Source organism: Pseudoalteromonas sp. LC2018020214 (assembly GCF_016598755.1).
In the GTDB taxonomy this organism is placed as follows: Bacteria; Pseudomonadota; Gammaproteobacteria; order Enterobacterales; family Alteromonadaceae; genus Pseudoalteromonas; species Pseudoalteromonas distincta.
The window spans coordinates 749,726-807,396 of record NZ_CP066805.1 but is presented as its reverse complement, the minus strand read 5'-3'; the positions used below and the strand labels follow the sequence as shown (position 1 = coordinate 807,396).

At 39.6% G+C, this 57,671-nt stretch carries 53 protein-coding genes (2 of these 53 running past the window's edge); 24 read left to right on the top strand and 29 right to left on the bottom strand.

Annotated elements, in window-relative coordinates:
• A protein-coding gene (locus JG479_RS19960) for a PepSY-associated TM helix domain-containing protein (protein ID WP_200220521.1) crosses the window boundary here: on the bottom strand, positions 1-536 show its 5' portion. It extends 1,066 nt beyond the left edge of the window; only the first 536 of its 1,602 coding nucleotides appear in the window; the start codon lies at positions 534-536; its stop codon lies off the left edge, out of view.
• Entirely contained in the window at positions 533-874 is a 342-nt protein-coding gene (locus JG479_RS19955) for a hypothetical protein (RefSeq protein WP_002959167.1), read from the bottom strand. Before JG479_RS19955 ends, JG479_RS19960 begins: the two co-directional genes overlap by 4 nt.
• A gap of 219 nt (positions 875-1,093) precedes the next feature.
• Between JG479_RS19955 and JG479_RS19950 the strand changes: the two genes are divergently transcribed.
• The 3 genes from JG479_RS19950 to JG479_RS19940 all read left to right on the top strand — a co-directional run bounded on the left by JG479_RS19950 (position 1,094) and on the right by JG479_RS19940 (position 3,356).
• Complete coding sequence (locus tag JG479_RS19950) at positions 1,094-1,450, top strand: VOC family protein (protein ID WP_039488837.1); 357 nt, start codon at positions 1,094-1,096, stop codon at positions 1,448-1,450.
• A gap of 150 nt (positions 1,451-1,600) precedes the next feature.
• On the top strand, positions 1,601-2,182 hold the full coding sequence (locus JG479_RS19945) for a uracil-DNA glycosylase family protein (protein ID WP_138490136.1): 582 nt from the start codon (positions 1,601-1,603) through the stop codon (positions 2,180-2,182).
• Between the two features lie 295 nt (positions 2,183-2,477).
• Positions 2,478-3,356 (top strand): bile acid:sodium symporter family protein, encoded by an 879-nt coding sequence (locus tag JG479_RS19940; RefSeq protein ID WP_200220520.1) that lies wholly within the window; start codon positions 2,478-2,480, stop codon positions 3,354-3,356.
• Between the two features lie 293 nt (positions 3,357-3,649).
• Here the strand turns inward: JG479_RS19940 and JG479_RS19935 are convergent, their stop codons facing one another.
• Together JG479_RS19935 and dgt are read right to left on the bottom strand one after the other, a co-directional pair.
• Positions 3,650-5,299 (bottom strand): cell surface protein, encoded by a 1,650-nt coding sequence (locus JG479_RS19935; RefSeq protein WP_200220519.1) that lies wholly within the window; start codon positions 5,297-5,299, stop codon positions 3,650-3,652.
• 72 nt (positions 5,300-5,371) lie between these two features.
• Positions 5,372-6,838, bottom strand: a complete 1,467-nt coding sequence (gene dgt / locus JG479_RS19930) for a dGTPase (RefSeq protein ID WP_138490139.1) — start codon at positions 6,836-6,838, stop codon at positions 5,372-5,374.
• Between the two features lie 162 nt (positions 6,839-7,000).
• Here dgt and JG479_RS19925 point away from each other — a divergent pair, with 162 nt between their 5' ends.
• Positions 7,001-8,221 (top strand): alkaline phosphatase family protein, encoded by a 1,221-nt coding sequence (locus JG479_RS19925; protein WP_200220518.1) that lies wholly within the window; start codon positions 7,001-7,003, stop codon positions 8,219-8,221.
• Positions 8,222-8,318: 97 nt separating this feature from the next.
• Here the strand turns inward: JG479_RS19925 and JG479_RS19920 are convergent, their stop codons facing one another.
• The 6 genes from JG479_RS19920 to JG479_RS19895 all read right to left on the bottom strand — a co-directional run bounded on the left by JG479_RS19920 (position 8,319) and on the right by JG479_RS19895 (position 14,046).
• Positions 8,319-9,653, bottom strand: a complete 1,335-nt coding sequence (locus JG479_RS19920; protein ID WP_052201252.1) for a sensor histidine kinase — start codon at positions 9,651-9,653, stop codon at positions 8,319-8,321.
• Complete coding sequence (locus tag JG479_RS19915; protein WP_039488827.1) at positions 9,643-10,335, bottom strand: response regulator transcription factor; 693 nt, start codon at positions 10,333-10,335, stop codon at positions 9,643-9,645. The genes JG479_RS19920 and JG479_RS19915 overlap by 11 nt, the downstream gene beginning before the upstream one ends.
• Positions 10,335-10,868 carry a hypothetical protein gene (locus tag JG479_RS19910; protein ID WP_039488825.1) on the bottom strand — a complete coding sequence of 178 codons (534 nt, stop codon included), beginning with the start codon at positions 10,866-10,868 and terminating at the stop codon, positions 10,335-10,337. The genes JG479_RS19915 and JG479_RS19910 overlap by 1 nt, the downstream gene beginning before the upstream one ends.
• Positions 10,869-10,973: 105 nt before the next feature.
• The gene (locus JG479_RS19905; RefSeq protein WP_149603409.1) at positions 10,974-12,290 is read right to left on the bottom strand and encodes a DUF5666 domain-containing protein; all 1,317 of its coding nucleotides are present in this window, start codon (positions 12,288-12,290) and stop codon (positions 10,974-10,976) included.
• Between the two features lie 181 nt (positions 12,291-12,471).
• Positions 12,472-13,215: a zinc-dependent metalloprotease family protein gene (locus JG479_RS19900; RefSeq protein WP_002959157.1), complete on the bottom strand. Its 744-nt coding sequence runs from the start codon at positions 13,213-13,215 to the stop codon at positions 12,472-12,474.
• A gap of 126 nt (positions 13,216-13,341) precedes the next feature.
• A complete protein-coding gene (locus tag JG479_RS19895; protein WP_138490144.1) occupies positions 13,342-14,046 on the bottom strand; it encodes a hypothetical protein in 705 nt (234 codons plus the stop codon).
• Between the two features lie 378 nt (positions 14,047-14,424).
• On the opposite strand from JG479_RS19895, the gene JG479_RS19890 reads away from it, so the two are divergent.
• Positions 14,425-15,582: a benzoate/H(+) symporter BenE family transporter gene (locus JG479_RS19890; protein WP_002959155.1), complete on the top strand. Its 1,158-nt coding sequence runs from the start codon at positions 14,425-14,427 to the stop codon at positions 15,580-15,582.
• A 113-nt stretch (positions 15,583-15,695) separates the two neighbouring features.
• Here the strand turns inward: JG479_RS19890 and JG479_RS19885 are convergent, their stop codons facing one another.
• The 5 genes from JG479_RS19885 to JG479_RS19865 form a co-directional block, all read right to left on the bottom strand.
• A complete protein-coding gene (locus JG479_RS19885) occupies positions 15,696-16,745 on the bottom strand; it encodes a DUF2955 domain-containing protein (protein WP_138490145.1) in 1,050 nt (349 codons plus the stop codon).
• A gap of 10 nt (positions 16,746-16,755) precedes the next feature.
• Entirely contained in the window at positions 16,756-17,820 is a 1,065-nt protein-coding gene (locus tag JG479_RS19880; RefSeq protein ID WP_002959152.1) for an HlyD family secretion protein, read from the bottom strand.
• An 8-nt stretch (positions 17,821-17,828) separates the two neighbouring features.
• Positions 17,829-18,296 carry a MarR family transcriptional regulator gene (locus tag JG479_RS19875; protein ID WP_200220517.1) on the bottom strand — a complete coding sequence of 156 codons (468 nt, stop codon included), beginning with the start codon at positions 18,294-18,296 and terminating at the stop codon, positions 17,829-17,831.
• 133 nt (positions 18,297-18,429) lie between these two features.
• The gene (locus JG479_RS19870) at positions 18,430-19,314 is read right to left on the bottom strand and encodes a spermidine synthase (protein ID WP_039488815.1); all 885 of its coding nucleotides are present in this window, start codon (positions 19,312-19,314) and stop codon (positions 18,430-18,432) included.
• A complete protein-coding gene (locus JG479_RS19865; protein WP_200220516.1) occupies positions 19,307-19,930 on the bottom strand; it encodes a fused MFS/spermidine synthase in 624 nt (207 codons plus the stop codon). Before JG479_RS19865 ends, JG479_RS19870 begins: the two co-directional genes overlap by 8 nt.
• A gap of 168 nt (positions 19,931-20,098) precedes the next feature.
• Between JG479_RS19865 and JG479_RS19860 the strand changes: the two genes are divergently transcribed.
• The 12 genes from JG479_RS19860 (at position 20,099) to JG479_RS19805 (ending at position 30,813) form a co-directional block, all read left to right on the top strand.
• Positions 20,099-22,180, top strand: a complete 2,082-nt coding sequence (locus JG479_RS19860) for a TonB-dependent siderophore receptor (protein ID WP_200220515.1) — start codon at positions 20,099-20,101, stop codon at positions 22,178-22,180.
• Positions 22,181-22,332: 152 nt separating this feature from the next.
• Positions 22,333-22,986: a thermostable hemolysin gene (locus tag JG479_RS19855; RefSeq protein ID WP_002959142.1), complete on the top strand. Its 654-nt coding sequence runs from the start codon at positions 22,333-22,335 to the stop codon at positions 22,984-22,986.
• Positions 22,983-24,452: an AMP-binding protein gene (locus JG479_RS19850; RefSeq protein ID WP_200220514.1), complete on the top strand. Its 1,470-nt coding sequence runs from the start codon at positions 22,983-22,985 to the stop codon at positions 24,450-24,452. Before JG479_RS19855 ends, JG479_RS19850 begins: the two co-directional genes overlap by 4 nt.
• Positions 24,445-25,134, top strand: a complete 690-nt coding sequence (locus JG479_RS19845) for a TenA family transcriptional regulator (protein WP_200220513.1) — start codon at positions 24,445-24,447, stop codon at positions 25,132-25,134. The genes JG479_RS19850 and JG479_RS19845 overlap by 8 nt, the downstream gene beginning before the upstream one ends.
• Positions 25,131-25,901: an SDR family oxidoreductase gene (locus JG479_RS19840; protein WP_200220512.1), complete on the top strand. Its 771-nt coding sequence runs from the start codon at positions 25,131-25,133 to the stop codon at positions 25,899-25,901. The genes JG479_RS19845 and JG479_RS19840 overlap by 4 nt, the downstream gene beginning before the upstream one ends.
• A gap of 21 nt (positions 25,902-25,922) precedes the next feature.
• Positions 25,923-26,570, top strand: coding sequence for a hypothetical protein (locus tag JG479_RS19835; protein ID WP_039488809.1), 648 nt, complete (start codon positions 25,923-25,925; stop codon positions 26,568-26,570).
• Between the two features lie 7 nt (positions 26,571-26,577).
• On the top strand, positions 26,578-27,237 hold the full coding sequence (locus JG479_RS19830) for a response regulator (protein WP_200220511.1): 660 nt from the start codon (positions 26,578-26,580) through the stop codon (positions 27,235-27,237).
• Between the two features lie 26 nt (positions 27,238-27,263).
• Complete coding sequence (locus JG479_RS19825; protein ID WP_200220510.1) at positions 27,264-28,577, top strand: ATP-binding protein; 1,314 nt, start codon at positions 27,264-27,266, stop codon at positions 28,575-28,577.
• Positions 28,570-28,923 carry a cupredoxin domain-containing protein gene (locus JG479_RS19820; RefSeq protein ID WP_200220509.1) on the top strand — a complete coding sequence of 118 codons (354 nt, stop codon included), beginning with the start codon at positions 28,570-28,572 and terminating at the stop codon, positions 28,921-28,923. The genes JG479_RS19825 and JG479_RS19820 overlap by 8 nt, the downstream gene beginning before the upstream one ends.
• Positions 28,910-29,650: an iron transporter gene (locus tag JG479_RS19815; RefSeq protein ID WP_138490155.1), complete on the top strand. Its 741-nt coding sequence runs from the start codon at positions 28,910-28,912 to the stop codon at positions 29,648-29,650. The genes JG479_RS19820 and JG479_RS19815 overlap by 14 nt, the downstream gene beginning before the upstream one ends.
• Positions 29,647-30,363, top strand: coding sequence for a hypothetical protein (locus JG479_RS19810; protein ID WP_002959122.1), 717 nt, complete (start codon positions 29,647-29,649; stop codon positions 30,361-30,363). The genes JG479_RS19815 and JG479_RS19810 overlap by 4 nt, the downstream gene beginning before the upstream one ends.
• Positions 30,364-30,603: 240 nt before the next feature.
• Entirely contained in the window at positions 30,604-30,813 is a 210-nt protein-coding gene (locus tag JG479_RS19805; protein WP_002959120.1) for a cold-shock protein, read from the top strand.
• Positions 30,814-31,272: 459 nt separating this feature from the next.
• Here JG479_RS19805 and JG479_RS19800 read toward each other — a convergent pair whose 3' ends face one another.
• From JG479_RS19800 to udk, 3 genes are all read right to left on the bottom strand, one after another.
• The gene (locus JG479_RS19800; protein WP_200220508.1) at positions 31,273-31,983 is read right to left on the bottom strand and encodes a substrate-binding periplasmic protein; all 711 of its coding nucleotides are present in this window, start codon (positions 31,981-31,983) and stop codon (positions 31,273-31,275) included.
• Positions 31,984-32,277: 294 nt separating this feature from the next.
• Positions 32,278-33,504 (bottom strand): NupC/NupG family nucleoside CNT transporter, encoded by a 1,227-nt coding sequence (locus tag JG479_RS19795; protein ID WP_039488805.1) that lies wholly within the window; start codon positions 33,502-33,504, stop codon positions 32,278-32,280.
• A gap of 17 nt (positions 33,505-33,521) precedes the next feature.
• Positions 33,522-34,154 carry a uridine kinase gene (gene udk, locus JG479_RS19790; protein WP_024596281.1) on the bottom strand — a complete coding sequence of 211 codons (633 nt, stop codon included), beginning with the start codon at positions 34,152-34,154 and terminating at the stop codon, positions 33,522-33,524.
• 192 nt (positions 34,155-34,346) lie between these two features.
• Here udk and JG479_RS19785 point away from each other — a divergent pair, with 192 nt between their 5' ends.
• A complete protein-coding gene (locus JG479_RS19785) occupies positions 34,347-35,579 on the top strand; it encodes a phosphopentomutase (protein ID WP_149592761.1) in 1,233 nt (410 codons plus the stop codon).
• Positions 35,579-36,283, top strand: coding sequence for a purine-nucleoside phosphorylase (gene deoD, locus JG479_RS19780; protein WP_024596283.1), 705 nt, complete (start codon positions 35,579-35,581; stop codon positions 36,281-36,283). The genes JG479_RS19785 and deoD overlap by 1 nt, the downstream gene beginning before the upstream one ends.
• A 493-nt stretch (positions 36,284-36,776) precedes the next feature.
• Here the strand turns inward: deoD and JG479_RS19775 are convergent, their stop codons facing one another.
• Complete coding sequence (locus JG479_RS19775; protein WP_002959108.1) at positions 36,777-37,667, bottom strand: tetratricopeptide repeat protein; 891 nt, start codon at positions 37,665-37,667, stop codon at positions 36,777-36,779.
• Between the two features lie 903 nt (positions 37,668-38,570).
• Here JG479_RS19775 and katG point away from each other — a divergent pair.
• Positions 38,571-40,751, top strand: a complete 2,181-nt coding sequence (katG, locus tag JG479_RS19770) for a catalase/peroxidase HPI (RefSeq protein WP_039488804.1) — start codon at positions 38,571-38,573, stop codon at positions 40,749-40,751.
• A 103-nt stretch (positions 40,752-40,854) separates the two neighbouring features.
• On the opposite strand, the gene JG479_RS19765 is transcribed toward katG, so the two are convergent.
• The gene (locus JG479_RS19765; protein WP_002959106.1) at positions 40,855-41,427 is read right to left on the bottom strand and encodes a hypothetical protein; all 573 of its coding nucleotides are present in this window, start codon (positions 41,425-41,427) and stop codon (positions 40,855-40,857) included.
• A 191-nt stretch (positions 41,428-41,618) separates the two neighbouring features.
• Here JG479_RS19765 and arfB point away from each other — a divergent pair, with 191 nt between their 5' ends.
• Complete coding sequence (gene arfB / locus JG479_RS19760; protein WP_002959105.1) at positions 41,619-42,032, top strand: alternative ribosome rescue aminoacyl-tRNA hydrolase ArfB; 414 nt, start codon at positions 41,619-41,621, stop codon at positions 42,030-42,032.
• A 125-nt stretch (positions 42,033-42,157) separates the two neighbouring features.
• Here the strand turns inward: arfB and eat are convergent, their stop codons facing one another.
• The 3 genes from eat to JG479_RS19745 are packed head-to-tail and all read right to left on the bottom strand — an operon-like array spanning position 42,158 to position 45,911.
• Entirely contained in the window at positions 42,158-43,561 is a 1,404-nt protein-coding gene (eat, locus tag JG479_RS19755) for an ethanolamine permease (protein ID WP_149603419.1), read from the bottom strand.
• A 59-nt stretch (positions 43,562-43,620) separates the two neighbouring features.
• Entirely contained in the window at positions 43,621-44,508 is an 888-nt protein-coding gene (eutC, locus tag JG479_RS19750) for an ethanolamine ammonia-lyase subunit EutC (RefSeq protein WP_200220507.1), read from the bottom strand.
• Entirely contained in the window at positions 44,505-45,911 is a 1,407-nt protein-coding gene (locus JG479_RS19745; RefSeq protein ID WP_182695276.1) for an ethanolamine ammonia-lyase subunit EutB, read from the bottom strand. Before JG479_RS19745 ends, eutC begins: the two co-directional genes overlap by 4 nt.
• A gap of 220 nt (positions 45,912-46,131) precedes the next feature.
• Between JG479_RS19745 and JG479_RS19740 the strand changes: the two genes are divergently transcribed.
• Complete coding sequence (locus JG479_RS19740; RefSeq protein ID WP_149603422.1) at positions 46,132-47,088, top strand: helix-turn-helix domain-containing protein; 957 nt, start codon at positions 46,132-46,134, stop codon at positions 47,086-47,088.
• A gap of 1,190 nt (positions 47,089-48,278) precedes the next feature.
• Here JG479_RS19740 and arfA read toward each other — a convergent pair.
• From arfA to JG479_RS19725, 3 genes are all read right to left on the bottom strand, one after another.
• Positions 48,279-48,479 (bottom strand): ribosome alternative rescue factor ArfA, encoded by a 201-nt coding sequence (gene arfA / locus JG479_RS19735; protein ID WP_024608457.1) that lies wholly within the window; start codon positions 48,477-48,479, stop codon positions 48,279-48,281.
• A gap of 192 nt (positions 48,480-48,671) precedes the next feature.
• Positions 48,672-51,212: a TonB-dependent receptor plug domain-containing protein gene (locus JG479_RS19730; RefSeq protein ID WP_200220506.1), complete on the bottom strand. Its 2,541-nt coding sequence runs from the start codon at positions 51,210-51,212 to the stop codon at positions 48,672-48,674.
• A 255-nt stretch (positions 51,213-51,467) separates the two neighbouring features.
• On the bottom strand, positions 51,468-52,421 hold the full coding sequence (locus JG479_RS19725) for a sensor histidine kinase (RefSeq protein ID WP_002963108.1): 954 nt from the start codon (positions 52,419-52,421) through the stop codon (positions 51,468-51,470).
• Positions 52,422-52,645: 224 nt separating this feature from the next.
• Between JG479_RS19725 and JG479_RS19720 the strand changes: the two genes are divergently transcribed.
• Positions 52,646-53,974 carry an HD domain-containing phosphohydrolase gene (locus JG479_RS19720; RefSeq protein WP_039488797.1) on the top strand — a complete coding sequence of 443 codons (1,329 nt, stop codon included), beginning with the start codon at positions 52,646-52,648 and terminating at the stop codon, positions 53,972-53,974.
• A gap of 74 nt (positions 53,975-54,048) precedes the next feature.
• Complete coding sequence (gene hemH, locus JG479_RS19715; protein WP_024604224.1) at positions 54,049-55,068, top strand: ferrochelatase; 1,020 nt, start codon at positions 54,049-54,051, stop codon at positions 55,066-55,068.
• Between the two features lie 557 nt (positions 55,069-55,625).
• Here the strand turns inward: hemH and JG479_RS19710 are convergent.
• The 3 genes from JG479_RS19710 to JG479_RS19700 all read right to left on the bottom strand — a co-directional run.
• Entirely contained in the window at positions 55,626-55,946 is a 321-nt protein-coding gene (locus JG479_RS19710; RefSeq protein WP_002962108.1) for a hypothetical protein, read from the bottom strand.
• A 9-nt stretch (positions 55,947-55,955) separates the two neighbouring features.
• On the bottom strand, positions 55,956-56,699 hold the full coding sequence (locus tag JG479_RS19705; protein WP_002962106.1) for a nuclear transport factor 2 family protein: 744 nt from the start codon (positions 56,697-56,699) through the stop codon (positions 55,956-55,958).
• A gap of 251 nt (positions 56,700-56,950) precedes the next feature.
• Positions 56,951-57,671, bottom strand: the 3' portion of a protein-coding gene (locus JG479_RS19700; RefSeq protein ID WP_149603426.1) for a ferredoxin--NADP reductase. 23 nt of this gene lie beyond the right edge of the window; only the last 721 of its 744 coding nucleotides appear in the window; the start codon falls outside the window, past its right edge — the gene reads right to left on this strand; it ends in the stop codon at positions 56,951-56,953.

Below are 57,671 nucleotides of genomic sequence, written 5' to 3'. Positions count from 1 at the left end.
TCTTTAAAAATACGCTTATGAATAACCACCCCCGATATAATGGCAATCAGCATAAAAAAGCTAGCAAAGCACACAATCCAGCGTGCGGTTATTGTATCCATGTAATGTAAATCATAGTGCAGCCGATAAAAAAAGTTACCGCCTTTAGTATCTACAAAGGGCTCAAGCTCTTGCATGGTATTAGGGTTTAGCTGTGTGTTTTCAAACCGGCTGCGGCGCTGGCCTGGCTCTTTTGGTTTTGCATAACCATAAATTAAATAAGGAATGCGTGGCTCGGGTAATGTAATACGCCAGCTTGATGAATTAGCTCCATGGTTAGCTAAGTAATCGAACCCTGTAATTATTTGTTGTTTTTGCGCTTCTATACGCTGTGTTTGGGCTTGCACATTATGTATGGCTGGTTGATTCCATAAGGTTATTTCGTCTCTAAAAAAGCTAAGAGTCCCTGCAAAAAATATTAAATATAATAACCAACAAACGAGTAATCCTACCCAAGTGTGCAACCAAGTCATCGATCTGAAAAAGCTGTCTTTCATACCCAACCCTTCAGTAATGCAAGCAATCCAATGAACGCTCCCGTACTTAGTAAAATACTGATCCACACTGTTTTTAATGATTTAACGCTAAAGGCATAAATAAATACTACGGCATAAATTAAAATGCTGATTGAAACACTAAACAGCACAGCGTCTTGTTTAGCTATTGGCAACACAAAGCTTAATAACGCAGTGCTTGCAGAGGTAAAAGCATAGCCACCAATTATGGCAATAAAAAAACGTAAAAATACCAAAACTCGATAACTGCTTACGCTTTTTACTATAAGCGCAATCACGTTAACCTTATCGAATGGCGCACTGTGCAAAGGTGCCTGCATAGTTAATTAATCCCTTTATTTAAAGCTGAGGATAAAACAAAGGCGCTATTATATATGTTACAAATACAAAAGATAGTTATTCTCATTTGTGATGTTTAACTTTTGAGTAAGTTATGCTTACTTAGTAAAATACTGATCTGATATTATTTAATGATATTGCACAGGCTCTATGTAAAGCTTAAGGTTAATAAACTGAGTAAAAATAAAGAGTGAATAACGATGAGCGATCACGAAAAACTAAATTACGTTGAGTTCCCTGCATGCGACTTACCCGCAACTAAGGCCTTTTTTAGTCGTGTATTTAATTGGCAGTTTACTGACTACGGCCCAGAATACACGGCGTTTAGTGGCCAAGGGCTCGATGGTGGCTTTTTTAATGCGCCGCTTAAATCGCTAACTCAAAATGGTGCTGCGTTATTGGTTTTTTATAGTAACGACATTCACGCTACGTATAAAAAAGTACAACTCCATGGTGGCACAATATTAAAACCTATTTTTGAATTTCCGGGTGGTTGCCGGTTTCATTTTGCAGAGCCGAGCGGCAATGAATTTGCTGTATGGGCAGAGCAACACTAGGTTTTACAAGGCTTCTAGCGCGAATGAGCTTAAAGATCACGATTTTACTAACTAACGCTCGTTTTAATTAAAATAAACCGATTTTTTACCAACTCACTTATCCTAAATGGCCATTTAGGATAAATATTAAGCATTTAAGGCCAAATAAACATGAATAGTCACCAATTAATAGAGCAAGTTAGTAAATGCGTGATCTGTGAACCTCATTTACCTTTAGGGGCCCGCCCTGTTATACAATTTAACCCAAACGCACGCATTTTAATTGCAGGGCAAGCACCTGGCATAAAAGTTCACGAAACAGGCGTGCCGTTTAATGATGCAAGCGGAAACCGCCTACGAGAATGGCTTGGGCTAACAAGGGATGAATTTTACGATGCTAATAATATAGCAATTTTACCTATGGGCTTTTGCTACCCGGGTAGGGGTAAGTCGGGTGATTTACCACCGAGAAAAGAATGTGCCCCAGCATGGCGCGAGCAATTATTGGCTGCACTACCAAATATTGAGCTGACAATAGTATTAGGTAAATACGCGCAGGCGTATCATTTACCGGAGACTAAAAAAATGCCACTTACGGAGTTAGTAAAATCGTGGCGTGAGTATTGGCCAAATTATTTAGTGCTTCCACATCCGAGTCCGCGTAATAATATATGGCTTAAAAAGAATCCATGGTTTGAACAAGATGTACTTCCGGAACTAGATAAGCACGTTGCTGCTATTTTAAATAAGTAATACTTCTAGTTATTGTAAAGGGGCATTATACCAATCCGCAGTAATACTTAATCATTTTGCGGGGCTAAACGTGTCGCTACCTGTGTTAAAAAACTCTCATTTACGACTGCATGGATGCAGAAGGTAGAGCAATGCAGGAGCAATTGCCGAGAACAACTAAATAGCGAATTTTTTGCCTAGCTATCAACACGTTTTTCCATCCACAAAATAGATCACTTAATTAAGCGAATTGGTATACAGTTAACTTAAAAATTAACACTCTAATTAAAAACAATAACAAACGAGGCTGTCTAATTTGAATGCATCTATATTAACTGAAGTAATACTTCCGCTCGCTCTTGCACTTATTATGTTTGGTATGGGTCTTGGGCTCACAACAAACGATTTTACTCGTCTATTTAAAAACCCGCTTGGCATTGTCATGGGTTTAATAGGCCAACTTGTAGCAATGCCTTTATTAGCATTAGGGCTGTGTTATTTACTTAACCTACCAACGCCTATCGCTATTGGTTTAATGATATTAGCTGCCTGCCCAGGCGGTACTATGTCAAATGTAGTAAGTCAGCTTGTTAAAGCTAATTTAGCGCTTTCGGTAAGTTTAACCGCTGCCTCTACCGCAATTAGTATAATAACCACACCGTTTATTATTGGCTTTGCTATGAGCCAGTTTGCCCCAGCGGACGATGCTAGCTTTTCTATTTTAACAACATCGCTTGGATTATTTTTTATTACCTTAGTGCCAGTTGCTATAGGAATTTGGTTACGTCACTTTAAAAGTGATTTTGCCATTAAAGCAGAGCCGTTTTTTAGACGCTTCTCGTTGTTTTTTATGCTTATGATGATTGCCGCACTAGTAATAAAAGAGCGCGATTTATTAGTTAACTCATTTAACGACGTATTTTGGGCGTGCATAGCACTTAATATTGGTTCAATGGTTGTTGGCTGGCTAATTGCTAAATGTTCAAAATTAAATTTAACTGATTCGCTGACGCTTTCAATTGAGGTTGGAATTCAAAATGCATCGTTAGCTATTTTAATCGCTATTAGCTTTTTAAATAAACCAGAATACGCAGTTACCGGTGGCGTGTATGGCCTTGCCATGTTTATAGGGCCACTGTTATTAATTGGCGGGTTAAAGCTTAAAAATAAACGTACCGCTAGGGCTGTTAACTAGGACTTTTAATTAGGGCATGTTGACCACGTTACTTTAATTTATGGCTGCGGATAACGTAGCCGTAAACTCCAGCCTAAAAATACCATCAGTTAAATGTATGCACTGCACTCATCGCGCCAATAAGTTGTAAGCTTATAAAGCACTCTTAAGCTTGAATATTGCGCCAGGCGCTGAGCTTGCTCGCGCAAGGAGCGAAGCTTCTAATTACTAAGGCGCATTTTAGGATGGGATAAGAGTGTAAGTAATACGGTGAAAAACAGCGCCTCAAATATGAGGCGCTACTTTAAAACTTACTATTTGGTTTGCATGTTTTTAGCGCGTTCTTCTGCATCTATTAATGCTTGCGATTTAGGCGCGCGTTTTTTCTCTTCTATTTTGGGCTTTTCAGTTGAGTCAGGATCCCAGCTTGAGTCTAACGACAAGTTAGCAAATGGATTGTTACTGTCTGCTTTTTTAGGCTCACTTACTGGCTCATCAACTTGCGGTGTTGTTTGTGTTTGCTCAGGTGTTGCGCTTTGTTTTTTAGGCATCGGCTTTTCACCAGGTAATGGTGCATCTGGGTTAAATGTACGTACCTCTGGTTCTTTAAAGTCTTGCTCTGTTGTATATGTAGTCGATTGAGCGTCAGCTATTTGCTCTGGTGCGTGTAAATCTACAACCGGCTCACTCGCTGTTACTGGCTCAGGAGTACTAATAACCGGCTCTACAGTGTTGTGTTCGGCTTCTATTGGCGCAGGCTCCGTTACTTGCGCTGTATGGTGCTTACGTTGTTTTTTTACAGGCTTTGCATCTGGATCAAAGTCGCGTACTTCTGGCTCATTAAAGCTGCTGGCATTTTTAATACGCTCTAAGGTTGTTTTTGCTGCTGCTTCAAACTCGGCTGTATTAGGCTCAGGTTTTTGCTTTACTTCGTTAAACGTAGCGGTACTTGTTTGCTCTAAAGTATCTGCTGGCTCTATTTGTGCAGGCTCAATTTCTCTTGTTTGCGATGATGTACCTACGTTGTTTTGCTCATCTGCAATTTGCGGTGGTGTATGTTCAATATCCGCATTTTGTGAAGTGTTCGTAGGCTCTAAAGGCTCTTCATTTGCCTCTACGCTGCTCTCAACTGGTTTATTATTTTGTGTTACTTCGTTGATGACGACAGGCTCAATCTCTGGCTCTTTTGTTGTTTTAGTTTCAGGTTTCACTGGCGTAGCAATTTTTTCTGATTCAACTTCAGGTGGAGGCGCCATAGTAGGTTCTGCCATCGCTTTACTTTGTTTTGCACGGCGCAGGCGCACGACGACCATAGCGCCAATAAGTACCACTATAACAAGTATTAAAGTGGGTAAAAGTAACGAGCTTGGGCTCTGCGCTACAGGTTGCGGCGCAATTACTGGCGCTGGTTTAGTTAACACCGGTGCTGGTTTTACAGGTACAGGCTTTTCAGGCGTAGGTTGAACGCTTTGCTCTGGCGTCGCCGGTTTTACTTGCTCTATCACAGCTTCGCTTTTTTGCTCTGTAACTACTTGCTCGGGTACTACTGTTGTTGGCTCTACATCAATTACTATTTCGTTACTATTGGTATTTAGTTGATCGTTAATTTGTTGTTTTTGATCATCAGTTAAATTAAGTGTTTGCTCGTTGATGCTATCTTTAACAGCTTCTTCAGTGGGTTCAATTACAGGGGCAGGTTCAACAATTTTAGGTTGCGGCTGAGTAATAATCGCCGGCTCAGGCTCTATTATTTGGGGCTTAGGTTGTGCTTGAATTTCTTTTGGCTTATTACAGTTATTTTTGTAATCACGCGCAGCTTTACGGTATTTTTGACTCGCTTTATTATTACTATTTTGCTGCATTTCTTGTTTAATTAAAATGCACATAGCTTCGTTGTATGCAGCACTTTGCGCACTATAAAATAGGGCAAAGCAAAGGGTAAATCTAATTAGTTTTGATATCATAAAGTTATGCGCGCTTAAATATTAATAGTTTGATTTTAAGCGCAAAATTGAAAATTATCCAGAGTAATACGACTAATCAATAACCATAAGGCTGCGATATTCATCGTAAGCAAATTGGTCTGTCATACCGCTTATATAATCTTGAATTAATCTACAGCGATAATAAAATTCATACGCTGCAAAGTGATCGGGCTCTTCTTGCATCGCATCTATTGCGTGTTGGTAACTATTTAAGTGCTTTTTAGAGAGCTTTTTAACAAGTCGCGACTCAATTAATAAACGCGAATCACCATTTAAAGCGCGCCTAAAGTCATCGCTGTTCAATTGAAGTAGCGGTTTGTAGCAATCGAGTAAGCCATTAATTATTCTATAACCTTGCAGCTCTAATTTTTCGACTTCTTTATTTGAAAAAACATGCTCAAGTGCAACTTGCTTTAGCATTTTGGTTACAGCGTGTAGATGGCTCCTATCTTCTAAAAGTGCTTGGTTAAAATCGCCATGATAAATAGGTTCTATGTTCTCAATAAAGCGTTTTGCAGCATGTCCAACTAGCGGATGTAAAAGTGCTACGCGCAGGTATATAAAAAATTCGCTGTTAAAGTTATACGGTTGTGCTTTGGCGCGCTCATGTGCGTAGTCAACTGCTTTATCTACAAAAGTTTGGTGCTCTGTGTCGTCTATTGTTAGGTTTATGAGTGCTTTTTTATAATGACTTTTAAGCTGTGTACATAAGAATTCGGTGCTTATGATCCCTTTTTCAACAGCATCCTCTATATCGGCTAGGCAATACGAAATGTCGTCGGCGGCTTCCATTATATAACTTGCTGGATGGCGGCAATATGGCTCAATAGTGAGCTCTTTTTGTAGCGCTTCAACAAAGTTTTTTTCGCTGTAGTAGTAACCCACTTTCTTCATTAAGTAGTTTTTATTTTGGGGTATGTCTTTTACATCAAGCCCAGCAGGGCGAGTGTATTTTAAAATACCAGCACTTTGGCTGTAAGTTAAATTAAGCGTTTGCAACGAATGAATTATACGTATGCCTTGAGCGTTGCCTTCAAAGTTACAAATATCAAGCGCAAGGTGTTTAAAAACAACACCTATACCGGTATTGGGCTCTTTGCAGCGCTCGGGTGTTACGCTTGCTAGGTTGTTATTAAACCAGTGGTTTATTGCCGCTTCGCCAAAATGTCCAAACGGTGGGTTGCCTATATCGTGCATTAGGCAGGCCATTTCTACTAAGCTTTCTAGGGGGCGTTCTAGGTCGGTTAAACCGTAATCTTTTTGTTGTTGGTAGCTTAAATTTGCAAAAATACGTTGCACTATAAAACGACCAACCTGTTGTACCTCAAGCGAGTGAGTTAAGCGCGAACGAACAGCTGCGTTGCGTTCAAGCGGAAACACTTGGGTTTTTTGCTGAAGCCTGCGAATAGCGGCACTGTTAATAATACGGCCACGGTCGCTTTCTAGCGCCATTTGTAAGTTAGAGGTTGTGCGATACATTCGTGCTGGCGTTATTTTTTTACTAAAATCTATGGTCATCTTTATACTTATCCTTTTTACAATTGATGACTGGCATAGTTTTTAGCACATAGTCATTTGTCTTTAATATACAGGGTTTAATCTATCAGTTTGTATCATAAAGTAACAACTTGCTTTAAAATAATTTTTTGAGTAATTGTTGTGCATTTATAGGTGTTTATAATGAAACAGTGGATTTTAAAGGCAGTATCAATTTGCCTAATGTTAGGAATGAACAGCGCGTTTGCTGCAAAAGAGCAAACTGTGGTGCTTGTATCAATTGATGGCCTGCGTTGGGATTATATTGAAAAACACGGTGCGCCAAATTTAAAAGCAATGGCCGAGCGCGGTGTTCGCGCACAAAAACTAATACCTGTTTATCCGACAAAAACGTTTCCTAACCATATTTCTATTATTACGGGCTTACTGCCGGTAAACCATGGCATTGTTGATAATAGCTTTTGTGATAAAGCGCGTAAAAACGACTGTTACAGCATGGGCAAAGCATTGGGCGATAGCACTTGGGTGAAGGGGATTCCGCTTTGGAATTTAGCAAAAATGCAGGGGCTTAAATCGGCTACTTATTTTTGGCCTGAGTCAGATGCGTTATTTAACGGCATGACACCAGATTACTTTTATCACTATTCTAAATACAGCGATTACCAAAGCCGTGTTGATCAAATTATTCAGTGGTTAAGTTTACCAAAAGCACAGCGCCCACGTTTTATTGCGAGTTACTTTTCGCTAGTTGATAGCATGGGCCATGAATTTGGGCCAGACGCACCACAAACGCGAGATGCAGTTAAACAGCTTGATGAATTAATGGGGCAATTACAAACTCGCTTAAGTAAATTAGAGCAAGAGGTAAACTTAGTTATTGTCTCGGATCATGGTATGGCGAGTATAGATCCAGATAAAAGCATTGATGTAACCACACTGCCTCAAGATGAAAACTTTTTAGTTAAAAACACCGGTCCACGTTTACTCATATACACTCAACCCGATGCAATAAATGCGGATATAGCCGGCTATAAAGCTCGTTTACAAAAAGCAGCAAACGGTCGTTATACAGTATTAACTGACGAGCAGTTAGCAGCGTACCATTACAATAAAGGCACTCGCGTAGGCGATATTGTGGTGCAAACTACAGCGCCAGCGGTATTTACCAATGGTAAAAAACCAACCTATTTAGGGACTCACGGTTATGCATATACCGAGGATATGGCTGCATCATTTATTGCTGTAGGCCCTGCATTTAAACAAGGTGTAAGCCTTAAAGAAGTGAGTAACCTTGATATTTACCCAGTACTTGCAAAAGTGATGGGGCTTAAATTGTTAAACAAAGTAGATGGCAATGGTAAAACATTAATGCCAGCAATTAAGCAAAAAGTGGTTGTGCATTAAGCCGACCGGTTTTGTGATATTTAAAGCGGCTAATAGCCGCTTTTTTATGTTTAACTGCAGAGATATTTATACTCATTACCTGTACTAGTTCTCCTTACTAGTTACATACACTTATAGTGCTGGTAAAGCCGCGTTCGTCGCTTGTTAAAGTAAGCACAAGTTGGTGGCGTTCACATATTGCTTTTACGGTGGCTAAACCTAATCCAAACCCTTCTTTTTGCCTTGCGGGGTCGCCCCTATAAAAACGCTTAGTGAGTTGCGATAATTGTGTGGGTTCTACTCCTTTGCCATTATCGCTAATATTTATATGATTGCTGGTAAGCGTAATGTGTATAGTTGCTTCATTACCTGCGTATTTAATAGCATTCTCGACTAGGTTAAATAAAGCCTGAAAAAGTAAGTTTTTATCGCCTTGAAGTACTAACTCCCCCTGATTAATTACATTTATATGCTGCTGATTTTGCTGTGCACTGGGCTCTAATATGTCTATTAAGTCATTAATAAGTGTTTGGCAGTTTATAGGTTCTAACTTTAACGGAAATTGCCCATGCTCAAGGCGAGTCAATTTAAGCATGGCATCAAAGGTATGTAATACAGTATCAAGCTGTTCTATTTCAAGCCCAAGCTCTGGCTGTTTTACTGCTTGGCGCTCTAGTTGTAAGCGCAATCGAGTAAGTGGGGTTTTTAAATCGTGTGCTATGTTATCGGTAATGCCTTGCACTAAGGCAAAGTTTTCTTCGATGGTGTCTAGCATGGTATTAATATGTTTGGCTAGTTTTACAAACTCATCACCGTGTTGTTTATGCACTACACGCGCCGATAAATCACCTTTTTGAACTTGTTCTACTACGTTATTAAAATAATTTACACGCCTTAAATGCCTGCGCGCAAAAATATAGCCAAACACACAGGTAAGTAACAAGCTGACCAAACAAGCCCAGGTTGCAATGGTTTTAAATTCAGTAATTAAGCGGCTTAAATGTTCGGTGGCTGTGGCAATAACAATATTGCCATGTTTGGTGTTTACAATACCGGTGGTAAGTAGCCTAATTTGCCCACGTTGGGTGTCGAGCACAGGAAACTCAAGGGTGTTTGGCAACTTTGGAATATCGTTAGGTAAAAAGCTTAATTGCTGAAATTGCTCGTCATCGCTTTGCCAAAATATTAAAATTTCGCCCTCGTTACGAAATACCGCTAGTTGCTGAAAAAAAGAGGCTTTATCAAATTCATTAGCAAGCCCTTCAATACGAACTTGCTCGGCGTTTAAGCGCCTTTCTACTTGGCGTGTTTGCTCGCCCAATAATAGCTGATATATAAGCACAACGCATAGCACTAAAACAACCGATGTAATGGTGGCAAACGCGAGTGTAAGTCGCCATACAGAACTAAAACGCGGGTTAAATTGTTGCCAAAGGTTGGAGTTAACAATCATTATTTTGCTCTACTTGTAATCGGTAGCCAACGCCTCGTATTGTTTCTATTTGTACTTTAGCACCAAGCAATGTTAGCTTTTTACGTAACCTTGCTATGTGTACATCTATTACATTTGTGCCAGGGTCAAAATTATATTCCCATACCGACTCAAACAACAAAGTTCGCGTAACGAGTTTATTTTTATGATCGAGTAAAAAATGTAAAAGTTTAAATTCTTTAGGTTGTAAGTTAAGTGTTTGCCCAGCTACATCTGCTTTGTGATGACGAAAATCGAGGTTTACGTTTGCTAAACTTAACGCGGTTTGTGGTGGTTGGTTATGAAAAGGGCGCTTAATTATGTTCTCTACACGAATGGCCAATTCCGAAAACGCAAAGGGCTTTATAAGGTAGTCATCGCCACCTGCTTTTAAGCCTGCAACTCGGTCGTCTACTTTATCTAACGCCGAGAGTATTAGTACAGGCGTTGTTTTTCCTGTTGCTCTAAGCGCAGCAAGTACTTGCAAACCATCTAGCTTTGGTAGCATTCGGTCTAGCACGATCGCGTCGTGTTCTTCGCATGTGGCAATTAATAATGCTTGTTGACCGTCTTGTGCGGTATCTACGGTGTAGCCTAGCTCGCTAAAGGCTTTGTATAAAAACTCGCGGTTTTGTTTGTCGTCTTCAACCAAAAGTAATTTCATTAATTGCCCCAACGCAGTAGTGGTAGGTTTTTACCTGTTGCGAGATCAATGGCTTTTTTATGGCGCCCTTTTAACGATACAAATGTGGCAACCATATAAGTTACGCCCATATCTTGCTCAAGTTGAGCTTCTATTAAGTATTGTGTTTGTGTTGAATCTAACGACTGGACAAGTTGATACATGCGGTAATTTTTTTTACGCATTAATTTAGCGGCTGCAACTTCGTCGTCTTCATCAAGCTCTGGCGGGGCGTATTCAAGCTCAATTAGTTTACCTTTTACATCAACTAGCAATTCAATAAAACGATTATGTTTTTGTTCAAAAAGTGTTACCTCGTAGGTGGTTTGTCCTTTTTCGAACTCTAGCTCAAACTCTACAATAACGGCTGTATTTAGGTATTCGGTTTCTATATTTTTTAAAATACTTTGTGGTGATGGCTCGTCTGCATTATTAAGTTTGTCAAAAATTGCAGAGCTGCTTGCATAGCACAACCCGCTGCAAAAAAATAAGGCGCTCAAAAAAATATGTTTCATGTAAGTATGCTCTTGTTTTAATGTGTTTAGCCTACCAAATAAGAGGGCTAAACACATTTATTTAGTCGTATGATTTATTCTTTATATCAGCGCTTTATATTGCTACTAGTCATCTAAAACGCATGCTCTTACTTGGTTGCTTGCAACCCATTGGCATTCTAATTCTACGGTTTGATTTAAATATTGCGTTAATGAGTTATCTTCACTTATGTAACCCCAAAGCGTTGCTTGCTGATTTTGATTTGCCGACACTAAACCGGTTAAGTTAATCTCACTTGTATCGTCCTCTAGTTCAACTTCGCTTACGCTGTTTTTCTCATTGTTATAAGTGCCTTCAAGCTCAACCCACTGCCCATCTAGGGTATTAACCGATAATCCATCCTCAAATACAGTTTGGCTATTAAATGTAAATTCAATGCCATTTATTGTCGCTATATCTTGCTCGTAACTAACAACACCGGCTACCGAAAACTGCTGATTAGTTGTATTTGAGTTGATGTTTGTTGATTCAAATTCTATTTCTTGAGCAAGTAATTTATTATCGGCTTGCTGCCATACACCATCTACCTCAATAACTTGACCAACAACAAGATTAGCGGTGGTGCCATCTTCAAATTGAGTTTGATCATTAATGCTAACTTGCCACTGCGAGTTTAATGTTATTAAGCTCATATTGTTATTTACAAAGGTGATTACGCCTTCAAGCTCGGTGTCTATATTATCGGTAAAACTAAGGCTTTGCTCTGCATCAACCTCGGTTGCACTAAATATTGCATTATTATAAAAACCTTCAACCTCAACAAGTTGACCATTACTTAGTGTGCCGTCTATATCAGCTTGTTGGTAGTTAATAACTAAATCACCTAAAGTAAATGTACGCAACTGCTGGTTTAAATTGGTAATACTGCCTTGCACTTCAAGCTCTGATTGGCTGTTAGTAATAGGGGCTTGGTAGGTAACCGTTAATGAGTTTAATGAATGACTGTAGCCACTTATTTCAAATAATTGCCCTTGACTAAAGTCGCTGCTGTTTAAGTTACTGAGTGTTATTCCTGCAATATTTACTTGATCATTTTTTATATTAATAGGACCTTTAAATACGGGGTCGTAATCTATTTCTGTTGCGCGGGCACCATTTGTTTCTACTTCTACCATCATCCCTTGTTTTATATTATCAAGAGTTGCGTTATTGCCCTCTATTTCTACTTCTGCTGAGCCTGCTGCAATAATATGATTGTTTACAGTAATTGAATCCGACGTTACACCTGTTACTTGCCCAATGATCACACTCGGTAAATTAGCTGAAGCAGTTAGCTCGTTGTTGTCGTTATTTGACGAACTACTGCCGCATGCTGTTAACGCAAGTGTAATAGCACTTAATGAGATTAGTTTTGCTGTATTTTTAATTGATTGGTTGGTCATGGGAAACTCCAAGTTAATAACTATTGCTGATGGAGTAAGTGTACTTAACCATGTATATCAAGAAGGTGGACAGAACATTAATTTTTGTTAATGTTATAAAAAAGAGCGCGTAAGCGCTCTGCAGGGAAGAACATGTTAAAACTTTAAAGTGGGCTATTTAGCCCACTTTTTAATGCGCTACTTATTTAAAGTTAGCAATACTTGTTTTTGTAGCAGTAACCGTGCGAATTGCATACGCTTGGTTTGTAATACCAAATGCAATACCGTTTACGCTCCAGTTAGGGTTAGAGAAGTAATCGTACTGAGTTGCGCTACCGTAAACGTGAGGGTAAGCCATAATACTTGCAAACTCATTTTGTACGCCATGACCCATGCCATCTACATATACACCGCCAGATGTGTCACCTTGTTTGCGTGAATGCGCTAAACCTTGGTTATGACCAAGTTCGTGTACAAATGTAGTTGCACCACAATCAATTGCAGTGATTGAGTACATACGGCTGCTCATTGAGCTATATAGATTGCCATTAGTGCCTTGGCCAACCCACGCTAAACCACATGAAATAAGCCCATTGCCAGCACTTTGGCCAGTACCTAATACGGCAATCATGTCGGCTTTCCAATCGCTGCGTAAACCATCTACGTAGCTGCTATTTGTAACCGAATCTAACCAATCCTCAGACGGCGTTACTGCGTAGTCACCTAAGTTTTGTTTGCCAGCTAAGCGTAGTGTTATATCAACGCCATTTTGGCTATATACCTGATTACTAAAAGCAATTAGTTGATTTATTTTAGTGTCAATATTGCTAGTTGCAGCAGCTGATTGGTCGGTATATAAAATACCGATATCGATTGTTTCTGCTTGTGCAACACTTGCTGCACATAATGCCGCAGCCAGTGCGGTTGTTGTGATTACTTTTTTCATTATTGTATTTCCTTACTCTTGTTGTGGTTGGAACTTGTTTTTAACTTGGTTGAGCTCATAAAAAGCAGACACACTAAAGCTGCTTTATAGTGCGGCTTTAGTTGTTTTTTATATTTTGATTATTGGTTAGCCATCAATTTTTGGTGCAAATATATCGATGCTTTTATCTGATTTGGGCTTTGGTGCGGTTACTTCATGCTCTATGTGGCTTTTATATAAATCGCGTTTTGCTGCAATCCATCCGTACTTACCTTTACTTTCGAATACATAGTTGCCAGAAGGTGCAGTAAATTGGCCATATACGGCATCTTTACCTACCGTTAAAACGGTATTATGCATGCGACCGTCAACACCCACTATTTTACCAAATATGCTCTTATCGCCATTTTCAGACTCAACCACACTAGTCACTTCTGCGGTGAATGTTTCGGCTGTTTGCGGAATAGCTAAATCAAAATTTTCGCCAGTCTCTAACGCCTGTAAAGAATTTAAATCAAACTCAATATAGGCCTCGTTATGTAAGTCGGTAGGTAAAACTTTTGCGTTTATAAGCACTTGCTTTGCTTTGTCTGATAAGCGATTTACGGCATCAAATTCTTCAAACGGTAAGCTGTTGTCAGGGGCAACAATGGGTTTTACGGTAATTGGATCTTTACTCATATCAATAGGTGCAGGGGGATGTGTATTGCGCGTTTTTTGTAAATCAATAGGAACAAAATCAATAGCAACAGGCGCGATAGGTTCGCCCGTTTCATCTGCATTAAAAAATAGCCCATAAACTGCAAATGCCGATAATGGTATAGCAATTAGTAAGACGACAGATCTCTTCATTTGTTTCTCTTTTAGTATTTTTGGTTAACTATTTGTTACGTTTTATATTATTAAATGGATTAGATCAAGATGATAAATGTAACCGAAAAGAATTATTTCTTAATTTTATAATTCCTTATAAAATATAAGGATATTTATTTTTGGTGTGTTTTTTGCTCTTTTTAGTATTGGTTTTTAGTAGTGTTTACGCGGGCTTTGGCGCAGTTATAGGTACTTGTTTGTTTAGTTAAATACAATGGTTAAAAGTGACTTTTTGACGTTAATTACAATGAAAAATAAAAAGTGAATTTATTTCACCTTTTGTAAACCAATCGCTAATTGCAATGTAATTATTGGGCACGTATGTTGTGTGCTGCATAAATGCATTACGAGGAATTTATGAAGGTGTCTGATCAGTTGCTTAACCGAATTACAGCAGGACTTGTGGCTGTAATTATTGGTTTTTCGAGTTCTATTGCATTAATTTATCAGGTAGTGATAACCCTTGGTGGTACGCCCGATTTAGTAGCTAGTTGGATTTTAATGCTCGGTTTAGTGATGGGCACAACGTCAATTGGTTTATCGTACTATTACAAAGTACCTGTTTTAATTGCGTGGTCTACCACGGGAGCTGCATTACTTATTTCAAGTGCCCAAGGGTATAACTTAAATGAGGCTATTGGCGCGTTTATGCTCAGTGCATTGCTCGTGTTTTTGTCGGGGGTTACGGGCTGGTTTGAAAAAATAATGAACCGTATTCCAAGTGAGCTTGCATGCGCCATGTTGGCCGGCGTGCTTGTTACCTTTGGTATCGATGTGTTTAATTTTATGAACGACATGCCTTTAGTAATTGGCTTAATGGTCGTTATGTACTTTATTGGTAAACGCTTTTTTGCCCGCTTTGCTATGTTAAGCGTGCTTATTATAGGTGTATTACTCGCTTGGCAAATGGGCCATATTGATACCAGCGCGCTGCACTGGAAAATGAGCGAATTTGCTTATATTGAACCCGCTTTCCACTTGCAAGCATGTATTAGTATAGGCTTACCACTTTATATAGTTACCATGACTTCGCAAAATTTACCGGGTATTGCGGTTTTAAAAGCACATAAATATAAAGCGCCTATATCTGCATCTCTTAATGTTACTGGCTTTGTAAATATGCTTAGTGCTCCTTTTGGAGCCTACTCTATTAATTTAGCCGCGATTACCGCAGCTATATGTATGAGTGATGAGGCGGATAAAAATCATGATAAACGTTATTGGGCGAGTATAGCGGCTGGCGTATTTTATATTTTAATGGCGTTGTGCGCAGCTACATTAGTTGGCTTGGTAGCAAGTTTACCGCAGGCACTTATTTTAGCTTTGGCGGGCATTGCGCTATTTGGCACCATTGCTAATAGTTTGCAGCAAGCCCTTAGTAGTACTGAATATACTGAGGCCGCAATAGTCACTTTTTTAGTAACTGCATCTAACTTAACATTGCTCTCAGTAGGGTCTGCTTTTTGGGGGATTATAGCGGGTGTGCTAACGCTTATTATCACCAGGAAAGACTAAAAACTGTGAATATGTAAAGCGAAATTATTGCTCATATAGATGATTAAAATAGTTTAACCAAGCTTATTAAAAAGGCTGCAATTGCAGCCTTTAGTTTTACAAACAGAGTTTACCTAATCATAAGTATGATGGCGAGTTACGCTAAACCGATTAAGTATATGGTGCATAACATACACAACACATAAGCTTAAGATTATAGCCACAGATACCGAACTAAACCGGTACATTGCACTATAAACAAGATCTTGGCCTGGCCCGAGTGAATTTCCAAACAAAATACCAAATGTAGTCAATACACCAAAACCAATGCCAGGTATGCCTCCGCCTAAAATATGAAAGCGCGCAAAAACAAACGAAAGTATCCATAAAATAGCCATCGGAAAAAGTAAAAAATCAGAGTGACTATACAAAAATAGTTGCGATAGTAACGCTGCATTACAGCCTATAAGCGTTCCAATTGCTCGCTGCCAACCGGCCATACCTGCGGCTTTCCAGCACAACGAAAATAAAATAAGCACAGAAGCTGCCTGCGCAGATATTGAGTCTTGTAAATCAAGAACCTGAAAAACAACAAAAGAGAGCGTAGCCACGGTTGAGCATAACAATACCTCATGGCGAATACTTTCTTTTGCTTTAGCTGGCATTACTCGCCCGGGCCTTGCGGTTACATCAGGAAATAGGCCATGCATTAATGCTCCAATAATAACGGTTAAGAATATAGCCAAACCATTAGTTAAGATTAACGGATAAATACTGCTTCCTTGATCAACATAGCTGGAAAAATGTAGCTGAATAGAAAGACTGATTACGCCTAAAGCGCCAAATAAAAAGGCACTACCGCTACTCATTTTATGAAATAAAAAGCAGAAAACACCAAACACTAACAATGTCATAACGACTGGCAAGTGAGAAAACAATCCCTGCATTATCAGCACTATAAGTGCGCTAAATGCAGCAGATGCTATAAATTGATTTATAAGCCCACGACTTAACGTAGGTACCATGCCCAATATCAACATAGGATAAACGGTAAAAAATATACCATTGGGCCAGTTCATTAATTTACTAATAGTAAAGCCAAGGGTACAGCCACCTGCAATGCGCAGTGCTTGGCGAAGGCCATTGGAGTCTAATTGTGGGCCTTGGCTAACAATTTGAGTCATAAAGCCTCCATTAATAAATGTAGTGTAACCAGCTAATAAACCTGATTTGTGCAGAGCCAAACCATTGCCCAATTGTTGATTCTGGTAATAACTGTACTGTTGCACGTGAGCCACTAGGCATGTTTGCTATTAAGTCTTGATGATTAATGAGCTTTAAGTGAATGCGTTGACGCTGTGCATCACGCACCCAGCGATTACTGGTTTCTGTTGTACTTAGTAAACCATTAGCACTAAGTTGACCACTGCTAACGCCTGCTTCAAATGTTTCAAGTATTGCGTCGTAAACTTCACCTGGACGGCTATCAAATACTACGCGCGCTTGTGTGCCTTGCTTCATATTTGAGAGTGACTTTTCTCTAAAGTCGGCAACTAAATCTGCCTTTTTAGCAACAATAGCTAATAACGGGCTGCCTGCAACTGCGTATGCGCCGTTTAATAACTGTAAGTTAGCAACTACGCCGTCACTTAATGCGCGCACTTTTGTGTAGGATAAATTTAGCTCAGCCTGTGCTAACTGGTTAGCAGCGTGGCGCATGGCTAAGTTTTTGTTACCTGAGTCACCTCTAGCTAAAACCGCTTCAGCTAACTGCGCTTCAAGGGCTGCAACATTTGCTTTACTCGCTTCAAAATTAGCACGAATGCTTTCAAGTTCTTGCTCCGATATAGACTTTTGCTTATAGAGCTTTTCGCCTCTGCTTTTTAATAGTTTTTGCTCATGCTGTTTAGCGTTTGCAGCACTTATTTGTGCCTCAAGCGCTTTAACATTGGTATCAAGGCGTTTATTTTGTAATTTGGCATCATCAAGGGCGAGTTGAGCTTGTTCTTTAGCTAAATTATATGGGCCTTCATCGATACTAAATAATATATCGCCTGCTTTAACTGATTGGTTATTACTAACTTGCACACTAGTGACTCGGCCACTAATTTGCGGTGATATTTGCACAACAGGGTGATAAACACGTGCTTGTGGTGTCACAGGCAAAACCATATCGGCCACTAAATAGTAAATAAATACTAAGATAAACCCTATGAGAGAAAACCTTACATAGCGTGCAAACTTTTGATCCGGTGTCATTTTTAGCCTTACTTATTAACTTGAATACATTTAAGGGCGTTTTGCTCCATTTTGATCAAACCAAATGCAATCGCATCTAGTTGCTCAACAGATAAACCGCTGTATAACTGATTTTTTATATCGGAAATAGTCTCTTGCAATGAATGTAAAATGGCATCACTTTGCTCAGTAAAATAGAGTCTTTTACTGCGCTTATCATATTTGTCTACACGGCGAACGATTAACGATTGTTCCTCTAATTGCTTAAGCGTACGAGTCAATGAAGGCATTTCTATCCCTAAGCTATTAGCAAGTTCAAGTTGTGTTAGTCCCTCACCACGCATACTAATATGCATTAGTGCAGTCCAGCGCGATTGAGTAAGCCCTAAAGGCTCAACCGCAATGGTTACCGCTTCGCGGCATAAACGATGAACTCGGCCCATATTACCGATAACTGTTAAATCGAGTGTTTCGTGAAAAGGTTTGTGTGTAGGCATAGCCACCCCAACATAGTTAGCAAGCTAACTATTTTATCATTACTTAGCTTGCTAAGTAAATATGTGTAAGTGCGGGAAGTAGCAAAATATTTGCTAAACCTCACTTGTAAAAATGGTGAGGTTTAGCAGGAGTTTAAAAGTTAAGTAAATTAGCTGGGGAGTATTGATCGGTAAGTACTTTTGTATCTGCGGGCCAATCTTGATCGTTTTTAGTAAATTGCATAAATTGGCTAATCGCTTTTATGTCTATACCGTATTTTACTAATTTAGGGGCGAGAGCATTTACACGCGTGTTAATTTGCGCTTCGCTCGGCATTGATTTAAGTCCCGCTAAAATAATACGATTACTACGATTTTCGCGACTTACATTTATAAAGTCGCCAAATACAGCGTGGTAAGTTGCCGACTCATGTTCATAAAGTTTACTACTTGAAAACGTATTTGCAGCTATAACACCGCCTTCGGCTAATACGCTTTGTACTTCTTCAAAAAACTCTTTAGTAAGCAAATGCTCCGGAATATAGTCGCCGTTAAATGCATCCAAAATAATCCAATCATACTTTTGCTTTTTAATAGCGGCACGTTTTATAAAAATACGGCCATCTTGCACGCTTGATGTCACTAAATCGTTTTCTATAAAGTTAAAGTAATCGCGTGCAACTTTAGTTACTGCAGGATCTATTTCAACATTATGAATTTTTGCAGTGGGGTATAGCTCATGAATAACGTTAGAAAGCGTACCGCCTCCTAATCCTATAATAAGTACATTTTTAGGATTATCGGCTACTAAAAGGCTCGCAAAAGTCAATTTTGTGTAATTAAAAACAAGTTTGTCGGGATTGTTCTTATACATACAGCTTTGGCTTGTTTGGCTACTTTTAGTATTAAATTTAAGGCAACGTAAGTCGCTCGTTTCTTCAACAATAATATTGCGATAAAGCGAGCGCTCTTCGTGGATAACTTTACTGCACGCAAAACCCGAAAATGCAATTAACGACAGTAGTAAATATTTAAGCATGAGCAAGCTCCTTATTACTAGCCAAGGTATTAATTACAATCGCGACTAAACCCAGTGACCCAAGCGTTAGAGCAAAGGCGCTAATAATTGTATTTACGTCAAACGCGAGTACAAAGTAAAACGAGGTAATTATAGTACCCAGTGCACTGCCAAGCGTACTTACAAAGTATAAACGCCCAGCCACTTGGCCGCTTTTATCGCTATCTGTTACCAGTAAGCGCACAGAGTAGGGCGAGATCATGCCTAAAATAACGGTAGGTATAAAAAATAAAGCAGTTGACGCCAAGAGTGAGCCGTAGCGGCTATCTTCAATATGGGTAAATATAAATTCCATTATTGGCTGCGAAAATAATGTAATAGGCACCACCATAATGCTGGCTATTAAAAATATTAAACCATATTTGGTAAGTGATGCATTTTTAGTGCTGAGTTTACCGCCAAGTAAATACCCAAAAGATAAACTAAGCATAAATACTGTAATTATACTGCCCCAAATATGTACGCTACTACCAAAAAAAGGGGCGAGAATTCTCCCTCCTAAAAGTTCAATCCCCATAATGCAAAAACCGCTGCAAAAAGCTAAAAAGTAAATTAACGCGTTTGTTTTTATGCTCATGTAATTATCGTTATGTAACTTAAGTAGATCACTATACTAACGTGATGACACGGCAGTCGCTAGTGCATTAATTAATCGCTCAGTGATTTTTTAAAAAGAAGTTTTGTTATAAAGTAACACATGCTACAATTTTGTTATACTATAACACTTTCTTAGTTAATCAATCACATGAAGTACTCTTTAATTTATTTAGCCTGCCTAGGAATTAGTGCGCCCAGTATTGCGCAAGATCCAAAAGAAGAAATCGAAAAAATATCTGTCACTTATAAACAAGCTTATCGCGGTGATATTCCTCAAAAGCAAATGCCACAATCTATAGTTAGTATTAATAGTGCTGAGCTTACTAAAAAAGGAATTACTCAACTACAAGATGCGCTTGATTTTTCAGCTAGTATTTCACGTAAAAACAATAGCGGTGCATTGTGGGATAGCTTTTCTATTCGTGGCCTTTCGGGTAACGAAAATATGCCATCGGGCTATTTAGTTAATGGCTTTAGCGGTGGGCGTGGTTTTAGCGGCCCGCGTGATGTATCTAACATTGATTACATTGAAGTACTAAAGGGCCCAGGTTCAGCACTTTATGGGCGATCAGAGCCAGGCGGGACTGTAAATATTGTGACTAAAAAGCCACAGTTTGATTCACAGGGTGAGCTAAAACTAAGCTTAGGTAGCGACAGTTTTAATCGCGTTGAAGGCGATTACACTCAAGGCATTAACGATACCACCGCGTTTAGAATAAATGGCGCATGGCAAGATAGTGACAGCTACCGCGATGAGGTATACACCAATAAAAAGGTGATTACGCCGTCTATATATCATCAAATAAACGCATCGACCAGTGTAACTTATGAGTTTGAATACGTAGATTTAGCTCAGCTATTCGACCGTGGTGTTGTCGTTCTCGATAACGATTTTGACACCCTACCAAGCTCGCGCTATTTAGGTAACCCAAACGATGGAGACACGCAGGTTTACTCTCGAGGCCACCAAATTACGTTAAATCACGATATTAACGAGGCATGGTCACTTGTTGTAGGTGCAAATTATCGAGACTCTAGCTTAACGGGTTTTTCGTCAGATGCAGAACTTGCACCATCGCGCCAATCGTTATTTGACGATGGCCGCACACTTACCCGCCAGCAGCGCTATCGCGACTACGAAGTAGAAGATTTAAGTGTAAAGTTTGAGGTAAGTGGAAGTTTAGATACAGCCGGCATTTCGCATCATTTATTAATAGGTATTGATGCATATAAATACGATTTGCGCACGGCGCTTTCTCGTTATCGTGGCGGTAATGGCACTTATACTATTGATATTTTTGAGCCTGATTATTCTGGTGAACGTCCTGCTGTTTCGCTACTTTATGAAAATGATGAAGAGCAAAACGCTTACGGTATTTACATTCAAGATCAAATGGATATCACTGATAAGTTTAAACTTTTACTTGGTCTTAGATTTGATAGCGTAGACCAAGATATTTTAGAAACCAACAGCGGTGTGTTTTCAACCAGTTCTGAGAGCCAAATAAGCCCACGCGTTGGCGTAGTGTACGAACTAAATAATACAATAACCTTTTACAGCAGTTACTCTGAAGGCTTTTTACCACTGAGCGGTACTGATGCAAACGGCGACCCGTTTGGCTTTGAGTACAGCGACTCGTTTGAAGTTGGTGCTAAGTTTGAATACTTAGGTGTAAACGGTACTGTGGCACTTTTTGATGCTTCTAAAAGTAATATGTTAGTGGCAGATCCTGTAAACGTTGGTTTTTCGGCTCCCATTGGTAAAGCTGATAGCAAAGGGTTTGAGCTTGATTTAAATACCTATATTACCGATGCAACAGCATTTAACTTATCGTACGCCTATATAGATGCCACCACGGCAAACGACATTATTAATGCCGATTGGGGCGTGCCAATAGAAAAAGGCAGCCCACTGGTCAATGTACCAAAAAACAATCTAAACCTTACACTTAGCCATCAAACAGCATTAATGGGTAAAGAGCTTGAATTTGGTGCAAGTTACCAATATACCAGCAGCCGCCTAGGTGATGCCGCAGATTTGAGCTTTAGACTACCAAGTTACCAATTGGTCGGCGTGTTTGGTCAATTAAATTTAACAGATAAAACAGAGCTAAATGTGAGTATTCATAACATTTTTAATGAAGCCTACGCTCAAAGTAGTTATAACGCTTTGTGGGTTTATCCGGGGGCGCCTACGCAATTTAAAATGTCGATAGCTTATAATTTTTAATAGCTTAGCTTATTAAGCTTTTAAACAGTTTTCATCCTGAAGCGTCTTAATTTAATAATTAAGGCGCTTTTTTATTTAAATTAAGGTTTCTTAAGTTTTCTTTAAGTTTCGCTCGCTAAGTTACAAACATACACTTTATATGAGCGATGTTTATGCAATTAGCACACCTACCTTCATCACCCGTTTATATTCAAAATAACTCACGCTTTGTGAGTGCTCGCGTTAATGATGAGCATAGAAGTGCGTTAGAAAACACAGTTAAAGAAGGTTTTTTAGTCGCTTATAACGCCACGCTTACCTCTTTTATGCCATTACTTTGCCAATACACTACAAACGAAGGGCAATGCACTTTGGGTTTAAGGCAAGCAACAGCTCCTCTATTTATAGAGCAATACTTAGCACAGCCCATTGAGCATTTTTTACCTGAGAACACACAGCGTAATAAAGTATTTGAGCTTGGCAACCTATGCTCTACACATCGCAAAGCAACGCTTGGGCATTTTATTGTTGTTAATGAAGCCCTGCAAAGTGTAGGAGCAAAACATTTAGTATTTTGCGCCACTAAAAAAGTACGTGCACTGCTGCGCTTATTAGGCGTTAACTGCACTGAAATTGCTGTGGCAAACAGTTTTGTTGTGGAGCATCCGCTAAGTTGGGGAAGTTACTACGCTAATCAGCCTACCGTATGCGTTGTGAGTTTAGAGCAAGCTCACCAACAGGTATTAAATACCCCAATGCTTTATAGTTTGATGCAGCAAAATCACTCAAATATCAATTCTTTGGTAAATGCGTTGGTGAATGTATGAATTACTATAATACCCATGCAATATCGCCATTAATTATTGCCCACAATAAAGAGCAAACACTTGAAATTAACGTGGATGAGTTTAATCAGCAAATACAAAAAGTAGTAAAAATACTACAAAGTTTTAACGGCAAATGTATCGCTTATAAGCTCGATAATACGCCAGCTTGGCTTGTTATTGATGCCGCTACTGCAGTTTCTAGTAAAGTGGCTGTGCCAATTGCTCACTTTTTTAGTGAACAACAAACTCAATATGTACTAGGGCAATGCGGCGCTAATGTATTTATGAGCGACACGCTAACCCCTGTATTTGGGGAGCCGACTGCATCAATTACTTTATTTGAGTGTTACACATTATATATTTACGAAATCGTTGTAGCTAAACCCGTCAGTTATTTTCCAGATACTCAAAAAGTAACATTTACGTCAGGATCGACTGGGCAACCAAAAGGCGTGTGTTTATCTGCAAAGAGTCAAATGCAGGTAGCTCAATCTCTGTGCGATAAAATTAATATTAAAAAGCCTGTGCATTTATGTTTATTGCCGCTTGCTGTATTGCTTGAAAATATAGCCGGTGTGTATGCCCCTTTAAAAAGTGGCGGTACAGTGCATTTAATGCCGTTAAATGAATTAGGCTTTGTTGGTACTGCATTAAAACAGCCCGCACAGCTTATTGCTGCGATTGATAAAGTTAAGCCAAATACGCTTATTTTAGTGCCTGAACTATTAGCATGCTTAGTTACTTTTGCAGAAGATGGGTGGCAACCGCCTAGTTCGTTACAGTTTATTGCCGTAGGTGGTGCGCTTGTCAGCGAAATGCTAATAGTAAAAGCACGTAGCTTAAACTTACCGGTGTACCAAGGTTATGGGCTGTCTGAGGCGGCATCTGTCGTTAGTTTAAATACACCCACAAACGATAACATCCATAGTGCCGGCTCTGTGTTACCTCATATTCAAACCAAAATTGAAAATGGCCAGCTTTTTATAAAAGGCGATTTGTTTTTAGGTTACTTAAACCATCAACCTCACAACAAGAACCAGTGGTATGCAACCGGCGATCTAGTCGAGCAGCGTCAAAATACTTTATTTATTAAAGGCCGATTAAAAAACCTAATTATTACCAGCATGGGTCGTAACATCAGTGCCGAGTGGCCTGAATCACTATTACTCAGTCAAAGCGGTATTTTACAAGCCGTTGTGTTTGGTGAGGGGCGACCTTTTCTCAGTGCCATTATTTACGCCGATACAAAGCTAAGTAACCCAGTGTTAGCGCAGTACATTAAGACAATTAATAAACAACTACCCGACTATGCACGAATTCAAAAATGGCATCGTTTAACTGCCCCATTAAGTGTGCAACAAGGATTATTAACCACAAATAATCGTCCAAAACGAGATGCCATAAGTAAGCAGTACCATGCTGTGTTTGAGCAATTTTACCGACTTGGAGAAGTAATTAATGAGTGATTTTTTTAACACCCTTAAAGAGCAAACTAAACAAGAGCAAAACTACCTGCTTGCAGCGCCGATTATTCAGCGTGTTTTTAAAGGCGAAGCATCACTTGAAGAATACGCCTCGTTTTTAGCACAAGCGTATCATCATGTTAAGCATACTGTGCCATTAATGATGTCGGTTGGTGCACGATTAACCGACGATCAAGAATGGCTGCGCGAAGCCGTCGCAGAATATATTGAAGAAGAGATAGGTCATCAAGAGTGGGTACTTAATGACATTGCAGCCTGTGGTTTTGACAAAGAAACAGTACGGTGTAGTCAGCCGCAATTTGCAACCGAAATGATGGTGTCGTATGCGTACGACTCCATTGCACGTAAAAATCCGTTGAGCTTTTTTGGCATGGTGCATGTGCTTGAAGGCACTTCTATAGCGCTTGCGGATGGCGCCGCTTCAAACATTGCAAATGCTGTGGGTTTACCTAAAAAAGCATTTAGTTATTTAACCTCTCACGGCGCGCTTGATATAGAGCATGTAAAGTTTTTTGAAAACCTAATGAACCAAATAACAGACGAGGCGGATCAACAAGCCATAATTCATGGTGCAAAGCGCTTTTATCGTTTATACGGCGATATATTTCGTGGACTCGATGACGAAGCATTTTTTAAAGCACGTGCACAAGGCAAATTGGCATGAGTAGTTCTTTGTGTGTGCTCACTGGTGCAACAGGCGGAATAGGGCAAGCGATTGCTAAAGCCCTATATGCAAAAGGGTGGAAGTTACTACTTGTAGGGCGAAATACCCAAGCCCTTGAAAAACTGAGCCGTGCATGCCCAGACAGTGAAATATTTACGGGCGATTTAACCGACGATACAACACGTATTAACCTAGCAATAAAAGCCAAGCAACTCGGCGGCGTTAAATTACTTATTAATAACGCAGGTATAAATGCAATGCAAAGCCTTGAGCACACAAGTAATGAGCAAATAGATAATATGCTCGTTACTAATTTGTCGGTGCCTATTAAATTATGCCAGCTATTTTTAGGGCAGTTAGCGTATACCAAAGGCACCATTGTTAACGTGGGATCATCGTTTGGCAGTATTGGCTACCCGTTTCAAACGCTTTATTGCGCCAGTAAATTCGGTTTACGTGGCTTTACAGAAGCGTTATCACGTGAGTTGAATGGTTCAGGCGTTAAAGTGACCTATTTAGCACCAAGAGCAACAGATACATCCATTAATAGCAGTAAAGCGCGGGCAATGAATAAAGAGCTCGGCAATAAAATGGACTCGCCAGAATTAGTTGCTCAAGAGTTATTAGCTCTTATAAGTTCAAACCAAACAAGGCGCTTTATTGGTTTTCCTGAAAAATTATTTGCACGCATAAATGGCGTATTCCCAAGCGTTGTTGATAACGCTATTGCAAAGCAACTTCCTAAAATTAAACGTTTTTTAAGTTAACAAACACACAAGGGCAAAATTATGTATAAATTTACACTCGCATTTTATTTAATACTAACCTCTGTATTTGCAACTGCAGTACACGCAGATGAAGCGCAAGACTTAACCGATATTCAACAAAAGTGGGCAATTGCTAATTACGAACTTGAAGACGATGCGCAAATAGACGCGTTTACGCAACTAAGTGAGCAAAGCGCATTATTTGTTAAAAACTATCCAAGCTCGGCGCAAACACATATTTGGAATGGCATTGTGTTAGCTAGTTTTGCTGGCGCAAAAGGGGGCTTGGGCGCACTTGGTTTAGCAAAAGAAGCAAAAGCGTCACTCGAAAATGCACTCTCGATTGATGGCACTGCATTAAATGGCTCAGCTTACGCAAGCCTTGCAACGCTTTATAGCAAAGTACCTGGCTGGCCAATTGGTTTTGGTGATGACGACAAAGCTGAAAAATTATTTAAACAAGCGCTCGCTTTTAATCTCGAAGGCATTGATACTAATTACTTATACGGTGAATACTTGTATGACGAAGGCGATTATAAACAAGCTAAAGCACGACTACTTGTAGCACAAGCTGCTGGGATTCGTGATACTCGGGCAAAAGCAGATAAATATCGTCAACAAGCAATAAGTCAGTTATTGGCAAAAGTAGATAAAAAATTAAAAAGATAAACACATAATGCATTTATTACTCGTTGAGGACGATCATTTAGTGGCGCAAGGGCTTATTCGCTCTTTGCGCCAAGAGGGCTACAGCGTAGAGCACAGTGGCACAGTAAAACACGCCCTAGAGTGCCTTTCTAGTGGTGATATTGAGCTTGTTATTCTCGATTTAGGATTACCTGATGGCGACGGCTCGCAAGTTTTAAAGCATATTAAAGCGCAAAAAAAAGTAATACCAGTGGTTATTTTAACTGCACGCGGCAGTATTGACGACAAAGTCCAAGGGCTCGATATGGGGGCAGATGATTACCTTGCAAAGCCGTTTGACCCCGCTGAGCTATTTGCCCGTTTACGTGTAGCAAGCCGGCGCATTAATCAAACACAATCAAGCTTATTACGCTGTGGTGATGTAGTAATGGATACTTCTGCTCATACAGTTAAACTAAGTGGGCAGTCACTTACACTACCTCGAAAAGAATACATGCTTTTAAAAGCGCTAATGGAAAATCAGGGAAGGGTACAATCAAAACAACAACTCGAAAACAAACTTTACCAATGGGGTGAAGAAGTCGGCTCTAATGCCATAGAGGTGCATATTCATCATCTTCGTAAAAAATTCCCTAGTGATTTGATTAAAACCTTACGTGGCATTGGCTACGTGGTTGGTAAGCGTTAGAGTGTGTTTGTTTTTCGAGGTTGAAAATGTCAATTCGTAAACGTCTGACCTTAATTTTACTTTCAATGATGGTGCTAACTTGCTTTTTAGCATTAGTAAAAGGCTATCAAAAAAGTATGTACCACGGTGAAAGTTTGCTTGATGATGAACTTAAAATAGTGGCTGGCGTTTTAATTGAGCAACCATTGGCACTAAGCACAGATGCAGTACAAGTAAGTAATAATAGCGCTCAGTTGTTGTATCAAATTTGGCAAAATAATAATTTACTTAGTGGCTCATCGAGTTTAACGAATAACCAAATTAGTTTTAGCGAGGGCTTTCAAACGGCCAATGTAGCAGGGCAGCGTATGCGAGTATTTGTGATGAGTAAAAATACCCGTAAAGTCATCGTTGCTGAACCTATGGCAAAGCGTTTTGAATTAGCTGAAGCCGTTATTTTATCCGCAATGTTACCTATGCTATGGGCAGTCCCTCTGCTTGCTATTTTTATTAGCTTTTTTGTTAAATACGCATTAGCCCCTCTTACCCGATTATCTAAGCAGTTGGCGTCTCGCCAAGCGAACGACTTTACGCCAATTAACTGGCAAGTAACCGACGAGGAAATTAAACCGGTTATTAATCGTTTAAACGACTTATTTAAACGCGTAGAAACTGCCTACTTACGGGAGCGCTTTTTTGCCTCAGATGCAGCTCATGAATTACGTACCCCGCTTAGTAGTTTAAAAATTAACGTACATAATTTAGCTAATAAACAAAGTAATCTGCAAGACCATCAAGAATTACAAGCTATGTCGCAGGGCATTAATCGTTTAAGTAATATTGTTGAGCAAATGCTAATTTTAGGGCGCACTCAGCCTGAACAATGGCAGAGGCAATTTAGCGAACAATCATTGCTAACGATTACTCAGCAAGTCGTATCGGAGCAATACGACAAAATAGATGAAAAAAACCAAACCATTAGTCTTGAAGGCGATGATTTTATAATTAATGGTGATGAGTTTACATTAACCACGCTTATCGCTAATTTACTTAGCAACGCCATAAAGTACACACCCAATAATGGTCAAATTATAATTAAATTAGCATCAAGTAATAACGGCTTTAGTTGGCAAATTGATGATTCTGGTGCGGGTATGACTGAAGAGCAAAAAGAGCGAATATTCAATCGCTTTTATCGCGTAGGTGGCGATCAGCATCCATCAGGCGAGCAAGGTGCTGGTTTAGGTATGGCGATTGTTCAACACATAATTGCTATTTATGGTGCAACTATTCATTTAGCGAATAGCCCTTTAGGCGGACTAACCGTTAAGGTTACTTTTACAGGAGTAAAAAGTGACTAAACGTTTATTTAATCGGTGCCTTTGTTGTTTGCTATTTTTGTCGTTTAACGCGGCGAGTAAAGAGTACCTTATTGTTTTGAAAGATCATTTGTTTTATCCCTCACAAATTACCATTCCCGCGAATAAAAAAGTAAAACTAATGATAGAAAACCAAGATAGCACACCAGAAGAGTTTGATAGCTTTGATTTAAACAGAGAAAAAGTACTCTACCCAAACCGTAAAAGCATTATTTATATAGGACCGCTTAGTAAAGGGTATTACGAATTTTTTGGTGAGTTTTCGCCCAATACAGCAAGGGGCGTTGTAATAGTTGGTGATGAGGAAGCGCAGCATGCTAATAACTAGTTTAGTCATGAGTCTTAATCAATTACTACCTGTGGCTATTTTATTAGTGCTACTACAAGTAGTTAAAAAACAAAGCGCTTTAAAAATAGGATCTGCTTTACTAATTGGCGCGCTCATGTCGTTTATGTACATGCAAAGTGCATCATGGGTGAGCCAGTGGTTTGAACACCAAGGGCTAGAGTACTCACAAATAGGGCTATGTATTACTATATTTATAGCCGTATTAGTATTTGCAATAAAACAAAAATCAGCGGCTTTTTATATTGCTGTTATAAGCACAATAACATTGTATTTAAGCCACTATATTATTTACCTCACCAGTTTTTGGCAAAGTAATGATGCAGGGCAAAGCTTATTTATTGGCACTTTATTAGGTGTTGGAATTTGTTTAAGTTTTAGCGTATTGCTGTACTTTTTAATGAATGCAATTAAGCACCGCTTTGGTATGTATCCGCTTTTTACTTTGCTTGCTTTTAACAGCGCGGCTAAGTTATTAGTTGCACTGGATTTGGCAAGCCAAATAGACTTAATTACCAACACCGCAACCGTGTGGGATTTACGCGATGTATTAAGCGAAAACTCTGAACTCGGGCGCGTACTGCGCGCCCTGGTTGGTTACGAGGCTACCCCGGATCTAATGAGTGTACTTATATATAGTACAAGTAGCGTGATATTTTTATCACTTTGTTATGTTATTTCGGCTTCAATTTCTAAGGAACGTGTATGAAAGCACTCAACCTATATTTAGCGCTTAGCTTTACCGTTTTTTGTTTGTTGGTACTTTCAACCCCAGCAAAGGCCGATGGAATTGTTGTTGATAAGGTATATCACCCCTATGTTTTACCTTTTGAGCGAGAGTTTGAATGGCGGTTAGTGTCGCACCAAACAGATAGTGGCAACATACTAGCGCAGCGTTTGGGTGGTGGCGGTGCTATTAACGATACAATGGCACTAGAAGGCTATTTAGTTGGTGAGCGAGATGACAACGGCGACTTTGGTTTAGAAGCTTATGAGCTTGAACTACGCTGGCAATTGATTGAACAAGGTAAATTATGGGCCGATTGGGGGGCATTATTTGAGCTTGAAAAAAAACATAATGAAGATGTGTATGAAGCAACTTCGGGTTTTGTGATAGAAAAAGAGTTTGGTAAAACAAGCTTAACTATGAATGCCTTTTTAGTATACGAGTGGGGGCAGGATATTCAAAATGAATGGGAAAGTGAGTTTAGAGCGCAATATCGCTATCGATATCGTTCTGCTTTTCAGCCATCTATTGAGGTGTACGTAGGAGAAGACTTTGTTGGCATAGGGCCTGGGTTTATAGGTTTGCAGCGTTTTGATGGACAAAAGCAGTTAAAATGGGAAGCGGGTTTTATCACTGAGATAAGCCAATCAGAAAAAAATCATAGTTTTAGGCTCGCATTAGAATTTGAATTTTAATAACCAAGGAAAGCGGTTTTGGTTGTTTATCACTCTGATTATAGATAGGTACTTGACATATTTTAAAAAATCTATATAGTGGGCTGCAGCTAGAAAGAAAGCATGTAAGCTATAAATCTCCATTTCGATGTTGTATAAGTAATACTTGTAGTACCGTCCTGAAGTTTTTAAAGTACCATCTCATTTTTTGCTACACCCGCTCTTATGAGCATATTTTTTATTTTATATCAGGATATTACAATGTCTAACATCGTATCAGGTACAGTTAAGTGGTTCAACGAGTCTAAAGGTTTTGGTTTCATCGAGCAAGAAAATGGCCCAGACGTTTTCGCACATTTCTCAGCAATCAAAAGCGAAGGTTTCAAAACTTTAGCTGAAGGCCAACGTGTAGAGTTCACTCTTTCACAAGGTCAAAAAGGTCCACAAGCTGATAACATCACAGCTGTATAATTTTACTTTTTAAGTAAAATGAAAAAAAGCGCTTAAGGCGCTTTTTTTGTGTCTGAAATTTGACATAAACCAAGCAACGCCTGTTATTAGCCCCTCCTAGTATTTGTTTTTCTATTCTTCTAAGCCATTCTTCTAAGCCATTCTTTTAAGCAATTGTGTTAATGCAAGTGAGTTTAAGCTTGTGATTAATACCGCCCATTTCTCTTCTTATAATTTTTTAAAAAGAAAATAGATCTAATTTTTGGCTCATATTTACAGTAATGCATCAGCTGGAACCTTTGACTATAAAGTGGGAAAGGTGCTGTAAGGCTGCAAAAATTACCTATTTGTGCGCATGCTAAATTGCATCGAATTTAATAAGTAAGTAGTTGTGTGTCATAAAGCAATTTTATGAAGAATATAAAAAGTTAAAAATGAAAGGTGATTTTGTCGCCCATAAGCATACTTACCTTCAATGATTTATCTTTCGTAAGGCAGCCCTTTATTTTGCTTTATTTTTAAAAATGCAGCTTGCAGCGCTTCAATTAAACGCATATCTGTTTTTTTATTCGCAGCTAAATAAGCATCAATTGTTAGCTCATCTATTTTATAGATAAACCTTAAGTGTGCTGGTTTGAGCTTTAGGTAGTCGCTCATCTGCTGCATATATAATGGATCGTCTACTATTAAATCTACTTTTTTAGCTAATAGTAAAGAGTATGATTTTTGAATATCAGAGGTTAAAACAACTTCAAATCCAAGTTTCGTGAGAGTTTGTGTTGAAAAGTCATTGCGTTGCATTGCAATTTTATACACTTTTGCTTGTTCAGTATTATTTATAATAAGATCATCACGCTCTGATAGGCCGATAAAGCCCAGCTCAAATCGTCCAACTGGTCCAATCCAATAAAATTTATTTTCTCGCTCTACAGTGCGTGCAAGGCTGTATATAAAGGTGTTTTTTAACTCATCTGCAATTTTATAAGCACGTGCCCAAGGATACATTTGAATGTTAGGTGTGAGATCAGCCTCAGCAAATATATCTCTAATAAATTGAGTGCCTTCACCTGCTACCTCACCATCAATCAACACTTGGTTTGGCGGTGCTAACTCTGTAACAACAAGGATGGGTTCTTTTGCTTGAACATACACAGAACAAATTAAAAAAAGAGAATAAAGAATATATTTCACAATAGCGGATCGTTAGTCGGTTAGCTTAAGTAATATAAGTGTGGCTGAAAATACGAAAAACACAAAAAATATTTATGTGACTTTGTTACTAAGATATTGGTTTATTTGAGTTATGTATAACCATAAATAAGGTTAAATAGCTTGAAGGTTGGAGAGTGTATAAATGTGGAAGGCCTAAAACGATAAAAGGGCCTTGCGGCCCTTGGTGAAGTATCGTTCAAGTCAGATAGAGCTTTAACCCCTTAAAGCGCTATCCTCTTGTTTTGCAACACCGGTGTTCATCTCAATAAGTTTCTAAGCTAGCGAGAGGAAAAACCCAGCAATTGCTGCGCTCATAAGGTTAGCCATAGATCCTGCTAACACTGCTCTGAGCCCTAAGCGTGCGATATCCTTCCGCCGACTAGGCGCCATACCGCCTAACCCACCTAGTAAAATGGCTATCGATGATAGGTTAGCAAAGCCACATAGAGCAAAAGTAACAATTGCTTGTGTGTGCGCGCTTAACGTATCGCGATAATTTATAAAGTCTAAGTAAGCAACAAACTCGTTCACTACTATCTTTTGACCAATAAAGCTGCCGGCTATAATTGCTTCATCCCATGGCACACCTAGTAACCATGCAACAGGAGCAAATACATAACCTAATATTTCTTGAAGCGTTAATGTTGGGTAATCAAACCACCCACCAATACCGCCTAATAAACCGTTTAATAGTGCAATTAGCGCTACAAAAGCAAGTAACATTGCACCTACATTAAGTGCTAAATGCATACCGTTTGCTGCACCTGATGCAGCTGCATCAATTACATTTACAGGCTTATCTTCGTCATCTAAATCTAAATCAGCTAAGTTATCTTTAGGCGTTTCAGTTTCTGGCACAATCATCTTGGCCATTAAAAAACCACCTGGAGCAGCCATAAAGCTCGCTGCTATTAAATACTTAAGATCTACGCCAATAATAACGTAACCAGCCATTACAGAGCCTGCCACAGTGGCTAAGCCACCTACCATCACTGCAAACAATTCCGATTTAGTCATTGTTGCTATAAATGGCTTAACTATCAGCGGTGCTTCAGTTTGGCCAACAAAAATATTTGCCGTTGCTGAAAGCGATTCTGTGCGAGAGGTTTTCAATAATTTTTGTAAACCGCCGCCTAAAATCCTAATTATCCAATCCATAATGCCAAGGTGATACAACACAGCAACAAGTGCTGAGAAAAACACGATAACGGGCAAAACTTGAATCGCAAAAATAAAACCTAATGTGTCTTGTGAGGCAAGTGGGCCAAACAAAAACCCAATACCGTCATTTGCATAACCAATAACCGACGATACGGCTGCTGACATGCTCGTTAACACATTTTTTCCTGCTTCAAAAAACAGGACAAAACCGCCAATAACTACTTGCATCGCAAATGCTATACCAACGGTTCTTAAATTAATTGCCTTGCGATTAGTTGATGCCGCAAAGGCAATGCTTAGTAGCACACACATGCCCACTAAGCTCATAAATGTTGTCATACAAATGTTTCCCGTTGTTATTCTTGTAGTAAATATTTTATCTTACTTTTTATTATATCAATCGCAACGCGGTTCATACCGCCTCGAGTCACAACTAAATCTGCGTTATGCTTAGAAGGCTCAATAAATTGATAAAACATCGGTCTAACAGTTGCTTGATACTGCTCAACAACAGATTGTAATGTTCTGCCTCGTTGCTCCATATCACGTTGCATACGACGCATTAAGCAAATATCTAAAGGCGTATCTATAAACACTTTAATATCAAATTCTTTATTAAGCGCTTTGTCACTCAATAATAAAATACCTTCAACAATGAGTATTTTAGCAGCAGGCACTCGGCGAGTTTTCTCGCTACGTGTATGCTGTGCATAATCATACGTTGGTACTTCAACTGAATTTCCACTACGAAGCTGTGTTAAATGCTCAAGCATTAACGCATGTTCAAATGCATCAGGATGGTCGTAATTCGTTTGCGTACGATGCGCCATCGGTAAATGCGACTGATCCTTGTAGTAAGCATCTTCTTCAATAATGGCGATAGCGCCTGGTTCAAGCTCATTAACCAATTCATTGTATATAGTTTGGCTAAAAAGAGATTTGCCCGACGCAGACGCGCCTGCAATAGCTATAATAGTAGTTCGTGTCACTAAAGTTCTCACCCACACAGAAGGATATATTGTTGGTAGATCACAATAGCAAAAAAGACACGATTAATCTCTTTTGCTTCGCTTAAGAATGCAAATTTATAATGTTTAGGTTTTATGAAACAGGACTTTTGTCCTGTACGGAAAAATCGATCAGCGGATAAAGTAACCACCTAGAATCAAAGTGAGGTCAAAATGGCAAGAGCAATTATCTTAATGGCAGATAGCCTAGGAATCGGTGCAGCACCAGATGCAGATAAATTCGGCGATCTTGGGGCTAATACATTCGCTCACTTACTAAAAGCATATTACGACGAAACAGGCGCTGCATTATCGCTTCCTAATCTATCAAAACTTGGGTTAGTGGATGCATGTGAAGCTGCCGGTGGAGAACCGTGTTTAATTTCAGACCGCCAAGCTTCTCAAGGAGCATGGGGTTACGCTAAAGAATTATCTAGCGGAAAAGACACGCCATCAGGTCATTGGGAAATGGCAGGAGTACCTGTGTTATTTGATTGGGGATATTTCCCAAAAACACAGCCAAGTTTCCCACAAGAATTTATAGACGAGTTTATAGCTCGCACTGGTATTCCTGGCATTTTAGGCAACTGCCATGCATCGGGAACAACCATTTTAGAACAGCTAGGTGAAGAGCACGTAAAAACAGGTAAACCAATCTGTTACACCTCAGCTGATAGCGTGTTTCAAATAGCCGCGCATGAAGAGTCATTCGGCCTAGAGAAGCTTTATCAAGTTTGCGAAATCGCACGGGCGCTACTTGATGAAATGAATATAGGACGAGTGATTGCGCGGCCATTTTTGGGTTCAAATAGCCAAGACTTTGCTCGAACGGGTAATCGTCGCGACTATTCAGTGCTTCCGCCAGCACCAACATTGCTAGATGTGTTAGCAAAAGACGGCGGCGAAGTAATTAGTATTGGTAAAATTTCAGATATTTACGCGCATCAGGGCATAACCCAAAAGCATAAAGCACCTGGGCTTATGAACTTGCTAGAAAAAACCAGCGAAGTAATGAAAAGCGCACCAGAACACAGCTTAATCTTTACTAACCTAGTTGATTTTGATGAAAAATTTGGTCATCGCCGTAACCCAGTAGGTTATGCTAAAGCATTAAAAGAATTTGATGACTATTTACCAACTATACTAAAGCAGTTAAACGCAGATGACATATTAATGATCACTGCAGATCACGGTTGTGACCCAACCTTTCCAGGTTCTGAGCACACTCGCGAATACGTACCGGTTATTGCATATAAACCAGGTATGAGTAACACACCTCTAGGTGAACGCAACAGCTTTGCAGATATCGGTCAAACACTGGCACAGTGGTTTAACTTATCTGCGCTTGATTACGGCGACAGCTTTTTAAATGAGCTAACAACGCCAAATAAAAAGGAAAACAATTAATGAGTACTCCGCATATCAGTGCAAACGTTGGTGATTTCGCCGAAACAGTATTAATGCCAGGCGATCCGCTACGTGCGCAATATATTGCTGAAAACTTTTTAGATGATGCAGTACAAGTTACAGGTGTTCGTAATATGTACGGTTTCACTGGTACTTACAAAGGTAAGCCAGTAAGCATCATGGGGTCAGGCATGGGTATTCCATCAATGTCTATTTATGCACGTGAGCTAATTGTAAGCTTTGGCGTTAAAAATATTATACGTATTGGTACGTGTGGCGGTATTGGCACAGATATCAAAATCCGTGACGTAATTTTTGCACAAGGTGCAAGCACAGATTCAAACGTAAACCGTGCACGTGTTCGTGGCTACGATTTTGCTGCTATTGCTAACTTTGACCTACTTTTAAACGGTGTAAACGCCGCTAAAGAGCTAGGAATAGAAGCAAAAGTAGGTAACGTATTTACAACCGACACTTTCTACCAAGCAGACGACTCGTTCTATAAAGACTTAGACAAGTTAGGCATGCTAGCAGTAGATATGGAAACAGCCGGTTTATATGGCGTTGCAGCTGAATACGGTGCAAATGCAATGGCATTATTTACAGTAAGTGACCACGTAATCACCGGTGAAGCAACACCTGCTGATGAGCGTCAAAGCACGTTTAACGAAATGGTTAAAATTGCATTAGAGTCAATAGCTTAAATAATACATAACAGTTCCTTGGTAACGTATTCACTAAGTTTTGGAGACACGCCCAAAGTGAAGTGAGACTAACCTCCAAAGCCGCATTTTATGCGGCTTTTTTTATGCCTGAAGAAAATGGGTAGCATTTAATTCAACCATCTAAAAACTGCGTTTTTAAACGCCTGCAAGCAGCGCGTCTACAAGTGAATTTTAACCACCGCGTTAAGTTTTCCACGTAGGCGCAGAGCTTGCTCGCGCGAGAAGCGCAGCTTCTAATTACTTAATCACCCATCCTAAAAACTACGTTTTTAACCGCCTGCAAGCAGCGCGTCTACAGGTAAATTAAACTGCTGAGTGTAAGTTTTCCAAGTAGGCGCTAAGCTTGCTCGCGCGAGAAGCGCAGCTTCTAATTACTTAATTACACAACAAAATTTACCTTTAAAAACAAAAAAAGGGCCAAAGCCCTTTTTTATGGTGTTGCGCCTAATCATACAGGCCAAATTCTTAGTGCTTAAACAACTTCACCAGCCACTATTGTATTAAAGCTGTCGTTGTCATGCAGGCTTGCAAATGCGCTCTCGTGTAATAATTCATTACGTAAGTTTGGAGAGTATTCAAGTGCCATTTTAATATCGGCTAAGGCATCAGCATGTTTGTGCGTAAGTGCATAAGCACAGGCTCGTTGCCAATAGGCATAACCATAGTCACTATCTATATCAATTGCTTGGTTACACAGCTCAATGGCTTGTGCTGTTTCATTAATTTCTAGTAGTGCATCGGCTTTATAAGCAATGGCTTCAACATCTTCAGGTTTGCGATTGAGTATTTCGTCAAAAATTTCAATTTTATTCGCAAAATCACTTTCTAGGTTTGCGCGCATCCACAACGAATGAACTTCGTTAGTCACCGATATGCGTTCTTGGTTGCTGAGTATTTCTTCTGAGCGAACGCGTAGTTTTTCTTCAAGAATTTTTAATCGGTCTTCATACTCGTCTGTAATAACACTTACACGCGTATTTACTATATCTTCTACTTTATTTTTAACATCGCGCAACGAGTTCCAACCCACTAAAACTAAAATCGACGCCGTAGCGGTAATTATAAAAAACACATTATTAATGGTATCTGTAGTGTACGTTAATGCGCGATCGGCAGTATCAAGCTGCGCATGAGTAACCTGCTTAGTTACATCTTCACGAAGCTTTTGCTGATCTTGCCTAACTGCTTTTAGCTCATCTAATATGTAACGCTCCATTAGCGGCTTATACATAGGCTCTTTGAGTTGTTGAAGAGCTTGTTGCTCTTGTTGTGCTGTAGGTGAAGCTGGTTGCTTTTCAGCAGAGTTCACTATGCCTGAAAACAAAGTTAAACAAACAAAAAGTACAGATAGGTAATAACGCATTGGTACGCCTAATTAAATTAATTACTGTAATAACTTTAACATGCAGGGCTTAATGGCACTAGGGCGTGTTGTTCTTTGTGGATTAAAATTGACCTAATTTAGGTAGGAGCAATAGTTGTAAAATTTATTTAGCCTAGTGAGCTTAGCAATAATAGGGTAAAGCGTGAGCATATTACCCATGCTCAGGTAATTTGAGTAAAAATAGGCAAAAAAAAACCAGCTCAAGGTGAGCTGGCAAAAACTGCTTAAAACAACAATATGTCGTAGGGATTCACAGGAGAACAACTTCATACTAACTGAATCTTTATGAACAAATACTTAATTCAATTCAACTAGTTAAAAATATAAGAATACTCAAAGTATTCGGTTTATAAAGTAAAGGTGCATTGGGCTTAAGTAATGCACCTTTATCATTATAACTATCTAACTACAATTTCATGGTGAAGGGGGGTATTCCAATGTGCGCTTTAGTAAACTAAAGCCACTTTCAAACCCTTCACATACCATTACGCCGAAATTTTTCAATTCGATCACAGGTCTAGTAAAAAGATTAAGGTTAATTCACCGATTTTGTATTTTATTTTGCGTAATACTTTATATGAGCGCCATCTGACTTTTTTACTATTATTTTAAACGCGACTTTAAGCCTATTGTTAAGTACATCATTAACGTAAGGGCAATCAAAAATATAAATTGGAGCAATCGTTTTAAATAGTATGTTGAGGCTGGCGTAGCATAATTTATACGCCTATATTAAGGATACGTAAGCACTTAGGTAGGCACGCTGAGTAAAAAGTAAGCCTATTAAATAAAAATAACCGTTACTTTTTAAAAAGTTATAAACACATAAGCAATAATACTGATTGATTAAGTATTTTACTTTTCTATTTTAAGGATTTCACAATGAGCAAGCCAACAGCGGGTAAATGCCCTGTTATGCACGGTAGTAATTCAGTTGTTTCTAAAGTAAACACCGATTGGTGGCCAAACACACTCAACTTAGACATTCTTCATCAACACGATACTAAATCAAATCCATACGGTACTAATTTTAACTACGCAGAAGAATTTAAATCTCTAGATTTAGACGAAGTAAAAGCCGACTTAAAAACCTTTATGACCGACAGCCAAGATTGGTGGCCTGCCGATTGGGGCCATTACGGTGGTTTAATGATTCGTATGGCATGGCACTCAGCGGGTACGTACCGTTTATCTGATGGTCGTGGTGGCGCAAGTACTGGTAACCAACGTTTCTCGCCTTTAAATTCATGGCCAGATAACGCAAGCTTAGATAAAGCACGCAGACTTTTATGGCCACTTAAGAAAAAATACGGTAACAAACTTTCATGGGCCGATTTATTTATTCTTGCAGGTAACATGGCATACGAATCAATGGGTCTAAAAATTTATGGCTTTGCGGGCGGCCGTGAAGACATTTGGCATCCAGAAAAAGATATTTACTGGGGAGCTGAAAAAGAATGGTTAGCGCCTAGTGATGAACGCTACGACAATGTAGAAAAACCAGACACAATGGAAAATCCATTAGCCGCAGTACAAATGGGCCTAATTTACGTTAATCCTGAAGGTGTTAATGGTATACCAGATCCTCTTAAAACAGCGGCTCATGTACGTGAAACATTTGCACGCATGGCAATGGATGACGAAGAAACAGCAGCATTAACAGTGGGCGGCCATACAGTGGGTAAAACTCATGGTAATGGTAAAGCAGAGCATTTAGGCCCAGAGCCAGAAGCAGCAGACGTACACGAGCAAGGTTTAGGTTGGAACAGTACCAAAGAAGGCGGCTTTGGTCGTCATACTGTAACTTCAGGCCTTGAAGGCGCATGGACCACACACCCAACAACATGGGATAACGGATACTGCCACTTACTCTTAAATTACGAATGGGAACTTACTAAAAGCCCAGCTGGCGCTCATCAGTGGGAGCCTGTAAATATTAAAGAAGAAGACAAACCAGTAGACGTAGAAGATCCATCAATTCGTTTAAACCCAATGATGACCGATGCCGATATGGCCATGAAAGTGGACCCTGCGTACCGTAAAATTATTGAGCGTTTTTATAACGACTTTGAATACTTCTCTGATGTATTTGCACGCGCATGGTTTAAGCTAACTCACCGCGATTTAGGTCCTAAAGCATGTTACTTAGGTAAAGATGTACCAAGCGAAGACCTAATTTGGCAAGATCCTATTCCAGCAGTTGATTACACATTATCAGACGATGAAATCATAAGCTTAAAAGCACAGCTACTTGATTGCGGTGTAAGCGCGAGTGATTTAATAAATACAGCGTGGGATAGTGCGCGTACGTATCGTGGTTCTGATAAACGCGGTGGCGCAAATGGCGCACGTATTCGTCTAGCACCACAAAAAGATTGGCAAGGTAATGAGCCAGAGCGCTTAGCAAGTGTGCTTAGTGCCCTTGAAAAAGTACAAGCGGGTTTATCTAAGCCTGTAAGCATGGCCGATTTAATCGTTTTAGGTGGTACAGCGGCTGTTGAACAAGCGGCAAAACAAGCCGGTGTTGATGTAACAGTACCATTTGCACCAGGACGAGGAGACGCAACAGACGAAATGACTGATGCAGAATCGTTTGATGTACTAGAACCAATTCACGATGGCTTTAGAAACTGGCTGAAAAAAGATTACGCAGTATCAGCCGAAGAGTTATTACTAGAGCGCAGCCAATTAATGGGCTTAACAGCACCAGAAATGACTGCACTTATGGGCGGCATGCGTGTACTAGGCACAAACTACGCAGGCACTAAACATGGTGTATTTACCGATAATGTAGGCACGCTATCTACCGACTTTTTTGTAAACCTAACCGACATGGCCAACAACTGGAAGCCACTAGAGCCAGGTCTTTACAATATTGTTGAACGCAAAACAGGCACCATTAAATGGACTGCCACACGCGTAGATTTAGTGTTTGGTTCAAACTCTATTTTGCGTGCCCTAAGTGAGTTTTATGCACAAGACGATAATAAAGAACGTTTTGTACATGACTTTGTAAATGCATGGGTAAAAGTAATGAACGCAGACAGGTTCGATCTTAAATAATCTGTACGCTAAATAAAAACGGGGGAGTATTGAATACTCCCCCGTTTTTTATGCGTTTTAATTTCACGGCTAGATAAGCCCGCTTTTTTTAAAGCAATAAAACTTATAAAAGTGCAAAAAGCTTTTGTAGTTGTGGCATATATTCGCTCACAAGTTCAAGGTTGTTTTCGCTTACTAAAGATTCTGTAGACTCCTCAGCTGCGCTTGATGATTTACCAAACGAACCCATTAATGAGCTAGCGCCTTTATCTTTAGCACTTTTCATACTTTGAAAACCGCCCATCACTTTATTAGCCGTTTCTTGATTATCAGCAGAAAGGCCCGACTTAAGATTTTCGATATAAGCCATTGATACTTCAGAACCTACAGTTACTAGCTGCTCTGGCGTAAAACCGTAACGGTTTGTAACACTCGCAAAGCTTTTGTATAGGTCTTGTTCTTTAATCATGCTTAATGCACTGTTAGCTAAAGAGCTTTGTTCGCCAACACTTTGATCTGCAGAACCACCTAGCATACTTGCTAAATCTAAGTCTTTTAACGACTCTTGGCTGCTTGCCCAGCTAGTCACAGCTGGCAGTGCTTTCATATAGCTTTGAAGTTGACCTTCGTTAATATCCTCTGCAAGGCTTGAGAAACTCATTGCTAATAAGCTAAGTGATACAAGTATTTTTTTCATTGAGCATTTCCTAGTATTAAAGTAGTGCCAATTAGAAACTAATAAGCAACACTTGCCAACACAAAATAAAATATTGGCTGATTTATAGTACAATTTATGAGAATTTATTTAAGTTCTAAGAATTTAGTTGATTCACCACAAGCTAATGTACTGATGATATAATGTATTTTTGACAAATAGAGCTGAACACAATGTTAACAATTTCAAATACTGTCACTATCGATGAATGGGAACTAGAGCTCACAGCTATTCGTTCGCAAGGTGCCGGTGGTCAAAATGTTAATAAAGTCGCAAGTGCAATTCATTTACGTTTTGACATTAACCGCTCTAAATTACCTGACTTCTACAAAGAACGCTTACTTGCCTTAAATGATACAAGAATTACCAAAGACGGCGTCTTAATCATTAAAGCGCAAAGCCACCGTACCCAGGAGCTAAATCGAGAAGATGCCCTTAAGCGTTTAAAGGATTTAATCCTTAGTGCTACGGTAGTTAATAAAGCGCGTCGAGCCACCAAGCCCAGCCGTAATTCACAGCGAAAGCGCATGGACAAAAAAACCAAACATGGGCAAAACAAAGCACTACGCGGCAGCATAAAGTTTTAGCTTTAAATGGTATTAATAAAGTAGAGAAGGGGCTTGATATTTACATGCAGGCACTATTTTTACACCGTGTTGCTTGTATAAAAATATAAGTGAGGGCTAGCCTCACTTATAATAACTATTAATATTTACTTAGCCATTTCTAAATCAGATTCTGCATCTGCCAACATTGCAAACTCTTCATCAGCGCTTTTAGCAACTAAGTGTTTGGAGCTGTAGCCAAAGTAATATACGGCGCCCACAATAAACAGCATCATAGTGTATAAAAATGCACGAGGGTCGAACGCATACACACCGGTTAATGCTATAAGCGAAAGCACTAAAGCAATACTTGAAGTTATTACACCACCAGGGGTTTTATACGGGCGAGGTAAATCAGGTTGTTTAACGCGTAGCAAAATATGGCTCAGTGCCATTAATGCATACGATACCGTTGCACCTACTACAGCCATTGCAAGTATTAAATCACCCTCGCCACTAAGTGATACTAAAAAACCAAATACGGCAGGTACAATCAACGCACGTGCTGGCACTTTGCGATTAGTCGTAATCGACAACGAACGCGATAAATATCCGGCTCTAGATAAAGCAAACACTAAGCGACTATAACCATAAATAATAGAGAAAAACGAAGCAACTAAACCCGCAAGCCCTAATATATTTACTACAGTTGCTAAGCCCTCACTACCCGATGCATTTAATGCATCAACCAAAGGTACAGCACTTGCGCCCATTGCAGCAGCACCGCCAGCGCCAGGCACTAAAACAACAACTAAAAAAGCAGTAAATAACAAAAAGATCATTGCACCAATAATGCCTTTTGGCACATCTTTAGCGGGATCTTTTGCCTCTTCTGCAGCAAGCGGTACACCTTCTACCGCTAAAAATAACCACATGGCAAACGGTAATGCAGCCCAAACCCCGTACCAACCTAAAGGTAAAAACTCACTGGCTCCCACTGCATCAGTTACGGGGACGTCAAATAAGCGTGATGCATCAAAATTTGTAATTAAAACAAAAGCCGTTGCAATAATAGCTAATACTGCTAAACCACTTATTACCATCATTACTTTAAGTGCTTCTCCTACGCCTGCTAAATGAATTCCCACAAATAGTAAGTAAAATAATGCATATACCCATGGTCCATTAAACCCAGTGAGGGCTTCAACTGCAGAGCCTATAAAAATAACAATAGCAGCGGGCGCTAAAGCGTATTCAATTAATACCGCAAGCCCGGTTAAATAGCCTCCTGCTGGTCCCATAGCTTGGCGCGCAAAACTATAACCACCGCCTGCTGCAGGTATTGCAGCTGACATTTCAGCAAGCGACAATACCAGCGCCAAATACATAACTGCCATTAACACTGCAGCAATGGCAAAGCCACCCCAACCCGCTTCAGCAATACCAAAGTTCCAACCTGCAAAGTCACCCGATATTACATACGACACACCCAAACCTGCGAGTAATAACCACCCCGCAGTACCCCGTTTTAACTGTCTTTTAGCAAGGTACTCTGTATTATTAGTAGACATAACCCTTCTCCGTTGATGTTTAGTTTTTATTGTTTTATTTCACGTGTTTTTAATTAAAATTACTCAGCAATTAAAAAGTTAGTGGTTGAAACCTGATGCTCAATTACATCATCCTGTGTACGGTCTTTTAAATTAACCCCAGTTAGTTTTAGTTTTTTAGCTTCACGTAATAAGTACAGCGCACGCCTAGCCGCTTCTGTATAAGGTAGGCCTGCTGGGCGAATATTTGATATGCAATTACGACATGCATCGTTAAGTCCTGTTTTAGGCTCCCATGTTAAATACAAGCCAAGGCTATCTGGCGAACTAAGTCCTGGGCGCTCTCCTATTAACACCATAACCACCTGCGCATTTAGCAACTCACCTATATCGTCGCCAATTGCTACTCGACCTTGCTCAACCAAAGTAATAGGGGCAATTTTAAATTGCTTATCTGTTGTAAGGTGCGCTAATAGCTCTGTTATAAATGGGCATACATTTTTTTGTACCGCCAACGAGGAGAGTCCATCAACCACTACAATCGCTAAATCGTGTTTAGCCTGCGTAGTGTGCTTTTGTTTGTTCATATAGCTGAGAAGTATTTGCCTACCATTTTCATCAAGCTTGCGGCCTAAATCGGGTCGCTGAAGGTAAGTAACCCTGTCAACGGCTTGGCTGTGTAAATGCAGGGGAGGGGCAACCTCTTTTAGAGCACTAATACTGCCTAGTTGCTCAGTCATTTCGTTAATATCAAGCGGAAAACTCACCGCATCGCGTGCTTGTGCATGAGATAGCTGAAAAGCCAGCATTTCTGAGGTGGGTAAACTTATACCCGCACGCCCAAGCCCAATACGGGCGTCGGTAAAACGGCGTAAATCACTCCAAGGATTGTGCACTACATTACCGTTATTTTTATGCTCGTTTACTGATTCATCTAAAGGAGTGCTCTGTTTTAAACGTGATTTCATGAGCCACCTCCAGTAATTGCACCCAGAGGTTTCGCAAAAGCGGGAGGCAAGGTATCTGAAAGTGTAATATCGGAAGTGCTTTGCATTATTTTCATTTTGCTTAGCCATGCTTCAAACTCGGGGGCAGGTCTAGAGCCAAGTACACGGCGAACATATAATGCATCATGAAAAGACGTAGTTTGGTAATTAAGCATAATATCATCAGAGCCAGGTATTCCCATTACAAACGAGCAACCAGCAACACCTAATAGCGTAAGCAAGTTATCCATATCGTTTTGATCAGCCTCTGCATGATTGGTGTAACACACATCACATCCCATCGGTATGCCTAGTAACTTAGCGCAAAAGTGATCCTCAAGTCCTGCTCGGGTAATTTCTTTACCATCAAACAAATATTCAGGGCCAATAAACCCCACCACGGTATTTACCAGTAACGGGTTAAACTTACGAGCAACGGCATAAGCGCGAGCTTCGCACGTTTGCTGATCAAGCTCATGATGCGCATTTGCTGAAAGCGAACTGCCTTGCCCAGTTTCAAAATACATTACATTATTGCCAACAGTGCCACGCTTTAAACTCAAAGCGGCATCTTGCGCTTCAGCCAAGGTATTTAAATTAAAACCAAAACTTGAATTAGTAGCCTCTGTGCCACCAATCGACTGAAATACTAAATCAACTGGTGCGCCAGCTTCTATACATTCAATGGTGTTAGTAACATGGGTGAGTACGCAACTTTGGGTTGGTATGGCGTATTTTTGAATAACATCATCCATTAACGTCATTAATTTAATGGCTTGGGCAACGTTATCGGTTGCAGGGTTTATACCTATTACTGCATCGCCATTACCGTATAGCAAACCATCAAGCATGCATGCAGCAATACCATTAATATCGTCAGTTGGGTGATTTGGTTGTAAACGTGTAGATAAATGCCCGGGGAGGCCAATAGTATTTCTAAAAGCACTCGTAACATGGCACTTTTTAGCAATTAATATGAGATCTTGATTGCGCATTATTTTGCTAACTGCAGCAGCCATTTCCGGCGTAATACCTTGCCTTATACTTGCAAGTACAGCAGGTGTTGCAAAGTCACTTAAAAGCCAATTACGAAAATCGCCTACGGTTAAATGTGCAATAGCCATAAAGGCATTTGCATCGTGCTCGTCAATAATTAAGCGTGTAATTTCGTCATCTTCGTAGGGAATAAGTACCTCATTTAAAAATGTTTTAAGAGGAATATCCGCCAATGTCATTTGTGCCACAGCACGTTCTTGTGCTGATTGTGCAATTACGCCCGCTAAGCGATCACCCGAACGCTGCGGTGTAGCTTTAGCCATTAACTGGGCTAAGTTCTTGAATTTATAAGTATGTGTACCTAAAGTGTAACTGTACGCTTGCCCCATGATTTACTCCACATAACTAATATGATCAACCTTGGTATAGGTTTTGCTGCATCTTTAGCTATAAATCAATATTGAATAGTTACAAGACAGCTTATTTTGTACCAAGTAACTATCGAATTTCGGCAAAAGATTATTTATTAATCCAATTCAATTGGTTACACACGCAAAGCGGTGTTAACTTAAGCATAATGAAAGTGTAACGAAAAAGAGCATCCCCGATATGGCGCAGCAAAGTAGCTTCAGCGCACCACTAAAGAGCAAGGTGCAAACACACGATATAGACGAGCAAGCGCATAGCCTTACTCAATGGCAGCAAAAATACGATCAAATGAGCGACGGCAGCTTTTATGGTTGTATTGAAGAAACGGATTACGCCAATATTCATGTGTTTAAAGAATACACTGAGCGAGCGCTTCGTCAGCAATGTAACATAGCCCCTAATTCGGTTTGGCTTGGCATTCCTTGTCAGTCACAGCAAAGTAAAATTAATGGTTTAAGTGTGGCAAGTAATCAATTTATGTGCCGTACAAGTGATAACGACTTTGAGCTGATAACCCCTGAGCAATTTAATATTTATGGTTTGGTAATCGATTGGAACTCAATTGAATATATGGCGCAGCTCCAAGGCGTAACATTGAAAAACCTGGCATCTGCACAATCAGCTCGTTTATCGGTGAGCAACTCATCTTTGCAAACGGCAAGACAAATAATTAATAGCATGGTTATAGGCAAGGGCTTTGGACTTAGAACCGAATCACAGCAAGATATGCTAAACATGTTGGCACTACACTTATTACAAGCAGACAATCCGCAGCAAAATATTGCGCCAAGTTATAAACACCGCAAAGCCGTAGTAGATAAAGTAAAAGATTACGTGGCCACAAATCCACAAAACCCAATAACCATAACCGAGCTGTGCGAGCTTTCCTTTGTAAGTAGGCGCACACTTCAGTATAGCTTTGAGAGTATTTTAGGAATTAACCCTTTGCGGTTTTTACGTTTAACCCGCTTAAATAATGTAAGGCGGGAACTAAAAAAACCAAACCAAGATAAGCCCATTTCAGTAATAGCAGCCAATTGGGGGTTTTGGCACGCGGGACAATTTGCTAAAGATTACACGCAACTATTTGGTGAAAATCCATCACAGACAGTTAAAAATAATAGTTTTAAAGGTTAGAAACTACACTTATAACGTGAGTATAAACACTTGTAGACGCGCAGCTTGCTGGCGTTTAAAAGTACCGCTTTTACATTTAGTCGGATGCATTAGTAAACAAGTAACTTAATCACCACCGAGAAGTGAAGGAGAAAACAAGGAGCAGTGACTAACATTACTCGTGCTTTCTCGGTGTAGCGCACAGCTCCTCGGTGGTGAAATATCATATAACTTAAACAAATGGACTTTGTCTGCTCATTTACTCCTCTTTTTCTTCTCTTTGTGCATTCATATTTTTAAGGGCTGTTATTCACAAAGAGGTTTAGAGGCGCTGCGCTTTCAGAGGATTGCTTGGGAGTTAAAATAATAAAGAACTAAAAGTAAAAGCGAGGTATAAAACCTCACCTACATCGTGCAAACACCAAACCCGTAGGTGCGAATTTATTTCGCGCTTATGTAACAAACAGTTAAAAATAATAGTTTTAAAGGTTAAAAACTACACTTCTAACTTGAGTATAAACACCTGTAGACGCGCAGCTTGCTGGCGTTTAAAAGCATCGCTTTACATTTAGTTGGATGCATTAGTAAACAAGTAACTTAATCACCACCGAGAAGTGAAGGAGAAAACAAAGAGCAGTGACTAACATTACTCTTGTTTTGTTTGTGTAGCGCACAGCGCCTCAGTGGTGAAATATCATATAACTTAAAAAAATGGACTTTGTCTGCTCATTTGCTCCTCTTTTTCTTCTCTTTGTGCATTCATATTTTAAGGGCTGTTATTCACAAAGAGGTTTAGAGGCGCTGCGCTTTTAGAGGGTAGCTAGGGAGTTAAAATAATAAAGAACTAAAAGTAAAAGCGAGCTATAAAACCTCACCTACATCGTGCAAATACCAAACCCGTAGGTGCGAATTTATTTCGCGCTCATGTAAAGGGCTTAAATGCTTTAAAAGTGAAAGCGAGGTATAAAATCTCACCTACACCGTGTAAACACCGAACCCGTAGGTGCGAATTTATTTCGCGCTTATGTAACGTGGCTTGTATGCTTTAAAGTAAAAGCGAGGTATAAAACCTCACCTACATTGTGCAAACACCGAACCCGTAGGTGCGAATTTACTTCGCGCTCATGTAACGTGGCTTCAATGCTTTAAAAGTAAAGCGAGGTATAAAACCTCGCTTATTATATTCAAAAGCCCTATTTGAACGGTGCTATTTAAGCCGCGATTAAATAGGACTCTTGTCCTGAATGCTTGTTGTTGCGTTTAAACGAGCCTTTGCCTTTTTTAGCTTTAACTACTTGTGGTTTAAATAATTTAGAGGTTACCAATGCCGCTAGTGCATTGTGGTTTATAACGCCTCGCCCTGTGTCTACCGCGCTGGTATTTGCGGTTTTTGCTTTAGATTTTTTAGTCATATATTTCCTATCAACTAAAGTTAAATAATAAAGAGGCTTTTATATTAGCCTATTTAAGAGATGGCGATTGTAGGCTTAATTTTCAACCGCGCAAGTATTTTTAACATCCATTTGGTAGTTTTTTAATAATAAAAAAGCATAAAAAAGCGCAGTTAATAACTGCGCTTATAATTACTTAGTTTACTTTATAAATTAAAAACTAAAGCTTACTTTTGCGTAATACGTTCTGCCGTCAAAACCGTATGGCAATGCACGTACTGGGTATTTAAATGCGCCGTTGGTGATAAAGTTAAGTACTTCGTCGTCGCCTAATTCATCTGGTGTTTCGTCAAATACGTTATCGGCACCCACCGAAAGCGCAAACATGTCATTAATTTGGTAACTAACATTTAAATCAACTAACACAGCAGACTCAACCGTACTTGTTGGTTTAAATGAACCCGTAGGCGAAAGCTCACCTGGTAATGAAATATGGTCGTTACCAAAGTATTTTACATCTGTTTCGCCAAAGTAGTTAAAGCGAATGGTTGATGTGTAGGCATCGCGTTCGTAGTCAAACGTAAGCGTTGCACGTTCGCTCGGTTGTCCGTCGGTAAAAAAGCTGCGTTGTAAATCGTCAAAAGCAACCGCTTCAGGAATACCGTCTTCTGCGTTTACGCTGTCAATTTTAGTATCGTTTAGGTTACCTGCAAAGGTTACTCCTAAATTACCGCCTTCAACTTCAGTGCGGTACGATGCAATAATATCAACACCTTGCGTAGTAGAATCAACCGAATTTGAGAAGTAGTTAGCTTGCACTGCACCAGTTGCTTGTAGCGCTGCAACCGCTTCTGAGCTAAACGATACGTCGTCAGCCGAAAGCAAGCTGCCAAGTGTAATACGGTCTTCAATTTCTACACGGTAAAAATCAACCGTTAACGAAAGCTCGCTTGTTACATCGTAAACAAAACCTGCGCTGTAGTTTGTTGAAGTTTCAAGCTCTAAGCTATCTACGCCTAGCGCACTTGGGAAGGCTGTACCGGTGTTTGCTGTGAACGACTGCGTTAATGTGCCGTCTGAGCCTAAGTTAGTTGTAAAAGCTGTATAACCACTTTGTTGAAGTGATGGCGCTCTAAAACCAGTAGACAGTGCACCACGTACTGCAAAGTCATCTGAAAATTCATAGCGTGTTGCTAATTTACCAATTAAATCATCCCCAGCATCTGAGAAATCTTCATAACGTAGCGCACCACTTACGTTCCATGCGTCGGTGATCATGGTTTCTACGTCTACATAAACTGCGTAGCTGTTACGGTCGCTGTCGTTAGCCGCTTCAGGGCGTAGGCCGTTATAAGCCTGAAAACCACACTGTGCAAATTGATCCGGATCGTTTACTGATGGGTACGAGGTATCCATATTTGCTAGTCCACAGGCGTATGATGCTTCATCGCCAGGCACTATTTCGTAGTTTTCTTTACGATATTCAGCGCCTACTGTTACATATAAAGGTTCACCACGGCCAATATCTACAATACCGTTTACATCAAGGTTAACCGTTGTTTGATCGAATCTAAAACCACCTGAGTAACCGCCAGTAGGGCCTGAGTTTGCTGCAATGTCGGCATCGTTTGCATCTGGGTTATTAAATAAATACTCAGCCGCGTAAGAAGCATTTAATGTATTGCGTGATGTAAAATCGTATTGGTTTTCACCATAAACAGCCGATACATCGTAAGTCCAGTCTGTGTTTATATCGCCTTTAAAACCAAGCGCGACTGAAATATCTTGTGCTTCGTTATATATGCGCGGTAAAAAACCATCACTATATACTTGGGTTACGTTTTTAGACGCTTCGTTAAAATTACGGTAAAAACCATTACCCAGCGCCGTGCGCTCAGAGTAGCCACCAAACGAGTAAAGCTCGCCGTCGCCCATTGGTAATGCCATGTTGTAAAATAACGACGTAAATTCACTTTCTGAGTTACCTTGGCCCCAGCGTACATCTTCACTTAGCGTACCTGGTTCAACATTAAGCGAACCCCCCGTATCGCGCTCTGCGCGGTTAGTGCCGTCGGCATCACGGTACTCAAGCGATAGGTTAATAAAGCCGCCTTCGTTACCTAATTCAAAACCACGGTTTAAACCTGCTGAAATAGTGTCGCCGTCACCTTCACTTGTGCCGCCGTATTGTACAAAACCCGTTGTAATACCGGTTGAGTTATTAAGAGATAAGTTAATAACACCTGCAATAGCGTCAGAGCCATACTGCGCTGCAGCGCCGTCGCGTAATACTTCAACGCCTTTAAGCGCTGTTAGCGGAATGGCATTCATATCAGTACCCGCAGCGCCTGCGCCTACTGTACCGTTAAGGCCAAAAATTGATTGGTTATGACGACGTTTACCATTTACTAACACAAGAGTTTGATCTGGCTGTAAACCACGAAGTGTTGCGGGTCTAAATAAATCAGAACCGTCTGATACTTGTGTACGCGAAAAGTTAAATGAAGGCGCTGTCGCTTGAAGGCTTTGGCCTAATTCTGTAAAACCACCTTTAGTTAAATCATCCGCGTCAATTAAATCAATAGGAGAAGAAGACTCTGTAGAGGTGCGGTTAGATACACGCGATCCTAATACAGATATTTGCTCAATGTTTTTAGCAGCTTGTACAGGTGCTTCTTCTGCGTTAACAATGCTTGGTGCGCTAAACGCGAAAGCAACGGCTACAGCAAGTGTGTTTAAACGGTATGTTGACATAGTGACGACCCTGTTTTTTTGTATTCTTAATAATATGTGTGTGGTTATGATGCTCATAACCTGTTGCAAACATCCTAGCAACATATGCAAACAAAAAGAAATGAAAAAAACTAAATATTTGGTCTAAGTATGCAAATAAACTTCAAGATAAGAAAAAACCACATCAAATCGATTAAAATACATGCTAATAAAGGATTAAACATCAAAAAAAATAATGTTTAACACTTTATTTACAATGTGGTTTTGTTCGTTATTTTACACTTTTAAAGGTAATAGGCAGCGAATGGTCGTACCTGTGCCTAATGTACTGTTAACTTCTATTTTTCCACCGTGATCGCTCACCATAGCGTATACAAGTGTCATACCCATACCGGTGCCTTTTCCGACTTCTTTTGTTGTGTAAAAAGGGTCAAACATATGCGCTATTGTGTCTTCATTCATGCCACAACCGTTATCTTTTATTTCAATACAAATATTTGTGTTGAGTTCAAAAATATTGACTTCAATAATGCAGCCTTTTTCTAAATCTAACTCGCAAGCTTGCCAAGCATTCATTAAAAGATTTACAAAAATCTGATTAATTGACGATAAATTGCACCAAATGAGTGGTAGGGGTTCAAACCGCGTTTTTATTTCGCATAATTTAAGTTTGCTACTTAGTAATCTTAAAGCATTATTAGCACCCGTTGTTACATCGGCTAATTGTTTATCTTGCGAAGAGGTGGGGTGGGCAAAGTTTAATAAGTCATGCACTATTTGTTTTATACGTTTAAGTCCTTCAACGCTATCGTTAATTTGCCCCTGCAAATTGTTATAAATCCACGCGTACGGATACTGTAAATTGAGTATGTCGATTTCGTGTTTAAAACGGCTCTCTTTAATTTCGTTATTTAAATATTGTTCGTTAAGTTTTAGCAGCGCTACAAGTAAAGGGCTTGCGTTTTGTAGGCTCTCTACGTTACTCATTGCATAGGCAAGCGGGGTATTTATTTCGTGGGCAACGCCTGCGCTCAGTGTACCTAAGGTCGCCATTTTTTCTGTTTGCACAAACAGCATTTGTTGGTGTTCTAAGTCGGCTACTTTTTTTTGTAGTTCATTATTTATGGCAACTAAAACGCTACTTTTATCTTTGAGTAATTGCTCTGCAGCTAAGCGCAGCTTTTGTTCGTTTAAAAAAGCACGTTCAAAATTACCATCTGATCCATCCATTCCCTTCATCCATATAGATAACTTTATACATAACGTTTAGTCGTCTGTATGCAAATTTGCAACTTTAGTGCAGCCAAGGCCTAATATTTTGCATAAGTAATTATCCACTTATTGCTAATAACTCCATTATGTAAATACCACTTAATATAAAAGGTAGGCACAAACACACCATAGAGTATTTTTTTAAGCTATTATTTAACCAGAAGTAATTTAAAGGCGACTCAATGACTCAAGTAACACCAAGCACACCAATAAATCAGGTTGATGTACTTTGCATTGATGATGATGAAATAGTACTACGCACGTTAACACGGCTACTTGAAGTAAATGGCCTTTCGGTTATTGTTTGCGATAACCCGCAAAGTGCACTAACGCTTTTTAAAAATCATGAGTTTGGTTTAATTATTAGCGATATGCGTATGCCGGTAATGAACGGTGCCGAGTTTTTAGAAAAAGCACGTGCGCTGGCACCCGACACCCAACGCATTTTATTAACCGGCTACGCCGACATACAAACCACCTTAGCGGCTGTTAACCAAGGCCAAATAAATGGTTATATTCAAAAGCCTTGGCAAAACGATTTATTACTTCGTAGCATTAGAGATAGCCTAGAAAAATTTGCACTAAAAAAACAAAATCAAAAATTAGAGGCACAAGTTAAAGCGCAAAACCAAGAGTTGCTAGAGCTTAATAATTCGCTTGAACAACGAGTAGAAAAACGCACCTTACAAATAAAACAGGTTTTAAAAAAGCTTGAAGACGCCAACGAGCGCGAAAAACAAGAGCATAAATCGACCGTAGAGCTGCTATATAATTTTGTTAACGCAAACCCTTACCTAGATGGCAACAAAGCACAAAATATTGCTAATACCTGCACACAAATAGCACTTTACTTAAACTTGTCGCAAAAAAGCATTGATCTTGCCCCTATGGCTGGTTACTTGGCGCAAATAGGCTTGCTTGCTATGGATCCTGATCTTTATAAAAAACCAGTTAACCGCTTAAGCGAGCAACAACGTAAAACCTTTTATACTCACCCAAGTACCGCACAATTAATGTTAATGCCAGCAATACATTTACATGACTTATCGGATGCTATTTATTATCAGTTTGAGCGCTTTAACGGAAACGGAATGCCCAAAGGCCTTGCCGGAAACGACATCCCTATAGGCGCTATGGTGCTAGGTTTAGCGCGCGACTATTGGGACGCGTTTGAGCAGAGCAATGCAAGTGATGAAAAGCAGCGCCACGATGACGCACTCGAAAGTGTAAAACTTTATAGTGGATCGTTTTATCATCCTAAAATTGTACGTGCACTTGAAGCAAGCCATGCAAAACTACACGAACAAAAAAGTTCAGCAGGATCAGTGCTAATTTGTAACGCCCATGAACTCAAAGAGCAAATGGTACTGGGCCATGCTCTACACAGCCATACGGGCATAATGTTGCTGCCCAAAGGTCATGTATTTGGCAGTAAATCGATAGAAAAACTCCAACAGCTAGAATCGAAAAAACCAACCCCGTTCAGAATAATGGTGAAAACTGCTAAATGATTGATCTAAACCGCAGTTTTTTTCGTTACAATGTGCATAAAATAGATTATTGAATTTGCTTGAAGGAGCACTCTGTGTCGCGATTTTCTGCGGTTACTGACAACCCCCATGATGGGCGTTTTAACCAAAAAACGGGAATACTGCTAACTAACTTAGGCAGCCCTGATGCACCAACAGCGGCTGCGCTTCGTACATATTTACGCGAATTTTTATCAGATCCACGCATTGTAGAAATACCACGCTTGGTATGGATGATAATTTTACATGGCATTATTTTACGCGTACGCCCAAAACGTTCGGCTAAATTATACGAGAGTATATGGACCGAAAACGGCTCACCACTTACCCACATTACTCGCCAGCAAAGTGTAAAGTTAAATACCTTATTAAAAGAGCAAGGTTATACCAATACTGAAGTAGTAATGGCAATGCGTTATGGCAACCCTTCAATAGAGGCAGGCCTTGAAGAGCTTCGTGATAAAGGCTTAACGCGTATAATTATTTTACCAATGTACCCGCAATATTCTAGCCCAACTACGGGTTCTACGTTTGATGCTGTATCGAGCGTACTGCGTAAATGGCGCTGGGTGCCAGAACTTCATTTTATAAATGGCTATCATAAAAACACCCGTTACATTGAGTCGCTTGCTAATAGTATTAGTGAGGATTTAGAAGCGAATGGTATGCCACAAAAAATTGTTTTTTCGTATCACGGTATGCCTAAATTGTTTTTAGAGCGCGGCGATCCGTATCATTGCCTATGTTTACAAACCACGCGTTTAGTTGTTGAAAAACTAGGCCTTGATAAAGACAAAGTAATTAGTACTTTTCAAAGTCGATTTGGTAAAGCAGAGTGGTTAAAGCCTTATACCGACGCAACCCTTGCAGCCTTACCTGATGAAGGTATTACTGATGTAGCTATTATAAGTCCTGCTTTTAGCGCCGACTGCCTAGAAACACTTGAAGAGCTAGAAGGTGAAAACCGTGAAATATTCGAAAACGCAGGCGGCGAAAAATACCGTTACATAGCGGCACTAAACGACAGAGACGATCATATAGAAGCTGTGTTTGATGTTATAAAACCTATGTTGTAACCCAAGCTTACTAAAGCTAAATATATTTCGCATTAAGCGGTGTTAAAATTAACACCGCTTTTTTTGTTTTTAATGCTTTTAAAATATTTAGTTAATTAATCCACAAAGAGGTTAAGAGGTGCAGCGCTTTTAGAGTGAGTGATAAAACATAAAAATACTGGTTTTGTTTTGGGCTTTCTCATTTACTCCTCTTTTACTTCTCATTGTGCAAATAAAAGCTTTTAAAGAGCTAATTATTCACAAAGAGCTTAAGAGACGCTGCGCTTTTAGAGTAGTGATAAAACATAAAAATACTGTTTTTGGCTTTTCTCATTTACTCCTCTTTTACTTCTCATTGTGCAAATAAAAGCTTTTAAAGAGCTAATTAATTCACAAAGAGGTTAAGAGGCGCTGCGCTTTTAAAGTAAGTGATACATATTGGCCGATCTGGTTTTTCTCAGTTATTACTGATTACCTTATCTTTGTGAAAGAAATTACTTATATTATTTAATAGTAATTAAAATAAATAAAAATGTACGTTTGAGGGGAGGCAATATCTAAGCAACAGCAATTAAACGCTATCGCTTAAAGTATAAATCAATCGCTTTTGTGAGGAGCTCGTCGAGTTGTTCTTCAAATTCTTCAATATTAATATCAAAGTGCTTTAAGTAAGCCCGAGCCTGAGCAAGTGATAAATTACGGCTGTTAACGCTGTATTGTCGCTCGTCTATGGTTTTATCGTAACGTGGTAAAAATACAAATTGGCCATAAAAGGGGGATTTAATATGCTTGTTTGCAAAACGACAAAAATCTTCAATATGCTCAGCACCCTTAGGTCCAAGGCAACCTGGCTCAATGCGATACATTAAGCGAATTTTTTTGTCGTCATTTATTTGCATTTAAAGCCTTTATCTAAAAAACAGTACGCGTACTATTTTCCCATCTTTAATTTGATAACTCGAAATAAGTTCTGAGCGTTTATCAACTACGTTTTCATCAGTTGAACAAGTTTCTGAAAGTTCGTGATCAATCACTATATCACCGTGCACTATGCGCTTAATTGGTGATGAGTGAATACACTTTAACTTTTTAAACATTAGCCCATAACGTTCTATTAGTTTTTCTTTACCTTTAAATAATAGCTCATTAGGGAAAATATAAAACTCAACATCTTCGGCATATACACGAAGAAACTCTTCAATGTTACGTGCGTTATATGCTTTAACTAGCTGCTCTACCACAGCAAGTGATTCGCGCGATTGTTTAGCTTTAGTTTGCTGCTTAACTGTAAGTGCTTCTTTTGCTTGCGTTACTGCTTTTTCAGCTTCGGCTACAGCCACTGCTTTTTCTATTTTATTTTTAGGCTTTTCAGCAGGTTTAATTTGCTCGTTACCTAATACTTTTGAATCGTCTGGTTTAGTCGCATCAATTGTTGGCTTTTTAAGCTCTGGCGCTTTGTATTCAAGCGTATTTACTTTGTCGTCAGTGTTGGTTTGAGTTACTGATTGCTCATTTTCAACTTTTGGCTTTTCAACGCTTGTTTGAGCTTCAACTTGCGGCTCTTTTTGCTCAGGCTCGCTTTGCTCTGCGGCATAAGTAATTAGCGCAACGGTAGTGACTAATGAGGCTAAAATAATAGATAACGGTTTCATAACTTTCCTAAAATGAACACTAAATACGTGTAATACCAATTACATTAAATAGGCGATCTATTATAGCGTTAAAAAATAGCGCAATAACAACGCGAAAATTGTGACATATAGTTGTTCTATATGAATAACTTTTAACGCAGTTAGTGAGTTATTAAATGGCAATAGAATGATCATATTTTTGATAAAATTAGTATAAGGGTGCAACATAGCAAATTTTAACGTTATCGGGTAGTTAATACCACCACTGAAGCCTACCAGTACTGCTCTACCGTAATATTGCCGGGGTTTTTACGGCGGTTACGCGTAAAGTTTTTATCGAGAAGTAGCGCGGTTGTGTCTTTTACCATTTGTGGATTTCCGCAAATCATAAATTGCGCGTTACTGGGCCTTGGGTTTAACTTTACATATTCAAACAAGCGGTTGCTCTCAATTGCGTTAGTAATTCGCCCACTTAAGCCTTGTAATGGCTCCTCTCTACTTACAACAGGAATATAGTTAAGTTGTGCTGGATACACTCTTAATAGCTCGTTAATAAGTGCCTGATAGCTTAAGTCGTTATTAAAACGTACGCCATGCACTAAATTTATAGTTTTGTATTTTTTCCATACATCGGGCTGTTGTAATATCGATAAAAAAGGGCCTATGGCAGTGCCAGTCCCTAACATCCAAAGTTGATCACTTTGTGGTATTTCATCAAGGGTAAAAAAGCCGGTTGCGTGTTGTTCTATTAATACGGTGTCGCCAGGTTGTAATGTAGCTAAACGAGGAGAAAGTAAACCGTCAATTACGTTAATAAGATAAAACTCGAGATCGGGGTTTTCAGGGGCATTCACATATGAATAAGCCCGAGCAATACGTTTGTCGCCATCCATTATTGAAAGCTTTGTAAATTGACCAGCTTTAAACGGCTCTACGTTTGCATTAACGGTTAAGCTAAAGAGTGTTTCGCTCCACCACGTGACATTTTTTACT

What these genes read in the sequence shown, in the direction of transcription:
- JG479_RS19890 (WP_002959155.1), top strand. Translation starts at nt 14,425, where the DNA reads ATGAAGGTGTCTGATCAGTTGCTTAACCGAATTACAGCAGGACTTGTG.
- JG479_RS19855 (WP_002959142.1), top strand. Translation starts at nt 22,333, where the DNA reads ATGCAATTAGCACACCTACCTTCATCACCCGTTTATATTCAAAATAAC.
- JG479_RS19775 (WP_002959108.1), bottom strand. Translation starts at nt 37,667, where the DNA reads ATGCGTTATTACCTATCTGTACTTTTTGTTTGTTTAACTTTGTTTTCA.
- JG479_RS19795 (WP_039488805.1), bottom strand. Translation starts at nt 33,504, where the DNA reads ATGACAACATTTATGAGCTTAGTGGGCATGTGTGTGCTACTAAGCATT.
- JG479_RS19785 (WP_149592761.1), top strand. Translation starts at nt 34,347, where the DNA reads ATGGCAAGAGCAATTATCTTAATGGCAGATAGCCTAGGAATCGGTGCA.
- JG479_RS19910 (WP_039488825.1), bottom strand. Translation starts at nt 10,868, where the DNA reads ATGAAACATATTTTTTTGAGCGCCTTATTTTTTTGCAGCGGGTTGTGC.
- JG479_RS19835 (WP_039488809.1), top strand. Translation starts at nt 25,923, where the DNA reads ATGTATAAATTTACACTCGCATTTTATTTAATACTAACCTCTGTATTT.
- JG479_RS19815 (WP_138490155.1), top strand. Translation starts at nt 28,910, where the DNA reads ATGCTAATAACTAGTTTAGTCATGAGTCTTAATCAATTACTACCTGTG.
- JG479_RS19825 (WP_200220510.1), top strand. Translation starts at nt 27,264, where the DNA reads ATGTCAATTCGTAAACGTCTGACCTTAATTTTACTTTCAATGATGGTG.
- JG479_RS19740 (WP_149603422.1), top strand. Translation starts at nt 46,132, where the DNA reads ATGGCGCAGCAAAGTAGCTTCAGCGCACCACTAAAGAGCAAGGTGCAA.
- JG479_RS19950 (WP_039488837.1), top strand. Translation starts at nt 1,094, where the DNA reads ATGAGCGATCACGAAAAACTAAATTACGTTGAGTTCCCTGCATGCGAC.
- JG479_RS19710 (WP_002962108.1), bottom strand. Translation starts at nt 55,946, where the DNA reads ATGCAAATAAATGACGACAAAAAAATTCGCTTAATGTATCGCATTGAG.
- JG479_RS19915 (WP_039488827.1), bottom strand. Translation starts at nt 10,335, where the DNA reads ATGAAATTACTTTTGGTTGAAGACGACAAACAAAACCGCGAGTTTTTA.
- dgt (WP_138490139.1), bottom strand. Translation starts at nt 6,838, where the DNA reads ATGACCATAGATTTTAGTAAAAAAATAACGCCAGCACGAATGTATCGC.
- JG479_RS19945 (WP_138490136.1), top strand. Translation starts at nt 1,601, where the DNA reads ATGAATAGTCACCAATTAATAGAGCAAGTTAGTAAATGCGTGATCTGT.
- JG479_RS19865 (WP_200220516.1), bottom strand. Translation starts at nt 19,930, where the DNA reads ATGAGCATAAAAACAAACGCGTTAATTTACTTTTTAGCTTTTTGCAGC.
- arfB (WP_002959105.1), top strand. Translation starts at nt 41,619, where the DNA reads ATGTTAACAATTTCAAATACTGTCACTATCGATGAATGGGAACTAGAG.
- JG479_RS19745 (WP_182695276.1), bottom strand. Translation starts at nt 45,911, where the DNA reads ATGGGGCAAGCGTACAGTTACACTTTAGGTACACATACTTATAAATTC.
- JG479_RS19830 (WP_200220511.1), top strand. Translation starts at nt 26,578, where the DNA reads ATGCATTTATTACTCGTTGAGGACGATCATTTAGTGGCGCAAGGGCTT.
- eutC (WP_200220507.1), bottom strand. Translation starts at nt 44,508, where the DNA reads ATGAAATCACGTTTAAAACAGAGCACTCCTTTAGATGAATCAGTAAAC.
- deoD (WP_024596283.1), top strand. Translation starts at nt 35,579, where the DNA reads ATGAGTACTCCGCATATCAGTGCAAACGTTGGTGATTTCGCCGAAACA.
- JG479_RS19935 (WP_200220519.1), bottom strand. Translation starts at nt 5,299, where the DNA reads ATGATATCAAAACTAATTAGATTTACCCTTTGCTTTGCCCTATTTTAT.
- eat (WP_149603419.1), bottom strand. Translation starts at nt 43,561, where the DNA reads ATGTCTACTAATAATACAGAGTACCTTGCTAAAAGACAGTTAAAACGG.
- JG479_RS19860 (WP_200220515.1), top strand. Translation starts at nt 20,099, where the DNA reads ATGAAGTACTCTTTAATTTATTTAGCCTGCCTAGGAATTAGTGCGCCC.
- JG479_RS19810 (WP_002959122.1), top strand. Translation starts at nt 29,647, where the DNA reads ATGAAAGCACTCAACCTATATTTAGCGCTTAGCTTTACCGTTTTTTGT.
- JG479_RS19900 (WP_002959157.1), bottom strand. Translation starts at nt 13,215, where the DNA reads ATGAAAAAAGTAATCACAACAACCGCACTGGCTGCGGCATTATGTGCA.
- JG479_RS19895 (WP_138490144.1), bottom strand. Translation starts at nt 14,046, where the DNA reads ATGAAGAGATCTGTCGTCTTACTAATTGCTATACCATTATCGGCATTT.
- JG479_RS19880 (WP_002959152.1), bottom strand. Translation starts at nt 17,820, where the DNA reads ATGACACCGGATCAAAAGTTTGCACGCTATGTAAGGTTTTCTCTCATA.
- JG479_RS19920 (WP_052201252.1), bottom strand. Translation starts at nt 9,653, where the DNA reads ATGATTGTTAACTCCAACCTTTGGCAACAATTTAACCCGCGTTTTAGT.
- JG479_RS19730 (WP_200220506.1), bottom strand. Translation starts at nt 51,212, where the DNA reads ATGTCAACATACCGTTTAAACACACTTGCTGTAGCCGTTGCTTTCGCG.
- JG479_RS19850 (WP_200220514.1), top strand. Translation starts at nt 22,983, where the DNA reads ATGAATTACTATAATACCCATGCAATATCGCCATTAATTATTGCCCAC.
- JG479_RS19955 (WP_002959167.1), bottom strand. Translation starts at nt 874, where the DNA reads ATGCAGGCACCTTTGCACAGTGCGCCATTCGATAAGGTTAACGTGATT.
- JG479_RS19805 (WP_002959120.1), top strand. Translation starts at nt 30,604, where the DNA reads ATGTCTAACATCGTATCAGGTACAGTTAAGTGGTTCAACGAGTCTAAA.
- JG479_RS19845 (WP_200220513.1), top strand. Translation starts at nt 24,445, where the DNA reads ATGAGTGATTTTTTTAACACCCTTAAAGAGCAAACTAAACAAGAGCAA.
- JG479_RS19870 (WP_039488815.1), bottom strand. Translation starts at nt 19,314, where the DNA reads ATGCTTAAATATTTACTACTGTCGTTAATTGCATTTTCGGGTTTTGCG.
- JG479_RS19725 (WP_002963108.1), bottom strand. Translation starts at nt 52,421, where the DNA reads ATGGATGGATCAGATGGTAATTTTGAACGTGCTTTTTTAAACGAACAA.
- JG479_RS19905 (WP_149603409.1), bottom strand. Translation starts at nt 12,290, where the DNA reads ATGACCAACCAATCAATTAAAAATACAGCAAAACTAATCTCATTAAGT.
- JG479_RS19875 (WP_200220517.1), bottom strand. Translation starts at nt 18,296, where the DNA reads ATGCCTACACACAAACCTTTTCACGAAACACTCGATTTAACAGTTATC.
- arfA (WP_024608457.1), bottom strand. Translation starts at nt 48,479, where the DNA reads ATGACTAAAAAATCTAAAGCAAAAACCGCAAATACCAGCGCGGTAGAC.
- JG479_RS19840 (WP_200220512.1), top strand. Translation starts at nt 25,131, where the DNA reads ATGAGTAGTTCTTTGTGTGTGCTCACTGGTGCAACAGGCGGAATAGGG.
- katG (WP_039488804.1), top strand. Translation starts at nt 38,571, where the DNA reads ATGAGCAAGCCAACAGCGGGTAAATGCCCTGTTATGCACGGTAGTAAT.
- JG479_RS19720 (WP_039488797.1), top strand. Translation starts at nt 52,646, where the DNA reads ATGACTCAAGTAACACCAAGCACACCAATAAATCAGGTTGATGTACTT.
- JG479_RS19765 (WP_002959106.1), bottom strand. Translation starts at nt 41,427, where the DNA reads ATGAAAAAAATACTTGTATCACTTAGCTTATTAGCAATGAGTTTCTCA.
- JG479_RS19885 (WP_138490145.1), bottom strand. Translation starts at nt 16,745, where the DNA reads ATGACTCAAATTGTTAGCCAAGGCCCACAATTAGACTCCAATGGCCTT.
- JG479_RS19705 (WP_002962106.1), bottom strand. Translation starts at nt 56,699, where the DNA reads ATGAAACCGTTATCTATTATTTTAGCCTCATTAGTCACTACCGTTGCG.
- JG479_RS19925 (WP_200220518.1), top strand. Translation starts at nt 7,001, where the DNA reads ATGAAACAGTGGATTTTAAAGGCAGTATCAATTTGCCTAATGTTAGGA.